The 56,765-nt window shown below is 66.0% G+C and carries 45 protein-coding genes, 4 tRNA genes and 3 pseudogenes (2 of these 52 running past the window's edge); 27 read left to right on the top strand and 25 right to left on the bottom strand.

The annotated features are described in order from the left end of the window. Together AC56LG_RS21325 and AC56LG_RS21330 are read left to right on the top strand one after the other, a co-directional pair. On the top strand, nt 1-1,109 hold the end of the coding sequence (locus AC56LG_RS21325; protein ID WP_497168041.1) for a PAS domain-containing hybrid sensor histidine kinase/response regulator. Its footprint begins 1,897 nt before the window's first position; only the last 1,109 of its 3,006 coding nucleotides appear in the window; its start codon lies beyond the left edge, outside the window; its stop codon occupies nt 1,107-1,109. A gap of 133 nt (nt 1,110-1,242) precedes the next feature. Then, nucleotides 1,243-2,235: a response regulator gene (locus tag AC56LG_RS21330; RefSeq protein WP_497168042.1), complete on the top strand. Its 993-nt coding sequence runs from the start codon at nt 1,243-1,245 to the stop codon at nt 2,233-2,235. 264 nt (nt 2,236-2,499) lie between these two features. Here the strand turns inward: AC56LG_RS21330 and AC56LG_RS21335 are convergent, their stop codons facing one another. Next, a complete protein-coding gene (locus AC56LG_RS21335) occupies nt 2,500-2,952 on the bottom strand; it encodes a hypothetical protein (protein WP_497168043.1) in 453 nt (150 codons plus the stop codon). A 260-nt stretch (nt 2,953-3,212) separates the two neighbouring features. On the opposite strand from AC56LG_RS21335, the gene AC56LG_RS21340 reads away from it, so the two are divergent. After that, the gene (locus tag AC56LG_RS21340; RefSeq protein WP_497168044.1) at nt 3,213-4,841 is read left to right on the top strand and encodes an ATP-binding response regulator; all 1,629 of its coding nucleotides are present in this window, start codon (nt 3,213-3,215) and stop codon (nt 4,839-4,841) included. Between the two features lie 68 nt (nt 4,842-4,909). On the opposite strand, the gene AC56LG_RS21345 is transcribed toward AC56LG_RS21340, so the two are convergent. Beyond that, nucleotides 4,910-5,377, bottom strand: a complete 468-nt coding sequence (locus tag AC56LG_RS21345) for a hemerythrin domain-containing protein (RefSeq protein ID WP_497168045.1) — start codon at nt 5,375-5,377, stop codon at nt 4,910-4,912. 184 nt (nt 5,378-5,561) lie between these two features. Here AC56LG_RS21345 and AC56LG_RS21350 point away from each other — a divergent pair, with 184 nt between their 5' ends. Next, nucleotides 5,562-6,278, top strand: coding sequence for a sensor histidine kinase (locus AC56LG_RS21350; RefSeq protein WP_497168046.1), 717 nt, complete (start codon nt 5,562-5,564; stop codon nt 6,276-6,278). Nucleotides 6,279-6,448: 170 nt separating this feature from the next. Here the strand turns inward: AC56LG_RS21350 and AC56LG_RS21355 are convergent, their stop codons facing one another. Both AC56LG_RS21355 and AC56LG_RS21360 read right to left on the bottom strand, forming a co-directional pair. Beyond that, nucleotides 6,449-7,753, bottom strand: a complete 1,305-nt coding sequence (locus AC56LG_RS21355; protein ID WP_497168047.1) for an NAD(P)/FAD-dependent oxidoreductase — start codon at nt 7,751-7,753, stop codon at nt 6,449-6,451. A gap of 103 nt (nt 7,754-7,856) precedes the next feature. Next, nucleotides 7,857-8,366, bottom strand: a complete 510-nt coding sequence (locus AC56LG_RS21360; RefSeq protein ID WP_497168048.1) for a hypothetical protein — start codon at nt 8,364-8,366, stop codon at nt 7,857-7,859. Between the two features lie 167 nt (nt 8,367-8,533). Here AC56LG_RS21360 and AC56LG_RS21365 point away from each other — a divergent pair, with 167 nt between their 5' ends. Both AC56LG_RS21365 and AC56LG_RS21370 read left to right on the top strand, forming a co-directional pair. Then, nucleotides 8,534-8,662, top strand: a complete 129-nt coding sequence (locus AC56LG_RS21365) for a hypothetical protein (protein WP_497168049.1) — start codon at nt 8,534-8,536, stop codon at nt 8,660-8,662. A gap of 88 nt (nt 8,663-8,750) precedes the next feature. Continuing rightward, on the top strand, nt 8,751-9,995 hold the full coding sequence (locus AC56LG_RS21370) for a DEAD/DEAH box helicase (RefSeq protein WP_497168050.1): 1,245 nt from the start codon (nt 8,751-8,753) through the stop codon (nt 9,993-9,995). 83 nt (nt 9,996-10,078) lie between these two features. Here AC56LG_RS21370 and AC56LG_RS21375 read toward each other — a convergent pair whose 3' ends face one another. Beyond that, on the bottom strand, nt 10,079-12,763 hold the full coding sequence (locus tag AC56LG_RS21375) for a bifunctional acetate--CoA ligase family protein/GNAT family N-acetyltransferase (RefSeq protein ID WP_497168051.1): 2,685 nt from the start codon (nt 12,761-12,763) through the stop codon (nt 10,079-10,081). 107 nt (nt 12,764-12,870) lie between these two features. Between AC56LG_RS21375 and AC56LG_RS21380 the strand changes: the two genes are divergently transcribed. The 5 genes from AC56LG_RS21380 (at nt 12,871) to AC56LG_RS21400 (ending at nt 17,588) form a co-directional block, all read left to right on the top strand. Beyond that, nucleotides 12,871-13,854 carry a cation diffusion facilitator family transporter gene (locus AC56LG_RS21380; RefSeq protein ID WP_497168052.1) on the top strand — a complete coding sequence of 328 codons (984 nt, stop codon included), beginning with the start codon at nt 12,871-12,873 and terminating at the stop codon, nt 13,852-13,854. Nucleotides 13,855-13,921: 67 nt separating this feature from the next. Next, entirely contained in the window at nt 13,922-14,320 is a 399-nt protein-coding gene (locus AC56LG_RS21385; protein WP_497168053.1) for a hypothetical protein, read from the top strand. Nucleotides 14,321-14,374: 54 nt separating this feature from the next. Beyond that, complete coding sequence (locus AC56LG_RS21390) at nt 14,375-14,824, top strand: hypothetical protein (protein ID WP_497168054.1); 450 nt, start codon at nt 14,375-14,377, stop codon at nt 14,822-14,824. Beyond that, nucleotides 14,821-16,221 carry a TolC family protein gene (locus tag AC56LG_RS21395; RefSeq protein ID WP_497168055.1) on the top strand — a complete coding sequence of 467 codons (1,401 nt, stop codon included), beginning with the start codon at nt 14,821-14,823 and terminating at the stop codon, nt 16,219-16,221. The genes AC56LG_RS21390 and AC56LG_RS21395 overlap by 4 nt, the downstream gene beginning before the upstream one ends. Next, nucleotides 16,218-17,588 carry a multicopper oxidase family protein gene (locus AC56LG_RS21400; RefSeq protein WP_497168056.1) on the top strand — a complete coding sequence of 457 codons (1,371 nt, stop codon included), beginning with the start codon at nt 16,218-16,220 and terminating at the stop codon, nt 17,586-17,588. The genes AC56LG_RS21395 and AC56LG_RS21400 overlap by 4 nt, the downstream gene beginning before the upstream one ends. Nucleotides 17,589-17,626: 38 nt before the next feature. On the opposite strand, the gene AC56LG_RS21405 is transcribed toward AC56LG_RS21400, so the two are convergent. From AC56LG_RS21405 to tssF, 3 genes are all read right to left on the bottom strand, one after another. Further along, nucleotides 17,627-20,080: a heavy metal translocating P-type ATPase gene (locus AC56LG_RS21405; RefSeq protein WP_497168057.1), complete on the bottom strand. Its 2,454-nt coding sequence runs from the start codon at nt 20,078-20,080 to the stop codon at nt 17,627-17,629. Between the two features lie 81 nt (nt 20,081-20,161). Continuing rightward, the gene (tssG, locus tag AC56LG_RS21410) at nt 20,162-21,250 is read right to left on the bottom strand and encodes a type VI secretion system baseplate subunit TssG (RefSeq protein WP_497168058.1); all 1,089 of its coding nucleotides are present in this window, start codon (nt 21,248-21,250) and stop codon (nt 20,162-20,164) included. Further along, nucleotides 21,199-23,061 (bottom strand): type VI secretion system baseplate subunit TssF, encoded by a 1,863-nt coding sequence (gene tssF, locus AC56LG_RS21415; RefSeq protein WP_497168059.1) that lies wholly within the window; start codon nt 23,059-23,061, stop codon nt 21,199-21,201. Before tssF ends, tssG begins: the two co-directional genes overlap by 52 nt. A 166-nt stretch (nt 23,062-23,227) precedes the next feature. On the opposite strand from tssF, the gene AC56LG_RS21420 reads away from it, so the two are divergent. The 3 genes and pseudogenes from AC56LG_RS21420 to AC56LG_RS21430 all read left to right on the top strand — a co-directional run bounded on the left by AC56LG_RS21420 (nt 23,228) and on the right by AC56LG_RS21430 (nt 24,445). Continuing rightward, entirely contained in the window at nt 23,228-23,713 is a 486-nt protein-coding gene (locus AC56LG_RS21420) for a hypothetical protein (protein ID WP_497168060.1), read from the top strand. Between the two features lie 147 nt (nt 23,714-23,860). Beyond that, nucleotides 23,861-24,061 carry a type II toxin-antitoxin system VapB family antitoxin gene (locus tag AC56LG_RS21425; protein ID WP_497168061.1) on the top strand — a complete coding sequence of 67 codons (201 nt, stop codon included), beginning with the start codon at nt 23,861-23,863 and terminating at the stop codon, nt 24,059-24,061. Then, a pseudogene (locus AC56LG_RS21430) lies at nt 24,058-24,445 on the top strand (VapC toxin family PIN domain ribonuclease). The gene AC56LG_RS21425 and the pseudogene AC56LG_RS21430 overlap by 4 nt, the downstream one beginning before the upstream one ends. A 251-nt stretch (nt 24,446-24,696) precedes the next feature. Here AC56LG_RS21430 and AC56LG_RS21435 read toward each other — a convergent pair. The 6 genes from AC56LG_RS21435 to cysS all read right to left on the bottom strand — a co-directional run bounded on the left by AC56LG_RS21435 (nt 24,697) and on the right by cysS (nt 30,954). After that, nucleotides 24,697-24,789 (bottom strand) — tRNA-Ser (locus AC56LG_RS21435). A gap of 96 nt (nt 24,790-24,885) precedes the next feature. Further along, the gene (locus AC56LG_RS21440) at nt 24,886-26,133 is read right to left on the bottom strand and encodes an aspartate kinase (protein WP_497168062.1); all 1,248 of its coding nucleotides are present in this window, start codon (nt 26,131-26,133) and stop codon (nt 24,886-24,888) included. A gap of 239 nt (nt 26,134-26,372) precedes the next feature. After that, a complete protein-coding gene (gene tilS / locus AC56LG_RS21445; protein ID WP_497168063.1) occupies nt 26,373-27,794 on the bottom strand; it encodes a tRNA lysidine(34) synthetase TilS in 1,422 nt (473 codons plus the stop codon). Between the two features lie 10 nt (nt 27,795-27,804). Continuing rightward, nucleotides 27,805-28,782, bottom strand: coding sequence for an acetyl-CoA carboxylase carboxyltransferase subunit alpha (locus AC56LG_RS21450; RefSeq protein WP_192053592.1), 978 nt, complete (start codon nt 28,780-28,782; stop codon nt 27,805-27,807). 70 nt (nt 28,783-28,852) lie between these two features. Then, nucleotides 28,853-29,560, bottom strand: coding sequence for a DNA-3-methyladenine glycosylase family protein (locus tag AC56LG_RS21455; protein ID WP_497168157.1), 708 nt, complete (start codon nt 29,558-29,560; stop codon nt 28,853-28,855). Beyond that, entirely contained in the window at nt 29,560-30,954 is a 1,395-nt protein-coding gene (gene cysS / locus AC56LG_RS21460) for a cysteine--tRNA ligase (RefSeq protein ID WP_497168064.1), read from the bottom strand. The genes AC56LG_RS21455 and cysS overlap by 1 nt, the downstream gene beginning before the upstream one ends. Before the next feature lie 258 nt (nt 30,955-31,212). Here cysS and AC56LG_RS21465 point away from each other — a divergent pair, with 258 nt between their 5' ends. From AC56LG_RS21465 to AC56LG_RS21475, 3 genes are read left to right on the top strand one after another with little or no spacing between them, the layout of a single operon-like run. After that, nucleotides 31,213-31,824, top strand: coding sequence for a peptidylprolyl isomerase (locus AC56LG_RS21465; RefSeq protein WP_497168065.1), 612 nt, complete (start codon nt 31,213-31,215; stop codon nt 31,822-31,824). Between the two features lie 54 nt (nt 31,825-31,878). Beyond that, nucleotides 31,879-32,373 (top strand): peptidylprolyl isomerase, encoded by a 495-nt coding sequence (locus AC56LG_RS21470; RefSeq protein ID WP_497168066.1) that lies wholly within the window; start codon nt 31,879-31,881, stop codon nt 32,371-32,373. Nucleotides 32,374-32,408: 35 nt separating this feature from the next. After that, on the top strand, nt 32,409-33,182 hold the full coding sequence (locus AC56LG_RS21475) for a UDP-2,3-diacylglucosamine diphosphatase (protein WP_497168158.1): 774 nt from the start codon (nt 32,409-32,411) through the stop codon (nt 33,180-33,182). Here the strand turns inward: AC56LG_RS21475 and AC56LG_RS21480 are convergent, their stop codons facing one another. Next, entirely contained in the window at nt 33,183-35,417 is a 2,235-nt protein-coding gene (locus AC56LG_RS21480; protein ID WP_497168067.1) for an NHL repeat-containing protein, read from the bottom strand. A 255-nt stretch (nt 35,418-35,672) separates the two neighbouring features. Beyond that, a complete protein-coding gene (locus tag AC56LG_RS21485; protein WP_497168068.1) occupies nt 35,673-37,865 on the bottom strand; it encodes an NHL repeat-containing protein in 2,193 nt (730 codons plus the stop codon). Nucleotides 37,866-38,292: 427 nt separating this feature from the next. Here AC56LG_RS21485 and AC56LG_RS21490 point away from each other — a divergent pair, with 427 nt between their 5' ends. Genes AC56LG_RS21490 through AC56LG_RS21500 form a run of 3 tightly spaced genes read left to right on the top strand, consistent with a single transcriptional unit; the run spans nt 38,293 to nt 40,519 of the window. Continuing rightward, complete coding sequence (locus AC56LG_RS21490) at nt 38,293-38,661, top strand: GntR family transcriptional regulator (protein ID WP_497168069.1); 369 nt, start codon at nt 38,293-38,295, stop codon at nt 38,659-38,661. After that, entirely contained in the window at nt 38,658-39,530 is an 873-nt protein-coding gene (locus tag AC56LG_RS21495; RefSeq protein ID WP_497168070.1) for an ABC transporter ATP-binding protein, read from the top strand. The genes AC56LG_RS21490 and AC56LG_RS21495 overlap by 4 nt, the downstream gene beginning before the upstream one ends. Next, nucleotides 39,527-40,519: a hypothetical protein gene (locus tag AC56LG_RS21500; protein WP_497168071.1), complete on the top strand. Its 993-nt coding sequence runs from the start codon at nt 39,527-39,529 to the stop codon at nt 40,517-40,519. Before AC56LG_RS21495 ends, AC56LG_RS21500 begins: the two co-directional genes overlap by 4 nt. An 86-nt stretch (nt 40,520-40,605) precedes the next feature. Here AC56LG_RS21500 and AC56LG_RS21505 read toward each other — a convergent pair whose 3' ends face one another. The 4 genes and pseudogenes from AC56LG_RS21505 to rnr form a co-directional block, all read right to left on the bottom strand. Beyond that, a complete protein-coding gene (locus AC56LG_RS21505; protein WP_497168072.1) occupies nt 40,606-41,286 on the bottom strand; it encodes a YceH family protein in 681 nt (226 codons plus the stop codon). A 15-nt stretch (nt 41,287-41,301) separates the two neighbouring features. Beyond that, nucleotides 41,302-42,039 (bottom strand): serine O-acetyltransferase, encoded by a 738-nt coding sequence (gene cysE / locus AC56LG_RS21510; RefSeq protein ID WP_497168073.1) that lies wholly within the window; start codon nt 42,037-42,039, stop codon nt 41,302-41,304. 175 nt (nt 42,040-42,214) lie between these two features. Continuing rightward, nucleotides 42,215-42,949 (bottom strand): 23S rRNA (guanosine(2251)-2'-O)-methyltransferase RlmB, encoded by a 735-nt coding sequence (gene rlmB / locus AC56LG_RS21515; RefSeq protein WP_497168074.1) that lies wholly within the window; start codon nt 42,947-42,949, stop codon nt 42,215-42,217. A 1,117-nt stretch (nt 42,950-44,066) separates the two neighbouring features. Continuing rightward, nucleotides 44,067-46,284, bottom strand: a pseudogene (gene rnr / locus AC56LG_RS21520) (ribonuclease R); the annotation flags it as partial. A 396-nt stretch (nt 46,285-46,680) separates the two neighbouring features. Between rnr and AC56LG_RS21525 the strand changes: the two are divergent. The 4 genes from AC56LG_RS21525 (at nt 46,681) to AC56LG_RS21540 (ending at nt 47,841) form a co-directional block, all read left to right on the top strand. Beyond that, nucleotides 46,681-46,765, top strand: a tRNA-Leu gene (locus tag AC56LG_RS21525). 61 nt (nt 46,766-46,826) lie between these two features. Continuing rightward, nucleotides 46,827-46,911: transfer RNA gene (locus tag AC56LG_RS21530), tRNA-Leu, on the top strand. Nucleotides 46,912-46,977: 66 nt separating this feature from the next. Next, nucleotides 46,978-47,062, top strand: a tRNA-Leu gene (locus tag AC56LG_RS21535). Between the two features lie 194 nt (nt 47,063-47,256). Beyond that, nucleotides 47,257-47,841: a phasin family protein gene (locus tag AC56LG_RS21540; RefSeq protein ID WP_497168075.1), complete on the top strand. Its 585-nt coding sequence runs from the start codon at nt 47,257-47,259 to the stop codon at nt 47,839-47,841. A 75-nt stretch (nt 47,842-47,916) separates the two neighbouring features. Here the strand turns inward: AC56LG_RS21540 and tssA are convergent, their stop codons facing one another. Together tssA and AC56LG_RS21550 are read right to left on the bottom strand one after the other, a co-directional pair. After that, nucleotides 47,917-48,924 carry a type VI secretion system protein TssA gene (gene tssA / locus AC56LG_RS21545; RefSeq protein WP_497168076.1) on the bottom strand — a complete coding sequence of 336 codons (1,008 nt, stop codon included), beginning with the start codon at nt 48,922-48,924 and terminating at the stop codon, nt 47,917-47,919. A 9-nt stretch (nt 48,925-48,933) separates the two neighbouring features. After that, nucleotides 48,934-49,479: pseudogene (locus AC56LG_RS21550) on the bottom strand (AAA family ATPase); the annotation flags it as partial. A 150-nt stretch (nt 49,480-49,629) separates the two neighbouring features. On the opposite strand from AC56LG_RS21550, the gene AC56LG_RS21555 reads away from it, so the two are divergent. The 3 genes from AC56LG_RS21555 to AC56LG_RS21565 all read left to right on the top strand — a co-directional run bounded on the left by AC56LG_RS21555 (nt 49,630) and on the right by AC56LG_RS21565 (nt 54,464). Beyond that, complete coding sequence (locus AC56LG_RS21555) at nt 49,630-50,433, top strand: hypothetical protein (protein ID WP_497168077.1); 804 nt, start codon at nt 49,630-49,632, stop codon at nt 50,431-50,433. 102 nt (nt 50,434-50,535) lie between these two features. Beyond that, nucleotides 50,536-52,185 carry a VRR-NUC domain-containing protein gene (locus tag AC56LG_RS21560; protein ID WP_497168078.1) on the top strand — a complete coding sequence of 550 codons (1,650 nt, stop codon included), beginning with the start codon at nt 50,536-50,538 and terminating at the stop codon, nt 52,183-52,185. Next, nucleotides 52,182-54,464, top strand: a complete 2,283-nt coding sequence (locus AC56LG_RS21565) for an ATP-dependent DNA helicase (protein ID WP_497168079.1) — start codon at nt 52,182-52,184, stop codon at nt 54,462-54,464. Before AC56LG_RS21560 ends, AC56LG_RS21565 begins: the two co-directional genes overlap by 4 nt. A gap of 12 nt (nt 54,465-54,476) precedes the next feature. On the opposite strand, the gene AC56LG_RS21570 is transcribed toward AC56LG_RS21565, so the two are convergent. The 3 genes in view from AC56LG_RS21570 to AC56LG_RS21580 are tightly spaced (at most 13 nt apart) and all read right to left on the bottom strand, a layout consistent with a single transcriptional unit that may run on beyond the window. Next, the gene (locus AC56LG_RS21570; protein WP_497168080.1) at nt 54,477-55,205 is read right to left on the bottom strand and encodes a LytR/AlgR family response regulator transcription factor; all 729 of its coding nucleotides are present in this window, start codon (nt 55,203-55,205) and stop codon (nt 54,477-54,479) included. Nucleotides 55,206-55,209: 4 nt separating this feature from the next. Then, nucleotides 55,210-56,301: a sensor histidine kinase gene (locus AC56LG_RS21575; RefSeq protein ID WP_497168081.1), complete on the bottom strand. Its 1,092-nt coding sequence runs from the start codon at nt 56,299-56,301 to the stop codon at nt 55,210-55,212. Nucleotides 56,302-56,314: 13 nt separating this feature from the next. Further along, nucleotides 56,315-56,765: the 3' portion of a LiaI-LiaF-like domain-containing protein gene (locus AC56LG_RS21580; protein ID WP_497168082.1), read on the bottom strand. It continues 341 nt past the right edge of the window; the window shows 451 of its 792 coding nt (coding positions 342-792); its start codon lies off the right edge, out of view — the gene reads right to left on this strand; it ends in the stop codon at nt 56,315-56,317.

A 56,765-nucleotide genomic window follows, 5' to 3' on the forward strand; every position in this document is an offset into this window, starting at 1 on the left:
CGCTCTCGGCCATCCTCGGCTGGGCGCAAGTGCTGCGCCGGGGCGGCAAGGACGAAGCCGACCTGCAGCGCGGCCTGCAAACGATCGAGCGCAATGCGCGCGCCCAGGCGCAGCTGATCGAAGACTTGCTCGACATGAGCCGCATCACCTCCGGCAAGGTGCTGCTCGACATGCAGACCCTGAAGCCCGAAGGTTTCCTCGACGCCGCCATCGAAACCGTGCGCCCGGCAGCCGACGCCAAGAACATCCGCATCGAGAAGCGCTACCAGCCCAACCCCGGCATGGTCGCGGGCGACGCGGCGCGCCTGCAGCAGGTGGTGTGGAACCTGCTGTCGAACGCGATCAAGTTCACCCCGCGCGACGGCCAGGTCACGGTCGAACTGGCAGGCGGCGACGGCTCGGTGGTGGTGACGGTGCACGACACCGGCAGCGGCATCCGCCGCGAATTCATCACCCACGTGTTCGAACGCTTCCGCCAGGCCGACGCCTCGATGACGCGCCGCCACGGCGGGCTCGGCCTGGGCCTGGCGATCGTCAAGCACCTGATCGAGCAACACGGCGGCACCGTGCGCGCGGAAAGTCCGGGCGAAGGGCAAGGATCGAGCTTCTCGTTCGAACTGCCGCTGGCCAAGGCCATGACCCGCGCCGAACGCCGCAGCGCCATGATCCTCGGCAGCCCGCCGCCGGCCGCGCCCGACCTGACCCTGCGCGACCTGTCCGGCGTGTCGGTGCTGGTGGTCGACGACGACCGCGATGCGCGCGAACTGATCTTGCGCATCCTGACCGATTGCCACGCGAAGGTGCGCATCGCCGCCAGCGCGCGTGACGCCTTCGAGGCTTTGCAGGCGGACATGCCCGACCTCCTGATCAGCGACCTCGGCATGCCCGAAGTCGACGGTTTCGAGCTGTTGTCCTGGGTGCGCGCCCTGCCGCGCGACCGCGGCGGCCTGTTGCCGGCGGTGGCGCTGACCGCGTTCGCCCGCTCCGAAGACCGCCTGCGCGCGCTGGAGGCAGGCTTCAGTTCGCATATCTCCAAGCCGGTCGAGCCGAACGAATTGATCGAGGCCGTGGGTTCCTTGGTACGTCGCCCAGTTGTAAGAAAACGTTAATGAAGTTCCTACCGTAGGACGCGGCGCTGTCCTACAAGAAATTCTTTTGGGTTTGTTAGACTACTTGGAGTGGGAAAGTTGGATTGACTTATCGAAATTATTTTCCTTCCAGTACCTTTCGAAGAGACAAAGCATGCCGAGCAGACAAGAAATTTTGAACGCCAAGATCCTGGTCGTAGACGATTCGCCCGACAATATCGAGTTGATGGAAGAGATATTGCGTGAAGAAGGCTACAGCAATGTCAGCTCGACCATGGAGCCGGAGCAGGTCTGCCCGCTGCACCGCGAGCACAATTACGATCTCATCCTGCTCGACCTGCAAATGCCGGGCCTGAACGGTTTCCAGGTCATGAAAAGCCTGAAGGAAATCGAAAAAGGCGGCTACCTGCCGGTGCTGGCCCTGACCGCACAGCCGAGTTTCAAGATTGCCGCTCTCGAGGCTGGCGCGCGCGACTTCATCAGCAAACCGTTCGACCTGCTGGAAGTGCACAAGCGCATCCACAACATGCTCGAAGTGCGCCTGCTCTATAAAGAGCTGGCCCAGTATTCGAAAGCCCAGCAAGAGCTGGCCCTGCACGACGCCCTCACCGGCTTGCCCAACCGGCGCCTGCTGGAAGACCGCATCGAAACCGCCCTGCAGCACGCCAACCGCAGCCATGCCAAGGCCGCGATCATGTACCTTGACCTGGACGGTTTCAAGGCGATCAACGACACGTATGGCCATGCCTACGGCGACGAGATCCTGAAGATGGTCTCGCAGCGCCTGCTGTCGAACTCGCGCAAGGAAGACACCGTCGCGCGCCTGGGCGGCGACGAATTCATGATCGTGCTGGGCGACATCCACAGCCTGGCCGACGCCCAGGGCCCGGCCGCCAAGCTGGTCGACGCCCTGGTCGAGCCCTTCTTCATCAACGACCTCACGTTGCGCTTGTCGACCTCGATCGGCATCAGCATCTATCCGGACGACGCCGAATCGGTGGACGCCCTGATCAGCATAGCCGACTACGCCCTGTACGAAGCCAAGCGTGCGGGCAAGAACCGTTATTGCTCGACCGGCAGCAAGCCGCAAGCGGCGGCGGTCAAGGCGCCGGCCAAGCAGATGCCGGAGCTGGCGCCGCACAGGTAGTTTGTTTATTTCCAGGAAAGCCCGGTTCCAGTTCGAACCGGGCTTTTTTACGTTCGGACTTGCGGAGGCGGTGCGGTGTGTCGTGGGAGGTACCGGTGGGCATGCCTTGCGCGGCCCGGCCCACCCTACGGTGCGCGGGTTTCGCAGGGTGGGCATGCCCACCGTTATGGCGGTTGTTTATCGGCCGCACAAACGGCAACGGCGCACATACCCGCATTGCCGCGGATACGTGCGCCGTCTGGGCAACACCGGCTAATGCTTACATCACGCGGTGCCGAGATCCTTCGACCCGGTCTGCGTGCTGCCGACATTGGTCTGCCCGCCCGCTTCTTCGTTGTGCGCGGCGATGCCCAGGGCATGCTGGTGGTCGCGCGCCGCTTCCACCTTTTCCGGGGCGACTTCGATGCGGGTGATGCCCGAATCGACCGAGATCGGGTCGCTGGCCGGGAAGGTCATCTCGACGGCTTCGTCGAGCAGGGTTTCCTTGGCCGATTCCGAGGCCGACAGCGAACCGGGGGCGGCAATCATCTCGATGGCGAAGGCATTCGCGATGACCTGGTGGCGCGCCAGCTGGCCGATGGTGGTCACGTTGAAGGCTTCCTGCAAGGCGCGGGCTTCTTTTTCGCCAATCCCATGCAGGGCGGTCAGGGGTGCATCGACCAGTTCCACCGGCGATTTGCCGCGGTACTGCTCGGTAACGATGGTATCGATATTCATTTTTTGTCCTCTCAAGTAAGCAGCCTGTTCAAGTTCGACATGGTTGAACCGGACACGGTTCCACTATCGCATCCGGCGCCGCTTTCGTATGTGCGCTGCCGAACATGCACCACCCTGCACGATTGCTGATAGTTACCAGAAATTGCCGTGCTATCATTTCAGCGCTTCAATTGTGTCTTTACTTTGGAAAACAAAGGCGGTCTGCTATTCTTTCATTCCGCGAAAATTTCGGCCTTTCCGACGAACGCAGCAGGAACGACGTGCCAACTACCGACAAACCAAAAATTCTGGTCGTGAACGACGATGCGGCAAGCCTGCTCGCCCTTTCCAGCCTGCTCGATCAATGGGCCGACGAGACCGGCTACACAGTCCTGTCCGCGCGCTCCGGCCAGGAAGCGCTGCGCCAGGTGCTGCTGCATGACTTCGCCGTGATCATCCTCGACGTCAACATGCCCGGCATGGACGGCTTCGAGACCGCCGAAGCGATCCACCAGCGCGCGCGCTCGGCCGACATCCCGATCATTTTCGTGACCGCCTTCCTGGCCGACGAGATCGACCGCCTGAAAGCCTACCAGCGCGGCGCCGCCGACTTCCTGTTCACGCCGGTGATCCCGCAGATCCTGCACGCCAAGGTGTCGGTGTTCGTCGCCCTGGCCAACAAGAACGAGCAGCTGCGGCGCCAGACCGAAAAGCTCTCGCAGCGCACCGAGGAACTGACCGGCACCAACGAGCGCCTGATGCGCGAGATCGAGGACCGCCAGGCGGCCGAGGCCAAGAGCCACGCCAAGGACGAATTCCTGGCCATGCTCGGCCACGAACTGCGCAATCCGCTGTCGGCCATTTCCAGCGCCGCCGCCCTGATCGACATGCCCGGCGCCCACGTGGAAATGGCAACCCGCGCGCGCCAGATCATCCAGCGCCAGACCCAGCACCTCTCGCGCATCGTCGACGACCTGCTCGACCTGTCGCGCGCCATGTCCGGCAAGATCCTGCTGGCCAGGAAGCCAGTGGACATGGCCAGCCTGGTCGGCGCCTGCCTCGACACTTTCCGCGCCACCGGCCGTACCGGCGGCTACCGCATCAACGTCGACCTGGCGCCGAACTGGGTCGACGGCGATCCGACCCGCCTCGAACAGATCGCCACCAACCTGATCGACAACGCCCTGAAATACACGCCGGCCGGCGGCACGATCGACATCACGATCGGCCAGGATGGCGACGAGGTTCTGCTCAGCGTGCGCGATACCGGCGTGGGCATCGCGCCCGACCTGTTGCCGCACGTGTTCGACGTCTTCGTGCAGGGTTCGATCAGCCTCGACCGCGCCCAGGGCGGCCTGGGCATCGGCCTGTCGCTGGTGCGGCGCCTGGTCGAACTGCACGGCGGCAGCGTCGGCGCGGCCAGCAGCGGCGCCGGCGAAGGCAGCGCGTTCACCATCCGCCTGCCGCGCGCCGACGCGGGGCAGGCCCAGGCCACGGCCCCTGCCGCGCAGCCTGCGGCCGCACCCGGCAAGCCGCCGGTGCTGCTGATCGAAGACAACGAGGATGGCCGCGAGATGATGGCAACCATGCTCGACGTGTATGGCTACCCGGTGCTGCAGTCCGGCGACGGCCTCGACGGCGTGGCGCTGGCGACGGCGCACCTGCCGCAGGTGGCCCTGGTCGACATCGGCCTGCCCGGCATCGACGGCTACGAGGTGGCGCGGCGCCTGCGCGCCAATCCGGCAACGAGCGCCATGCGCCTGATCGCCCTCACCGGCTACGGCCTGGCGGACGACCAGCGCCGCGTGCTGGAAGCGGGTTTCGACATGCACCTGGTGAAACCGGTCGACATCGCCCAACTGCTGGGTGCGCTGGGCGAGCCGGCGCCGCTGCGCACCTCGGCACAGTAAGCCAACAAAAAACGGCGCCGCGGCGCCGTTTTTCATCTGCGTGTCGAGCGCTTATTGCGTCGCTTCGCTCATTGAGTGGCTTCGATTTCCTGCTGGCGCGCCTTCATTTTCTCGCCCAGCGCCTTCAGGTCGAGCTTCAGCTGGCGGGTTTTCGGGAACATTTCCTTCTCTTCTTCCTCGACGTGGTGCTCGATCATTTCGCTCAGCACCTTCACCTTGGCATCGTACAGGTCGTCGCCCGGGTCCATTTCCATGATCTGGGCGATCAGGTCCTTCGCCGAGGCGTGCTCGACCACGGCTTCATCGACCATGTCTTCGGTGTCTTCGCTCGCTTCGCGGGTGGCCGGGTAGAAGATCTCTTCCTCGATCTGGGTGTGCATGATCAGTGCCTTGCAGATCTCGTCGGCCAGCTTCTTCTTGCTGACCTTGGCGCGGTCGGTCATGTTCTCGAAGCGCTCGAACATCTCTTCGACTTCGCGGTGCTGTTGGGTCAGCAGTTCGACGGCATCGACGCCTGCATTCGTATTGTTCGGCATGGGAACTCCCTGAAAAGTGTCCGGTTTAAAAGAATATAGTTTTATTAAGTGCAGGCCTCCAGCATCCTCCGAAACGGGGTGCTCTACCGTTCGGCAGCGCACGCAGGCGGCGCGGTAGCGCCGCCGTGCGCACTTCCCCTACGAAGCTGTTGTATGATTTGGGAAACATTCAACCGAGCCCACGATGACCGCACCGGACCCGCAACACCCCGACCCGGAACTGGAACGGCTGGTTGCCGAACGCACCGCCGCACTGACCGAGCTGGTCGCCCACCTGATGAACTGCTGGGACGACGAGCGCCGCCTGCTGGCGCGCAAGCTGCACGACAGCCTCGGTTCGTCGATGACGGCGCTCACCATGCACCTGGGCCTGCTCTCGAAAGGGTTGACCGACCCGAAAGCGATCGACCGTGCGCAGCAGATGAAAACGCTCTTGAACGGCATCATCGAGACCAACCGCACCGTGCAGCTGACGCTGTGGAACGACAAGCTCGAATTCCTGGGCATCAAGGCGGCGCTGGCCGAACTGGTGGCCGAGTTCGCCCAGCAGCACGGCGTCACGGCGCGCGCCAGCCTGCCCGACGACGACGACGGCTATCCGCGCGCCCAGGGCGTGGCGCTGCTGCGTTGCGCCGAGGAAGGCTTGCAGAATGCCTTGCAACACGGGCGCGCGGCCACGATCGACGTGATCCTCGACGACGACGGCGAACAATTGATGATGACCGTGCGCGACGATGGCGTCGGGCTGGCGCAGTCGGCGCCGGTGCAATCGCTGCGCTGCCACGGCTTGCGTTTGCTGCGCGAACGGGCGCGCGCGTTGGGGGGTGATGTAACCTTGGCCGGCGCCGATGGCGGTGGCGCCGCGTTGACCATGATTTTGCCGCGTAATCACGGCGGTTGAGGTTCGTGGCGGGCGGTGATCGTCGGGTGTTCGACGGCACGTAACGCGTGGACGGAGTCCACCCTACGGTGCGCAGCGGTTCGTCATTGATGCCGGAGGCGGTGGTGTAACGTAGGGTGGACTCCGTCCACGCGTTGACGTGCGTTCGCACACCGCAACGCCCTCCCTGATCAGTGCAACTTGACCAACGGCGTCGTCCTGCGAATCAGGAAGCGCGCCACCGCCAGCACCCCGGTACGCATCGCCCCCAGCACCGCCTGGTGGTGCATCAGGTGCAAGCTCGTGTACATCACGCGCCCGATCATGCCTTCGACGAACCAGCTGGCGCCGCTGAGCGATCCCATCAAACTGCCGACGCTGGTGGTCTTGCCGAGCGAGACCAGCGAGCCGTAGTCGCGGTAACGGTAGGGTTTCTCGTCGACCGGCTTGCCTTTGGCGCGGCGCAGGAATTGTTTCAGCAGGTAGTCGGCCTGCTGGTGCGCGGCCTGGGCGCGCGGCGGTACCGGCTTGCCGGAAGCGTCGATGCAGGCGGCGCAATCGCCCAGCGCATACACGCCGGGCACGCCGGGCACCCGCAGTTGCGGATCGACCTCGATCTGGCCGCCCTTGGTGACCGGCAGCCCGAGCGTGCCGAGGAATTCGGGCGCGCGGATGCCCGCCGCCCACACGCACAGGCTGGCCGGGTAGACGTTGCCGTCGCTGTCGAGCACCCGGTCCGCGTCGATCCTGGTGACGCGGCAATTGTTGACGACGCGGATGCCGCGCTCGTCGAGCAGCTTCAGGGCCGCGGCGGAGACCCGCTCGGGCAGCGGCGCCAGGATGCGCGGCGCGCCTTCGAGCAGCGTGATGCGCACGTCGCGCTTGACCTGCAGGCGCGAGAAACCGTAGGTGGCGTACACGCCGGAGGCTTCGCGCAGTTCGGCCGCCAGCTCGACGCCGGTGGCGCCGCCGCCGATGATGACGACGTCGAGCGCGGCGTTGGCGTCGTTGCGTTCCTCGCGCGCCTGCTCGGCCACCGCCATCAGGCGCAGCAGGCGCAGGCGGAAGCGTTCGGCGTCTTCGGTGGCGTTCAGCGAAATCGTGTTTTCGCGCGCGCCGGGCACGCCGAAGTAATTCGAGGTGCTGCCGACCGCGATCACCAACGAACCGTAATCGATGCGGCGTTCGTGCAGCACGTCTTCGCCGTCGGAGGCGCGCACCGCGCCGACCGTGATGCGCCGGGCCGCATGGTCGAGCGCCGTCATGGGGCCGTAGACGAAGGTGAAACCGTTATCGTGGGCCAGCATCTGGTAAGAGAGGCCCTCCTGGTGGATGTCGAGGGTGCCGGCCGCCACCTCGTGCAGCGACGGCTTCCAGATGTGGTACAGCCGTGTGTCGACCAGCATCACCTTCGAGGGACCGAGCTTGCGCCCGAGTTTGCAGGCCAGTTCCAGTCCGCCCGCCCCGCCACCAACGATCACGATTTCGCTCTGCAAAGCCACCCTCCATTCGAGATGCCGCCGGCTCAGGCCGGTTATTGGCTACCTGGAAAGTGTACACCCGCAGGGAAAAGCGCGTCGCCGCCCGCCGTGTGCCGCATCAGTGTCCGCGGCCGTGCCCGTGGCCATGACCGTGCTTGTCGTGGCGGTCGTGCCTGTCATGGCGGTCGCGCCTGTCGTGACGGTCATGGTGGCCGTGGCGGCCGCGCCGGTCATCGTGATGAACGACGTGGTGGACTTCGCGCACCTCGCGGTAACCGTGATGATGCGCGCGGTAATGCGGCGCATAGGTGTTGGTGTACCAGTCGTCGCGCACGAACATCACCGGACGCGCGCAGGCGTCGTAGCGGCCGCAATAACGCGACCAGTTCTTGCGGTGGCCGGGCGGCACGCGCAGGTAGACCGGTTGGGCGCGCACGTGGCGTACTTCGCGCACGATGATGGGGCGCTGGGTATAGACGACCGGCGCCGGGGCGAAGTCGCCCAGGTCCAGGCGGCCGTAGAAGCCGGGCTGGCCGACACGGATGCTGACGTTGGTTTGCGCCAGCGCCGGCAGGGCTGCAGCGGCGAGAGCGGCGCCAAGAAAGAGGGAACGGAGCAGAGATGTCATGGTGGTCCTCACGGTGCGATGTTGCGTGAACTGTATCAGTGTGAAGTCGAAACTTTGTTGGTTGCAACACACCGTTACACTTGTCGCAACGCCGTAACGGACCGTGAATTGCGACCGTATCCGGCGCCGCCAAATCCCGTTATCATGGGGGCAAAGGAGGATTCGCCATGACCATGCGTGCCCTGCGCTGCGGCGCCGTCGCCCTTGCCTGCCTGCTGGCCAGCGCCTGCAAGGACCGCCCCGAACCCGTCAAGCCGATCGCCGCGACGCCCCTGATTTGCTGCATCGATTACTAAGCACCTTGGTGTCGGGCGCGATAAATTCGTCACGCGCCGGGGCTGCGCAGAGTAAACTGTCGGCTCTTCATTTGCCCCAAGGTTTTGCATGTCGTTTTCCTCGCTCGGCCTGATCGACCAGATCACGCGCACCCTCGCCACCCTCGCCTACAACGAACCGACGCCGGTCCAGATGCAGGCGATTCCCGCCGTGCTGGCCGGACGCGACGTCATGGCCGCGGCCCAGACCGGCACCGGCAAGACCGCCGGCTTCGCCCTGCCGCTGCTGCAGCGCCTCGCCATGAAGGGCCAGGTGTCGTCCAACGCCGCGCGCGCCCTGGTGCTGGTGCCGACGCGCGAACTGGCCGAACAGGTGCACACGAGCTTCAAGACTTACAGCGCCGGCCTGCCGCTGCGCACCATGGTCGCCTACGGCGGCGTCAGCATCAATCCGCAGATGATGGCGCTGCGCAAAGGCGTGGACGTGCTGGTGGCCACGCCCGGGCGCCTGCTCGACCTGCAGCGCCAGAACGCCCTGAAACTCAACGAAGTGGCGATGCTGGTGCTGGACGAGGCCGACCGCATGCTCGACCTCGGCTTCTCGCGCGAACTCGACGGGATCCTGGCCGCCCTGCCGAAAAAGCGCCAGACCCTGCTGTTCTCGGCCACCTTCTCTGACCCGATCCGCGCGCTGGCGAACCGCCTGATGCGCGACCCGGTCAGGATCGAGACGGCGCCACGCAACACGACGGTGAAAGCGATCGAACAGTGGGTCGTCACGGTGGACAAGAAGCGCAAATCGGAACTGTTCCTGCACCTCCTGAAAAAACACGGCTGGGGCCAGGTGCTCGCCTTCGTCAAGACCCGGCGCGGGGTCGACGAGCTGGTCGAGCTGCTGGCCGCGAAACGCATCGACGCCGACTCGATCCACGGCGACAAGCCGCAGCCGGCGCGCCTGCGCGCACTCGAACGCTTCAAGGCTGGTGAAGTAAATATCCTGGTCGCCACCGACGTCGCCGCGCGCGGCCTCGACATCGACGACCTGCCGGTGGTGGTGAATTTTGATTTGCCGATCGTGGCCGAAGATTACGTCCACCGCACCGGCCGCACCGGCCGCGCCGGCGCTTCGGGCCAGGCGGTCTCGCTGGTCTGTGCCGACGAAGTGCAACAACTGGCGGCGATCGAACAGCTGACCGGGCAAACCCTCAAGCGCGTCGAAGAGCCCGGCTTCGCGCCGGATCACCGCGTGCCGGAAACCGATGCCAGCGGCCAGGTCGTCAAGAAACCGAAAAAGCCGAAGAAGCCGAAGGGGGACGCCAAGGTCGTGACCGAGGACGTGCGTTTCCGGCGTTGACGATCATCGTAGGGTGGGCGCCAAGGGTGAGATGCACGCGAAAGAAAATTTCACCCGCGCGAAATTTATGAAATATTCTTTCGTCACAGTACCAGCCGGAACTTGCGCACGCCCTCCTCGTCCGCCCGCATCACTTCGAAGCCCAGCTTCTTCACCAGCCCGATGATCCGGTTATTCTGCGGCAGCGCCTCGCCGACGATTTCGCGCGTGCCGCGCAGGCGGCAGTAGTCGATCAGTTTCTGCATCAGAATCCGCCCCAGCCCCATGCCCTTCAGGTCCGAGCGCACCGTCACCGCGAATTCGGCGCTGACGTTGTCGGGGTCGGCCACCACGCGCCCCACGCCCAGGGTCTCGGGCAGGCCGTCCGGTCCGGGGCGGGTGGCGATGAAGGCCATCTCGCGGTCGTAGTCGATCTGGGTGAAGCGCGCCAGCTGCGAGGGTTGCAGCTCGCGGATACGCACGAACATGCGGTAGCGCACGTCGTCGGGCGTGAGGGCGTCGAAGAAGCGCAGGTGCGCCGGGCCGTCCTCGGGACGCACGGGGCGCAGCAGCAGTGCGCTGCCGCCGAAGTCGATGGTTTGCTCCAGCTCGCGCGGATAGGGCCGGATCGCCAGCCGGTCGAGCGTGCTGGCGGACTGGTCGGCCAGCGCCAGGCGCATGCGCGCGTCGAGCACGATGGCGCCGTTGGCGTCGGCCAGCAGCGGGTTGATGTCGAGTTCGACGATTTCCGGGATGTCGGCCACCAGGCGCGAGACCTGCACCAGCGTGGCGACGATCGCATCCATGTCGGCGGCGGGACGGTTGCGGTAGCCGGCCAGCAGGCGCGCCACGCGCGTGCGTTCGATCATGTCGCGCGCCAGCACCGCGTTCAGCGGCGGCAGCGCCACCGCGTAGTCGTCCGCCACCTGCACCGCCATGCCGCCCTGGCCGAACAGGATCACCGGGCCGAACACCGGGTCGGTGGCCGCGCCCAGGATCAGTTCGTGCCCTTCCGGGCGGCGCGCCATCGCCTGCACCGAAAAGCCTTCGAAGCGGGCGTCGGGACGCAGTTCCTGCAGGCGCTTCCTCACACGCTGGGCGGCGGCGCGCACGGCTTGCTCGGAGTCGAGGTCGAGCACCACGCCGCCGACGTCGGACTTGTGCATCACGTCCGGCGACAGGATTTTCACGGCCACCGGGAAGCCGATCCCGCGGGCAGCCGCCACCGCTTCGTCGACCGTGGCGGCGGCGCGCGTGTCGACCAGCGCCATGCCGTAGGCGCGCAGGATGGCCTTGGTCTCGGGGTCGGTCAGCAGGTAGCGCCCGCCCGCCAGCGCTTCGCGCACCAGCGCGCGCGCCGCGCCGCGCTCGTTGGCGCCGATGCTGGAAACCGAGGGCGGCACCTGCATCAAGAGGGTCTGGTTCTGGCGGTAGTGGACGATCTGCAGGAAGCCGGCGACCGCGTCTTCGGGCGTGCCGAAGGTCGGCATGCCGGCCTGCGAGGCGATCGCGCGCGCCGCCGCGACCGAGTCGCCGCCCAGCCAGCAGGCCAGCACGTTGCGCGAGGCGCCCTTGGCCAGCGGCGCGATCGCGCGCGCGATGTCGGCACTGTCGACGGTGGCGGTGGGCGCATGCACGACCAGCACGGCGTCGGTGCCGTCATCCTTCAGCAGGATCTCCAGCACCTGGCGGTAGAGTTCCGGTTCGGCGCCGCCGTGCAGGTTGAGCGCGCCCGTGGCCGCGCCAAGCGTAGCGCGCGGCAGCACGGCAGCCAGGCGCTCGCGCGTCGCCGCCGACAACTCGGCCGCGCGCCCACCCGCGCCCACCAGCGCATCGAAGGCGAGCAGGCCGGGGCCGGCGCCGTTGGCGACGATCGCCAGGCGTTCGCCATGCAGCGGTTTGGCATGGGCCAGCGTTTCGACGGCGGCGAACAGCTGCTCGGTCGTGGCCACGCGCAGCATGCCGGCGCGCCGGATCGCCGCGTCGAAGACGTCGTCCATGCCCGCCAGTGCGCCGCTCTCGCTGGCGGCGGCGCGCACATCGTTCTGTACGCGCCCGGCTTTCAGCACCAGCGTCGGCTTGCTGCGCGCCGCCGCACGCGCCGCCGACATGAACTTGCGCGCATAGCGCAGGTGCTCGACGTACAGCAGGATCGAGCCGGTGGCGCCGTCGCTGGCCAGGTAGTCGAGCACGTCGCCCAGGTCGACGTCGCTCGAATCCCCGAGCGCGATGAAATGCGAAAAGCCGATGCCGCGCGAGCGCGCCCAGTCCAGCACCCCGGTCATCAGCGCGCCCGACTGCGAGACAAAGGCGATCCGCCCGGGGAGCGCGCCGCTGTGGGCGACGCTCGCGTTCAGGCCGAGGCCGGGCGCCAGGAGACCGGCGCTGTTGGAACCCAAAATGCGCAGCAAATACGGATGGGCGGCATCGAGCATGGCTTGCTTGAGCGAGCGGCCACGCTCGTCCCGGCCCTCGGCCAGGCCGGCGCTGAGCACCACCGCCGCGCGCGTGCCCTTCTCGCCGAGCTGGCGGATGATCGCCGGCACCGTGGCCGGCGGCGTGCAGATGACGGCCAGGTCGGGCGCGCTGGCCAGGTCGGCAACGGAGGCAACCGTCGGCAGGCCGGACAGCTCGCCGTACTTCGGGTTGACCGGGTAAATGGCGCCGCGAAAGCCGCCGGCAAGCAGGTTGCGCAGCAGCGTCGCGCCCAGGCTGCCGGGACGGCTGGAGGCGCCGATCAGCGCCACCGAGCGCGGCGCGAACAGCCTGTTCAGGTTGCGGACGCTCATGGCCGGCGCCCATTGAAACGGCGGTGCACGGCAGCGCGCGCAGCAGTGTGAGCCGCGGACGGCGAATTCGCTAGACTCGATGGCACCCCGACCTCCACCCTTCGAACATGACCAATAATAAAAACGCCGCCACATCCACTTCTGCAACTGCCCCCGCCCCCGACAGCCGCAAGGTGATCTACGCCGCCATCGTCGCCAACCTCGGCATCGCCATCGCCAAATTCATCGTCGCCGCCCTCACCGGCAGCGCCGCCATGCTGGCCGAAGGCATCCACTCGGCGGTCGACACCGGCAACGAACTGCTGCTGCTCGTCGGCGAAAAGATCAGCGCGCGCAAACCCGACGCGCGCCACCCGTTCGGCTACGGCAAGGCGGTGTATTTCTGGGCGCTGATCGTCGCGCTGTCGGTGTTTTCGCTCGGCGGCGGCCTCTCGATCTACCACGGCATCCACAGCCTGCAGGCGCCCGAACCGCTCACCGACCCGTTCTGGAACTATGTCGTGCTGGGCGTCGCCTTCCTGTTCGAAGGATACAGCTGGAACGTTTCGCGGCGCGCACTGAACAGCAACCGCCGCCCCGGCGCCACGCTCTGGCAGACGGTACGGGCCAGCAAGGATGCCTCGGTGTTCACCGTCTTCATCGAAGACAGCGCCGCCCTGCTCGGCCTGATCGTGGCCGGCGCCGGGATCTTCCTCGGACATCTGCTGGACAATCCGTACATCGATCCGGCGGCCTCGATCGTGATCGGCCTGCTGCTGGTGGGCGCGGCATTCACGCTGGCGCGCGAGACCGGCGCCCTGCTGGTCGGCGAAAGCGTGGGCATCGAGCAGACCGGCAAGCTGAAGGAGATCTTCCGCGCCGACCCGGCCATCGAGACCGTTGGCCAGCTGATGACCATGCAGCTGGGGCCGGACGACGTGCTGCTGACGGCGGCCGTGCGCTTCAAGCGCGGCATGCGCATCGACGAGGTGGACGTCGCGATCGCGCGCCTGGAGCGCGCCGTGCGCGACTTCGATCCTGAGGTCAAGCGGGTTTATTTCGAGGCGGCGGCGCTGCGTTCGGCAGTAGGGCAGCCATCGGGTCCCCCTTGACCGTTCGCAGGACAGTTTGCCGAGCAGGGATGGCGATATGGCCGGGCGAGCATGCTAGAATATTCTGGTGAATACTCTCCTGCGCTCGCTGATCGTCTGGCTGCTTCTGCTGGCAGTGCCCTTCCAGGGCATGGCGGCAGTGGCAACCGACGCGTGCCTGCCGGCGCACGTCATGCCGGCGCAGGTCATGCCGGTGGCGGAGCAGATGCACGGTGCGATGCCGCCCTGTCACGAAGCCGCCATGCCCGGCGCCGCGTCCGAGCAGGAACAGCCGGCGCCGCATCACCAGGCCGGCAAGTGCGGCACCTGCTCGGCCTGCGGCATCGGCAGCGCGGTGCTGCCGAGCTTCCTGCCGCAACTGGCGGCCCATGCGCCGGCCGCCGCGGCCAGCCCGGCAGCCATCAACTACCTGCCTTCGGTTCATCTCGCCCAGCCGGAACGACCTCCCCGCCCTCTCCTCGCCTGAACCCTAGCTGGCCGCCGGTGTGCGGCCTTGTCGAACGATTCTGTCGAGGATGTCATGACCTTCGCCACCACGCTTTTCCGCGTGGCCGCGCCGTGCCTGCTGGCCGGCGTCGCCCACGCGTCTCCTGCTCCTGTTGCTGTCGCTGTACCTGCCGCGGACGGCGCCGTACCGGTGCCGGCCGCCACCTATCAATCGGCCCTTCCCTACCGGCCCGCCGCCCCTGACGCCGTCCGCCCCGACCAGGCCTGGCGCGAGCAGAACCGCATCGTCGGCGCCTACGATTCGATGGCGCTGACCATGCGCTGGCATGCAGGGCATGCCGGTCACGGCGCGATGCACGGCGCGACGGCCAACGCGCCTGCCGATCCGCACGCCGGCCACCACATGCCGGCCACGCCTGCGGCGGCGGACAAAGCGACGCACCAGCATGCTGAGCGGCATTCGGACCATACTGGTACAGCTGCCCCTGCTCCCGCCGCGCACCAGCATGGAGGCCAGCCGTGAGCGGTCGCGGACGCCACTTGCGCGGCGGCGCCCTGGCGGCACTGGCCCTGCTGGCCGGCTGCGCCAACGTCACGCCCGGCGGCGGCTTCGACGCCGTTGTCACGCGTGCACAGGAACGCGGCGGCCTGGCGCCGCGCATCGTCATGAACGAGGCCGACGCGCGCGCCGTCGCCGACACCACGCGCGCGCTCCTGGCGCGCCCGCTCGACATGGATGGCGCGGTCCGGGTCGCACTGATCAACCACCCCGGCCTGCAGGCGAGCTACTGGAACGTCGGCATCGCCCAGGCCGACCTGGCCCAGGCCGCGCGCCTGCAGAATCCCGCCTTCGGCTTCAAGCGCATGGCCGGCGGCGGCGAAGTCGAGATCGATCGCTCGCTGGGGTTCAACCTGGTGCAGGCCCTGACCCTGCCGCTGGCGCGGCGCGTGGAAAGCGGCCGCTTCGAAGCGGTGAAGCTGGCCGTGGGCGCCGGCATCGAGCGCCACGCCGCCGAAACGCGGCGCGCCTGGATCGATGCGGTGGCGGCAGTCCAGGGCCTGGACTACGCGCGCCGCGTGCATGCGGCAGCCGAGGCCAGTGCCGAACTGCGCGCACGCATGGCGCGCTCCGGCAATGCCAGCCGTCTCGACCTGGCGCGCGAACAGGCCTTCCAGGCCGAGGCCGCGGCCGCCGTCGCCCGCGCCGCACAACACACCGTGGCCACGCGCGAACAGCTGATACGCCTGCTCGGCCTGTGGGGTGCGGATACAAGCTTCACCCTGCCCGAGCGCCTGCCCGACCTGCCGGCCGGCCCAGTGGAACTGCCCGACCTGGAACGGCGCGCGCTGGCGCAGCGCCTGGACGTGGCCGCCGCGCGCCAGGATGCCGCCGCCACCGCCGCCAGCCTGGGCCTCACGCGCACCACCCGCTTCGTCAACGTGCTGGAACTGGGCGCGGTGCGCAAGAGCGAGACCGGCATGCCGGCCGAACGCGGCTACGAAGTGTCGATCGAATTGCCGCTGTTCGACTGGGGAGGGGCACGCAGTGCACGCGCCGAAGCGCTCTACATGCAGTCGCTGCGCCAGGTCGCCGAGACCGCGGTCAATGCGCGCAGCCAGGCGCGCGAGCGCTACCTCGGCTACCGCGCCGCCTGGGACCTGGCGCGCCACTACCGCGACGAGGTCATCCCCTTGCGCAAGCGGATCTCGCAGGAGACCCTGCTGCGCTACAACGGCATGCTGGCCAGCAGCTTCGACCTGCTGACCGACGCCCGCGACCAGGCCGGCGCCGTGAATGCCACCATCGAGGCGCTGCAGGCATTCTGGCGCGCCCATGCCGATCTCGAAGAAGCCCTCGGCGGCCGGGTTGTCCATGCGGCCCATGCCGCCCCATCGCAGCACAAGGAACACGCAGAATGACTTCACGCCGATCTTTTTTGAGTAATGCCGGCGCCGCCATGGTCGGCGCCTCGCTGGTCAGCCGCGCCGGCGCCGCGACGTTGCCGGAAGCCCCGGTCCAGTCCTCCGGCGGCACCGCCGCGCCGCTCGCGCCGCCGAACGGCCGGCCCTACAACCCGGTCGTCACCCTGAACGGCTGGACCCTGCCCTGGCGCATGAAGGACGGCGTCAAGGAATTCCACCTGGTGGCCGAACCGGTGGTGCGCGAGCTCGCGCCCGGCATGCAGGCCAACCTGTGGGGCTACAACGGCCAGAGTCCGGGGCCGACGATCGAGGTGGTCGAAGGCGACCGCGTGCGCATTTTTGTGACCAACAAGCTGCCCGAGCACACCAGCATCCACTGGCACGGCCAGATCCTCCCGTGCGGGATGGATGGGGTGACGGGCCTGACCCAGCCCGGCATCCCGCCCGGCAAAACCTTCGTCTACGAGTTCGTGGCGCGCCACGCCGGCACTTTCATGTACCACCCGCACGCCGACGAGATGCAGCAGATGGCGATGGGGATGATGGGTTCCTGGGTCACGCATCCGAAAGACATCCGCCGGCACGCCGTGGACCGTGACTACGTGCTGCTGCTGGGCGCCTACGACATCGAGCCGGGCAGCTACACGCCGCGCACCAACACGATGCTCGACTTTAACCTGTGGACCTTCAACAGCCGCGTCTTCCCCGGTATCGACCCGATGGTGGCCGGCCTGAACGAGCGCGTGCGCATCCGCGTCGGCAATCTCACCATGACCAACCACCCGATCCACCTGCACGGGCACCGCTTCGAGGTGGCCGGCACCGACGGCGGCTGGGTGCGTCCCGAGGCGCGCTGGCCCGAGGTGAGCATCGACATCGCCGTGGGCCAGATGCGCGCGATCGAATTCGTGGCCGACAATCCGGGCGACTGGGCCTTCCACTGCCACAAGTCGCACCATACGATGAACGCGATGGGCCATGAGGTGCCGAACCTGATCGGCGTCGACCACCGCGGCGTGGCGCAAAAGATCAACGACCTGATCCCGGGCTATATGGTGATGGGCGACAAGGGCGGCGCGATGGGCGACATGAAGATGCCGCTGCCGGAAAACACGTTGCCGATGATGGATGGCCGCGGCCCCTTCGGCCACCTCGACATGGGCGGCATGTTCACGGTGCTGAAGGTCCGCGATGGCCTGAAGCGCGGCGACTACCGCGATCCGGGCTGGTACAGGCACCCGGCGGGGACGGTCGCGCGCGAGTGGACCGGCGAGGTGCCGACGGCGCCGCAGGCGCCGGGGAAGGCGGCGGCGTCAAGGGAGCCGGCGGTCACGGTGCGCAAGCCGGCTACGCACAAGCACTGAGAAGCACCGAGGCGGGATGGGCACGGCGTGCCCATCCTCTACGCGCGGGCGGTCACCGGATACCCTGCTTCATCGATCGCCGCGGCGATGCGCTCCACGTCGGCGCTGCTGTCGATGCGCACCTTCTTCGTCGCCAGGTCGATCTCCACCTTCGCATTCGCGTCCAGCTCCTGCACAGTCTTGGTCACGCGTCCCACGCAGTGGCCGCAGCTCATGCCTTCCACAGTCAATTCAAGCATCTTCTCTTCTCCAGTCGAATCAAGCGCCGGCGCGAGGCTGGCGTTAATGAAAGGGGCCGGCCGCCAGCGGCGCAGCAGCAGCGCGTTGGCGACCACGCTGACGGAACTGAGCGCCATCGCCGCCCCGGCCAGCATCGGATTCAACTGGCCAAAGGCCGCCAGTGGAATGCCGACCAGGTTGTAAATAAAAGCCCAGCCCAGGTTCTGGCGGATCTTGCGCCAGGTGCGGTGCGAGATGTCGATGGCGTCGGCCACCAGGCGCGGGTCGCCACGCATCAGCGTAATGCCGGCCGTGTGCATCGCCACGTCGGTGCCGCCCGCCATGGCGATGCCGACGTCGGCCGCGGCCAGCGCCGGCGCGTCGTTGATGCCGTCGCCGACCATCGCCACCGTCGCTCCCTGCGCCATGGCCGCGCGCACGGCGTCGGCCTTTTCCGCCGGCAGCGCCTGCGCGATGTAGCGTTCGATGCCGAGTTCGCTCGCCACCACGCGCGCCGCCCCCGGATTATCGCCGGTCAGCAGCATCGGCGTCACACCGATGGCCGTCAAGCGCGCGACCGCCTCCCTGGCGCCTTCCTTGAGCGCGTCGCCAAAGGCGAGCAGGCCGAGCACCTCGATAGCGCCGGGCGTGTCTCGTGCCAGCAGTGAGACGGTGCGGCCGTCACCTTCGTGCCGGCTGGCCGCCGCGCGCAGCGGGCCCGGGTTGCCGCCGAGTTCCTCGATCAGGCGCGCGTTGCCGAGATAGACGGTCACGCCCTCGACCTCGGCCTGCACGCCGCGTCCGGCCAGGGCGCGCGCGTTGGCAGCGGCAGGCAGGCGCAGGCCGCGCTGGTGCGCATGGGCCGTCACCGCGTGCGCCAGCGGGTGTTCGCTGTGCTGCTGCACGGCGCCGGCCAGCAGGGTAATCAAGGCCGCGTCGGCGCCTTCGACCGCCACTACCTGCGGGCGCCCGGCGGTCAGGGTGCCGGTCTTGTCGAAGACGACGGTGTCGATTGCATGCGCGCGTTCGAGCGCCGCGGCGTCGCGGATCAGGATGCCGTGGCGCGCGGCGGCGCCGGTGCCGACCATGATCGCGGTCGGCGTCGCCAGCCCGAGGGCGCAGGGGCAGGCGATCACCTGCACCGCAACCGCGTTCAGCAGGGCCGCCTCCCAGTCGCCCGTGGCCAGGCCCCAGGCCAGGAGAACGATCACCGACAGCAGCAGCACCGCCGGCACGAAGACGGCGCTGACGCGGTCGACCAGGCGCTGCACCGGTGCCTTGACCGCCTGCGCATGCTCGACCTGGCGGATGATCTGCGCCAGCATGGTCGCTGCCCCGACCGCGGTGACGTCGACCAGCAGCAGGCCTTCGCCATTCACGGCGCCGCCGGTCACGCGCGCGCCCGCCTCCTTGGCCTGCGGCAGGCTCTCGCCGGTCAGCAGCGACTCGTCCAGATGGCTGCGGCCCTCGACCACGCGGCCGTCGGCGGCGACGCGCGCACCGGGACGCACCACCAGCAGGTCGCCCACACGCAAGGCGTCTGGGGCGATGGCCGTGTCGACGCCGGCGCGGCGCACGATCGCCTCCGTCGGGCGCAAGCCTTCGAGGGCGCGGATGGCTTCCACCGTCTGCCCCTTGGCACGGGCCTCGAGCCACTTGCCGAGCAGGACCAGGGTGATGACGACGCCCGACGATTCGAAGTACAGGTGCGCCGCATGATGCGTGCCACCCCGCAGCAGCAGGTACACCGACAGCGCGTAGGCGGCGCTGGTGCCGATCGCCACCAGCAAATCCATGTTGCCGCTGCCGGCGCGCAGGGCCTTCCAGCCGGCCCGGTAGAAGCGCGCACCCAGCCAGAACTGCACCGGCGTGGCCAGCAGCAGTTGCAGCCAGCCAGGCAGCGACCAGTGGCCGCCAAGGAGCTGGACGAACATGGGTGCGGCCAGCGGCGCACTGAACAGGGCGGCCAGCGCCACCGGCCACCAGGCCGCGGGCGCCCTGGCGCTCGCGCTGGTACCCGCTGCGCCGGCGTCGTGATCAGCCTTGAAGACGGCCTGGTAGCCAGCCTTGTCGACAGCCGCGCGGACGGCTTCTGGCGTGGCTGTGCCACGCACGCTGGCCCGTTCGGTCGCCAGGTTGACGCTGACCTCCGCAACGCCGGGCACCGCGCGGATGGCTTTCTCAACACGCGCGACACAAGAGCCGCAGGTCATGCCGGAAATATCGAAGCTGGCGGCGTCGGACCCCGCAAGTTGGCCGATGTGCTGATCCATGGTCTGTTCTTTTCGATGGCGTTAGCGCCAATGCGGCAGCCAGCCGGCGCCGGCTGGAGTACGCATGGACATCTCAATCCGCTATTGTAGGGCCTTGCCCGCCTGCTTGCTGGCACGCGGCAAGGCGGGCAGCGGCGCCATCGGCATGACCAGGTAGCGCATGTCGGCGCGGTCGCCCTGCGCCGGGCCGCCTGCGAGAAAGCAGTCGCGGCCGAGCCGGGCGCCGTCGGCTGCAGCGGCCGCCAGCCGCAGCGGCCGCACGTCCTGCGCGCGCAAGACCAGTTGCACCTCGAAGCCGACAGTCGGTTCGGCGCAGCGGCCGAGAACGGCGCGCAGGGCCGCGCTGGCGTCGCCGCTGGGCAGGAAACGGGCGAAGGTCGCCGCGTCGAGCGGGCCGATGCGCAGGCGCGCGCGCAGGTCGGGGCGCCAGCTGCGCTCGCCCAGCAGCACGTTTTCGCCCAGCTCGGCATTGATGCCGAGTGCGGCCTGCTCGGCGCGCCCGAGGCGGTCCCAGTGCCCGACTGCTTCCTCCAGGCGCACCGCGACGCCGAAGAAATCGGACACGATGCGCTCGATCATGACAGCCGAACAAGGGCGCTGTGCGAGCATGCCGGCGAAATGCGCGATCAACTGTGGCGGTGGTGTCTGCGGCTGTGACTCCGGGACGCCGCCGGCCAGCGCCAGCAGCAGCGGCCGCAGGCGGTCCGCGCCGCCTCCCGGCATGTGCGCGATCCGGTTTTTCTGCCAGGCGCGCCAGAACAGCGCCAGCATGCGGTTGGAGACCAGGTCGAGGAAGGCGCGCGGCGCCGCGTCGTGGCCGGCGCTTTGCCAGGCGGCGATGCGTTCGGTAACGTGCGCCGGCAGCGCGCCGTGGGCACCGAGCAGTCCCATGAAGGCCGGCGTGATCGTGAAGCGATGGTTGGCATCCGCTTCCGCAAGATCGGTCCCCGCGCGCGTATGCGCGATCGCTTCGATCTCGGAGGCGGGAAAGCCCAGGCGCAGGCTGTTCTCGAAGCGCAGGCAGTCGCGCCAGGCCTGTTCCGGCGCCACTCCTTGCCGCGCCAGCCAGGCCAGCAGGAGCGAGACCGCCTGCACGAATTCGAAGGCGTGCGGTTCCGCTAGCAGCCGCTCGATGATGCTCGCAGTTGTTCGGCGGTGCGTGGGGCGCATGCGAGGATCTCCTCTCCGGTCTGGTGCGACACGATCTCGAGCCGCGTAAAGCAGTTGAGCTGGCTGTTGAGCGCAAAGTAACGGTCCATCACCTGCGCGAATAGGTACAGCGCACTGCCGGCAAAGGCTTCCTCGTCGACCGTCATGCGGATGGCGACGCCCGGCATCAATGCCGACACCGGGCGCGTCCGGAGCCAGGCGCGCGCACTGCCGTGTTCGAGCTTGACGATGCCGGCGATCTGGCGCCGCGCCGCCGGCGAGCGCGGCAGGTCGTACAGGGCGAGCATTTTCTGCAGGTCCGGCAGCCCGGCGCTGGTGAGACCGGCATAATTCAGGGCCAGGTGCGCGATCAGGCGCCAGTGGGCGCCGTCGCCATTCGCAAAGCGCCAGCTCGCGCTCGGTTTGCGCAGCAGGGCGAATGGCGCGGCGCCGCTCGCCGACTCGGCCATCAGGTCCCCTTCCGGCTGGCCGATGCGCAGCTGCGCCGGCAAGTCGCGGTTGGTGCAGGTCAGTTCCGTCGAAATCGTGGCGCTGGCCGCGTCGTCGGGGTTGAAATCGGGGTCGCTGAGCGACAGGCGCAGCGCGTGCCCGGGGCTGCCGGCGGCCAGCAACTCGTCGCGGCGCGCGCTCCAGAAACGCCCTCCTCCCCCCTGGTGCTCTCCCCGGTGGTCGTGCTGCACCGCGTAGAGGGGACTGAATTCGGTCACGCTGGCCGTGCCGCGCGCCTCGCGCACGACGCACACCCGGTCGATGCTGTGGATGTCAAAGGCGCCCGCGTGGGCGCCGTCGGCCGCCAGCGTGTATTCGGCGCGCGTATGGGTCAGCGCGATCGGATCGCCGGCCTTGCGGAACAGGTTGACCACCGGCGTGCAGCCGGGCAGCAGGTGGCGCGCGGCCAGGGGCGCGAGCATGCGCGCGCTGTCGCCGTCGGCGGCGATCCCCGCCAGCCCAAGGTGCAGCGTGCAGCGCGAGCAATCCGCGGGTAGCTGGCGCGCCAGCGCCCTCAGGTCGATATCGATGAAATGGAATTTGTCCGGATAGGCGAAGTACTCGGTGAGCAGCCGGAAGGCCGGATGCGAGCGCGTCGACGTCGGCAGCAGCGCTTCCTCGTCGCCGAAGCCGGCCAGGCGCAGCGGCACCGCCGCCAGCGGCCGCCAGCCCGGACTGCCGTCGGCCTGGACCCAGGCGCCGCGCGCGCGCATGAACAGCGCATCGATCAGGGCGGCGCGCAGTGCCGGCTCGCCGTCGACGAACAGGCGCATGCTGCCGACGCCGCGCGCGCACAGGGCGGCCAGCGAACCCTTTACTTCGAGACCGATCGACAGCCCCGCCGTCACGCCGCGCGCCAGCTGCGCCGTGCGTGGTGCCGCAATCGGGACGGAGAAGGCCGCGTCGACGATGCTTAGCGGCCCGGTCAGCACCGGATAGACGGTACGGAACTGGCACACCGTGCCACTCACCGGACTGCTGCGCAGCGGCGTGCCGCGCTCGATTTGGGCAAACTCGGCGCCATCGTGGCTTGATGCCACGACGCGGGCGATCGAATAAGACGGCAGCGGGCGCAGGTAATGTGGATACAGGCTCTCGAGCAGCGACTCGGTGAATTTCGGATAGTCGTCGTCGAGCCGCTTGTGAATGCGCGCGCTCAGCAGCGCCACCGACTGGATCAGCCGCGCCACGCTCGGGTCGTCGTAGCGCTCGCCGCTGATGTGCAGGTCGCTCGCTGGCTTGGGGTAGCGGCTGCGAAATTCGCGTGCATGGTGGCCGAACAGACCCAGCTCTTCCTCGAAATACCGTAGTAGCTCGTCCATACCCGCTCCGTGCTCGCTGGAAACAAACTATGCTCCCATCGCCCCGCCGCCCTGGCATTGACTGGGGATAAGAAGCGCTGCCGCTGCACACGTTCACCTGAGCCCGAACGACGTGAATTATTCGAAGTCCCGCTTTGATCTGGCGCAAAGACCTTACCGATAGCGCATGCAAACTGGCCGAATCACGCCGCCGACGCCCCTTCCGATGGCCCCGCTGCTCCCCTCCGCCAACCACACTGCCGCCGCCGCCCTGCGCCGTGCACGCAAGTTCCTGTTCGTCCGACTCCAGCGGCACGCAACCTTGCCCGACGCCGAATTCAGCGCCGCGTTCGAATCGGTGGTCGTCGCCATCGAAGCCGGCCTGGCGCATGAAGAAGCCGTCATGGAAACGCTCGGCTTCGACGGCCTGCACGAACGCCGCGCCGCCAACGCGCTGCTGCTCGCCTCGCTGCACCGCATCGTGACGCAGGTCGAAGCGGGCGACGCCGCGCTGGGCCGGGCGGCGCTGGCGGCTGCTTGCGACCTGCTGTCGATACACAGGCTGACGACCGACCTTGCGCTCGTCCGCGCGCGCCCGCTTGTTGCGGCGCCCGGTCACCTCCGGGCGGGTTGGGCAGCGGGAAGCCTTGCTGCGCGCAAGAGGAAGATCTGATGGATGCAGCGACTGGCATTTCCCCTACGTCTGGCGGAGACGGTGTCCGCCATCCGCGACCCAGGCCCCAGCCGATATGACACCTGGTCACTTGTAGGGATGCTCTATCTTATACAGAATAGGATCATCCTTGATGATGGAGATCCTATGAGAACGACTGTCACGATCGATGACGATCTGTACGCGAAAGCGTTAGACATGGCTGACCCGGACATGGATCGCGCGGATCTATTCCGGGAGGCAATCAAAACCTTCGTACGGGTGCAGGCGGCAAAACGTCTGGCCGCACTTGGCGGCGCATCCCCCGAGATGCCCGAAGTGCCGCGGCGAGGGACAGAATCGACATGACGAGCGGGGTGCTGATCGATACCTCGGTATGGGTAGACCATTTTCGGCGGCGCAACGACACGCTTGTGGACCTGCTCTCTCTGGATCTTGCGTTGACGCATCCAATGATCGTGACCGAACTGGCGTGTGGTACGCCGCCGGCGCCAAGGCTACGCACGCTGGCCGACATCGCAATGCTTCCCCACGCACGGCAAGCCAGTCTCGACGAAGTCAGAACGCTGATCAAGCGCGAAAACCTGTTTGGACTCGGGGTGTGGCCTGGTCGACCTGGCTCTGTTGGCGTCGGCCTTGCTGACGCCAGGCTCGCAGCTGTGGTCGCAGGATAAACGCCTCGCACAACTGGCAATTCGGTTCCGCATTGCTTATCAGGTAGCGCGCCACTAGCAAAAGTGATAAACACGTTGAGCGCGCGGCACTTGGCGCTCTACTCGTCCGCCCTGCCAACGAAAAAAGCCACCTTGCGGTGGCTTTTCTCTTGATTCTGGCGGAGACGGTGGGATTCGCCTACATGCTGCAGGCCGCGCCATCGCGAGTACGCGATGGCCTTCGAATCCCACCCGTTGAGCGCGCAGGCGCTCAACTCGTCTGCCCTGCCAACGAAAAAAGCCACCTTGCGGTGGCTTTTCTCTTGATTCTGGCGGAGACGGTGGGATTCGAACCCACGATACGGGTATAAGCCATATGCATCCTTAGCAGGGATGTGCCTTCGGCCACTCGGCCACGTCTCCAATCAACTCCAGCAAACTGCGCTAGCGCTGAGTGCAAGCATCTTAATGGCCGGTGCCGGATTGGTCAAGGCAGCGCGGCCAAAAATAAGGAAAAAGTTAAGCTTTCTCCAGGCCAAACGCTTTATGCAGGGCGCGCACGGCCAGTTCCATGTATTTCTCGTCGATCAGGACCGAAATCTTGATCTCGGAGGTCGAGATCATCATGATGTTGATGCCCTCTTCCGCCAGCGTGCGGAACATTTGCGAGGCAACGCCGACGTGGCTGCGCATGCCGACGCCGACGGCCGAGACCTTCGACACCTTGGCGTCGCCGACGATGCGCGCATAGCCGAGCTCGTCGCGCTGCGCTTCCAGCACGGCCAGGGCGCGCTGGTAGTCGCCGCGCGAGACGGTGAAGGTGAAATCGGTCTTGCCGTCGACCGACTGGTTCTGGATGATCATGTCCACTTCGATATTGGCATCCGATACCGGGCCCAGGATGTGGAAAGCGACGCCTGGCTTGTCCGGCACGCCCAGGACAGTGATCTTGGCTTCATCACGGGTGAATGCGATACCGGAGATGACGGCTTGTTCCATGTTGGTTTCTTCCTCAAACGAAATCAGGGTGCCGGACTTGGCTTCTTCTTCCAATGGCATCAGGGGGTTGGTCAGCGACGACAGCACGCGCGTCGGGACCTGGTAGTTACCGGCGAACTCGACCGAGCGGGTCTGCAGCACTTTCGAGCCGAGCGAGGCCAGTTCCAGCATTTCTTCGAACGTGATCTTTTCCAGGCGGCGCGCTTCGTCGACGACGCGCGGGTCGGTCGTGTAGACGCCGTCGACGTCGGTGTAGATCAGGCATTCGTCGGCCTTCAGCGCAGCAGCGATCGCCACCGCGGACGTGTCGGAACCGCCGCGGCCCAGCGTCGAGATGTTGCCCTCTTCGTCCATTCCCTGGAAACCGGTGATGATGACGATCTTGCCCGCGTCGAGATCGGCGCGCACACGCGTGTCGTCGATCGACTGGATGCGCGCCTTGGTGAAGGCGGAGTCGGTGCGGATGCCGGCTTGCCAGCCGGTGTAGGAGACGGCGTCCTTGCCGATGGCCAGCAGCGCCATCGCCAGCAGGCCGACCGACACCTGCTCGCCGGTCGAGGCGATCATGTCCAGTTCGCGCGGGTCCGGCTGATCCATGATTTCCTTGGCGAGACCGATCAGGCGATTCGTTTCGCCCGACATCGCCGAAGGCACCACGACGATTTGATGTCCGGCGTCGTGCCACTTGGCGACGCGCGCCGCGACATTCTTGATGCGGTCTGTCGAACCCATCGACGTACCACCATATTTGTGGACAATTAATGCCATAAAAGAGAGCTTCCCAGCGTGAAGAGGGTGAAAAGGGAACACTTACTCTAGCATGTTGCACTGCAAGATCACAAGAAGGGAAATCCGAAAAGCTATATGAAAAGAAAATAAAGTAATACGCTTTTCGCATAGAAATTATTCGGGTTTCGAGCGTCTGAGACAGCCTTCAGGGCAAGGCGCAGCGTCGAAGACAGTACACTTGTACGGCAAGACGATGCAACGCAGCCATGGAGGCTGTATCAGGCGCTCTTCGCCTCCCAACGCAAGCTGACGCACCCGGCCGCATCGGACGCAAAGTGGTGGCAATCCATGCCCAGTCCCGCCGCGAACAGCAGGTCGCGCCCGCTGCTGACGATCGGCAGCCTGGCTCGTTCCCAGGCCGGAATGTCGGCCGCCTGGTAGTGGGCCTTGAGGCCGCGCGTCGGACGGTTCGGCGCCAGCTTCAACCGCTCGCCGCCCTTGCGGAAATCGATGACCAGGTGCTGCGCGCGCAGCCAGGCCGGATTGAAGCCGACTTCCGCCGGCTCGACGTACAGCACGCCGCCATAGGCCGGGAACGCCAGTTGCGCCTCGCCCTGCCAGCGGAAGGATTCGCCGTGTTTTTCGATGATGCCTTCGTCGTCCGGATCGCGCATGCCGGCGAGGTCGGCCAGTTTTGGCGTGATGTACAGGCGGTCGCGGTGGCGGCGCAGGTGGCAGGCCGGGTGCGTTACCAGGAGTTGGGCGTCATGGCGCGCCTCGATCAGTTGCGCCACCAGCTCGACCAGCCAGGCGGTCGACGGCATCGCCAGGCCGCGGCTGGCAAACCAGTGGCGCAGCAGGTTGTAGACGCGATCGAGGCTCATCGTGCGCAGGCGCGCGACGTCGATGGCGCCGTCGACCAGCGCCAGCGCCAGGTCGCCCTCGGCCAGCTCGGTCAACAGGCGCTGCGCCGACTGCGCGTGCGCCGCGCTGCGTGCGAAGCGCTGCTGGAAGCCGGGAAAGGCCTCGGCCAGCGCCGGCATCACGCGGTGGCGCAAGGCATTCCTCGCATAGCGGGTGTCGCCGTTCGATTCGTCCTCGACCCAGCCGAGCCCGGCTTCCCGCGCATAGGCTTCGAGCTCGGCGCGCGCCAGCGGCAGCAGCGGGCGCGCCATCACCAGGTCCGGGTTGCCCAGCAGTTCGGGCGCGCTGTTGGCCGCATCCATGCCCGACAACCCGGCCGGGCCGGAGCCGCGCAGCAATTGCAGCAGCACGGTTTCGGCCTGATCGTCGAGGTGATGAGCAGTCAGCAGCAAGCTGGCGCCGTGCTCGCGGCACATGTCGCCGAGCGCGCGGTAGCGCAGCTTGCGCGCCGCGGCCTCGAGGCCGGCGCCGGTGCCGTCGACCGCGACGCGGCGGTGATCGGCACGTACACCGAGCGCGGCGGCGGCAGTCTCGACATGGCGCAGCCAGGCGTCGGCATTGCCGCTCAGGCCGTGATGGACGTGGAAAACGAAAAGGGTGTGCCCCTGCTCACGGCACCAGGAAGATGCCAGTTGCAGCAGGACCATCGAATCGAGGCCGCCGCTGCAGGCAATGGCGATCGTGGCGGGGGAAAACTGCGTGCGCAAGGTGTCGAGCGCACGCGTAAAAACGGCCGGGACGGACCCGGCCTTGGTACTGCTTGTTGTACTGCTCACTTGATACGACTCACTCTTCGGTCGGCAGGGTTTCCTTGAACTTGCCGTACGCCATCAGCTTCTGGTGACGGGCTTCGAGCAGGTCCTTGGTCTTCATGCCCTGGAACTGGCGCAGGGTGTCGGCCAGTGCGCGCTTGAGCATCTGCGCCATGCTGGCCGGATCGCGGTGGGCGCCGCCCAGCGGTTCGGTGACGATCTTGTCGATCACGCCCAGCGCCTTCAGGCGGTGCGCGGTCAGGCCGAGGGCCTCGGCGGCGTCGGATGCGCGCTCCGAGGTCTTCCACAGGATCGAGGCGCAGCCTTCCGGCGAGATGACCGAATAGGTGGCGTACTGCAGCATCAGCACGGCGTCGCCGACGGCGATCGCCAGCGCGCCGCCGGAACCGCCCTCGCCGATGATGGTGGCGATCAGCGGCACTTTCAGTTCGGCCATGACGTACAGGTTGTGGCCGATGGCTTCCGACTGCCCGCGCTCTTCGGCATCGATGCCGGGGAAGGCGCCCGGGGTGTCGACGAAGGTGAAGATCGGCAGGTTGAATTTCTCGGCAACCTTCATCAGGCGCATCGCCTTGCGATAGCCTTCCGGACGCGGCATGCCGAAGTTGCGCATCGCGCGCTCCTTGGTGTCGCGCCCCTTCTGGTGGCCGATGACCATGCAGGCCTGGCCATTGAAACGCGCCAGGCCGCCAACGATCGACTGGTCGTCGGCGAAGCTGCGGTCGCCGCGCAGTTCGTGGAAGTCGGTGAAGATCGCGTTCACGTAATCCATCGTGTACGGACGCTGCGGATGGCGCGCGATCTGCGAGACTTGCCAGGGCGTGAGCTTGGCGTAGATGTCCTTGGTGAGCTGCTGGCTCTTCTTGTCGAGGCGATCGATCTCTTCCGAAATGTCGACAGCGGAATCGTCCTGGACGAAGCGGAGCTCTTCGATTTTCGAGTCGAGCTCGGCAATAGGCTGCTCGAAACTGAGGAAAGTAGTTTTTGTCATTGGACCTCCGGAGGTTATTCTGTGGCCAGGGCGCACCGGCAAGGACACGGCGCGCAGTGGCGATGTGGCGTTATTCTACCGTACCGGACGCCGCTGCGGACGCCAAACCGGATGCCGCGCCCTGCACCGGCGCCGGATCGAGGCTGCGCCACAAGTACCAGGTGGCGACCGTGCGCCAGGGTTCCCAGTTGGCCGCGACTTCGCGCGCGTCGCTGCGCGAGACCGGCTCGCCCGAGAAGTAATTCTGGCTGATGCCCTGGATCAGGCCGGGGTCGTCGAGCGGCAGCACGTTCGGGCGCAGCAGGTTAAAGATCAAAAACATTTCCGCGGTCCAGCGGCTGATGCCGCGGATCTGCACGAGTTCGGCGATCACTGCCTCGTCGTCCATCTCGGACCACAGGTTGGCGTGCACGCGCTTGGCCTTGAAATGGTCGGCCAGGTCGAGGATGTATTCGGTCTTGCGTTTCGACAGCCCGCAGGCGGACAAGCCCTCGGCGCCGAGCTTGATGATCTGCGCGGGGGTGAGCTTCGGGCAGCAGGCGTTCAGCTTGGCCCAGGCGGCGTCGGCCGCTTTGGGCGTGACCTGCTGGCCGACGATCGAGCGCGCCAGCGTGGTGAACGGGTCCGGATGCCCCTTCAGGTGCATGTCGCCGAACTGCGGGATGAGGCGCTTCATGATGCGGTCGCGCCGCATCAGCTCTTCCTTGGCCTCGGCCCAGTACGCAGGCACCTCGAATTCCGGCGCGCCGCCGGCGCCGTTGTCCTTTTCCGCTGCCATCATGCGCGACGCCAGTTCGTCGTCCCGTCCGGCTTGTCTTCCAGGATGATTCCGGCCGCCACCAGCTCGGCGCGGATGCCGTCGGCCTCGGCGAAATTGCGCGCCCTCTTGGCGGCGGCGCGCGCTGCGATCAGGTCGGCGATCTCGGTTTCGCCGAGGCCGCCCTGCCCTGAGCCTGCGCGCAGGAATTCCTGCGGCGCGCGCTGCAGCAGGCCGATCACGCCGGCCAGGGCTTTCAGCTGTCGCGCGCTCTCGACCGACTTGGTGCGGTTGACTTCGCTGGCCAGGTCGAACAGCTCGGCCACGGCCAGCGGCGTATTGAAATCGTCGTCCATCGCATCGCGGAAACGTGCGGCGTTGGCCTGGTCCCAGTCGACCGCGGGCGGCGCGTCGCCGAGGTCGACGTCGGCCAGCGCCGTGTACAGGCGCGTCAGCGCGCCCTTGGCGTCGTCGATGTGGACGTCGGAATAGTTCAGCGGGCTGCGGTAGTGGGCACGCGCGATGAAGAAGCGGATCACTTCGGCATCGTACTTCTTGAGCACGTCGCGGATGGTGAAGAAGTTGCCCAGGGACTTGGACATCTTTTCGTTATCGACGCGCACGAAACCGTTGTGGATCCAGTAGTTGACCATCGGCGCGCCGAACGCGCCTTCGCTCTGGGCGATCTCGTTTTCGTGGTGCGGGAACTGTAAATCCTGGCCGCCGCCGTGGATGTCGAAGTGTTCGCCCAGCAGCGCGCACGACATGGCCGAGCATTCGATGTGCCAGCCCGGGCGGCCGCGGCCCCATTTCGAATCCCATTTGGCTTCGGCCGGTTCCGATTCCTTAGCCGCTTTCCACAGGACAAAGTCGAGCGGATCGCGCTTGCCGGTGTTGACGTCGACGCGCTCGCCGGCGCGCAGGTCGTCGAGCGACTTGCCGGAGAGTTTGCCGTAGCCGTCGAAACTGCGCACCGCGAAGTTGACGTCGCCGTCATCGCTTTTATAGGCCAGGCCTTTGCTTTCCAGCTGCTCGATGATCGACAGCATGCCGGACACGTGTTCGGTCGCGCGCGGCACGAACGTGGCCGGCAGGATGCCCAGCGCGGCCGTGTCTTCGTCCATGTATTTGGTGAAGCGCGTGACCAGCGAGGACAGCGTTTCGCCATTCTCGACCGCACGCTTGATGATCTTGTCGTCGATGTCCGTGATGTTGCGCACGTACTTGACGTCGTAACCCGATTCCATGAGCCAGCGATAGATGACGTCGAAGGCCATCATCATGCGCGCGTGGCCGATGTGGCAGTAGTCGTAGACGGTCATGCCGCAGACATACATGCCGACCTTGCCGGCTTCCATCGGGACAAATACCTGTTTTTCGCGCGCCAGCGTGTTGTAAATCTTTAATTGGCTCATTGGTGTGATGAATCGAGAGGGGATCGGATACCCGGAGCGGAACGACACCGGGCACGTACGCCATAGAGCGCGTGCCAGAAGTCAATCTTTGCGTCGGGACCGTCTACCGCTCTGTGCTGTTCTTATTTGATAGAATGGGGACGTTCTGCGCAAAGTATAGCATTGATAAAAACCCGGCTGGCCGCATATGGCTCAGGTTTATTTTTCTGTAAAAGCCTTGACAGGGCTTTGCGCCACGTCCACCGAGGAGACCGCTTCATGCACGCACAAAAACAATCCCGCCGCACACTCTTCACGCGCCTGGCCGGCGCCGCACTGGCCCTGAGCTTTGCCGGCAGTGCCTTTGCCGCCGACAATCCGCAAGTGGCGATCAAGACGACCATGGGCGAGATCGTGGTCGAACTCGACGCCGAGAATGCGCCAAAAAGCACGGCAAATTTCCTGCAATACGTGAAATCCGGGTTTTACAAGGGCACGGTATTTCACCGCGTAATCGACGGTTTCATGATCCAGGGCGGCGGTTATACCGAAAAACTGATCGACAAGCCTGGCGTCCGCAAGCCGATCCCGAGCGAATCGAAAAACGGCCTCTCGAACAAGCCGTATACACTGGCGATGGCGCGCACCGGCGATCCTCATTCGGCCACTTCGCAATTCTTTATCAACGTCAACGATAATACCGGCCTCGATTATCCGGGCCAGGACGGCCACGGCTATACGGTATTCGGACGCGTGGTGCAGGGCCAGGAAACGGTCGACAAGATCAAGGGCGTGATGGTCGACGACATGCGCGGCATGCAGAATGTGCCGGTAACGCCGATCTTCATCAGCGCCACTACCGTGCTCTCGGGCGAAAAGCGGGTGAAATAAGTTGTAAAATACGCGACTTGCACGTTTGATCAACAAATAGAACAGGATTTCCCAATGACCTCCGTACTGCTGACCACCAACAAGGGCAACATCACCATCGAACTCGACGCCGAAAAAGCGCCGAAGACCGTTGCCAACTTCCTGGACTACGTGAACAAGGGTCACTTCACCAACACGATTTTCCACCGTGTGATCAAGGACTTCATGATCCAGGGCGGCGGCTTCGAGCCAGGCATGAAGCAAAAGGCGACCGACGCGACCGTCGAGAACGAAGGCAAGAACGGCCTGAAGAACGACAAGTACACGATCGCCATGGCCCGTACCTCGGCGCCGCACTCGGCATCGGCCCAGTTCTTCATCAACACCAAGAACAACGACTTCCTCAACTACCCGGGCCAGGATGGCTGGGGCTATGCCGTGTTCGGTAAAGTCACCGCCGGCACCGACGTCGTCGACGAGCTGAACAACGTGAAAACCTCGCGTTCGGGCATGCACGCCGACGTGCCGGTCGAGCCGATCATCATCGAAAAAGCCGAAGTCGTTCAGTAATCCGGTAAAGTAGTATCCAGGCGCGGGAGCACAGCATTTCCACCACTACTCCCGCGCGCACCGTCGCGCTCTTCATCTCCGACCTGCACCTGCAGGAATCCCATCCGCGCACCGCGGACGCCTTTTTCCACTTCCTGTCCGTGCATGCGGCGCATGCCGATCAGCTCTATCTCCTCGGCGACATCTTCGAATACTGGGCGGGCGACGACGACCTCGATCCGCCGCTGAACCGGCGCGTCGTCACGGAGTTGCGCGCCCTGGCCGACGGCGGCCTGCGGATTTTCTGGATGGCGGGAAACCGCGACTTCCTGGTCGGCGCGGGCTTCGCCGCGGCGGCCGGCTTGACGCTGCTGGACGAACCGCACGTGCTTACCGTCGGCGGACAGCGCATCGCCCTCGTGCACGGCGACGCCGAATGCACGCTCGATACAAAATATATGGAATTTCGCAGGATGGTACGCGATACCGCGTGGCAAAACCAATTCCTGGCCATGCCGCTGGCCCAGCGCAAGGCGATCATCGCCGGCCTGCGCGAAGGCAGCCGTGAAGCGCACACGACCAAGTCGTACGCCATCATGGACGTGACGCCAGGCGCGATCGAGGCCTTGTTCGACGCCACCGGCGCCGACGTCCTGATCCATGGGCATACCCACCGCCCTGCCCTGCATATACACGGCCGCCGCCGCCGCTACGTCCTGCCCGACTGGGAACTCGACAGCGAATCCAGCGAGCCGCCGCGCGGCGGCTGGATCGCCGTCGACGAGGGTGGCGCCGTCACGCGCCATGCCCTCGACGGCAGCCTCCTCTGATTACAGGTACTGCTGCAGCACCGCGTAGCGGGTCATGCCGATCAGCTTGCCCCGGTTGTAGGTGATCGCACCGATCGATGCGTTACCCCAGACGAAGCTCGGCGTCGACACCACGCCGGTCGGGCTGATCTTGCGCACATTGCCCGAGCCGGTCAGGTACAGGTTGCCCGCGTCGTCGATCGTCATGTGATCGACTTCATAGAATCCCAGCGTGGCGGTCCCGACCGGGCCATCGATGTTGCCCGTCTCTTTCAGCTGCGTACCGGCGAACACGCTCAGTTCGTTCGCCTTGGTCAGCTTGTAGACGGCGACGGTGCCGGTGTCGGCGAAATAGATGTTGCCGGCGGCATCGACCGCGACCGATTGCGGCCGCGGATTGGCGCCCGCGCCAGCCAGCGCCGTGATCTGCGGTCTGGTCACCAGCACGGTCTTGGCGCCGGTCGGCGTGATGCGCAACACTTCGCCCGTCACGGCACCCGTGGTTACGATGGCGTTGCCGTCGGGGTCGACCGCCAGGCCAATCGGGCGCACCGCCATATCGACCGTCGTCACCACACCGTCCTTGATCCGGCGCAGGCCCAGGCTCTGTGCGATCCAGATGCTGCCGTCGCGGCCGACCGCAACCCGCGTCGGCGCGGCAAAGCGGGCCGTGGCCAGCGGGCCATCGCCCTGGTTAGGCGGGGCCGCGCTGTTGACGACGCCGGCGAGCGTCGTCACGGTGCCGTCCGGCGTTGCCTTGCGCACGACGTGGGTCACCGGATCGACGAAGTACATGTTGCCGTCGGCATCCGCTGCGAGCGAGCTGAACGAGCCGAAGCGCGCGGTGGCGGCGTCGCCGTTGACCGTCTTGCGCACTGCCGGGGTGGCGGCGACGGTGGTCACGACACCGTCGAGCGTGACCTTGCGCAGCACTTCCTGGCCGCTGTCGACCACGAACAGGCTGGTGCCGTCGAAGCCGATCGACAGCAGGTTGCCGAAGCGCGCCGCGGTGCCGGTGGCATCGATGTCGCCGCGTTCCTGGCTGCCCGCCAGGGTGCTGACGACGCCGCCCGGCGTCACCTTGCGCACCGACGCGAAGTCGGTCACGTACAGGTCGCCGTTTGGCGTGGCAACCATGCCGGTGATCGCGCCGAAGCGCGCAGCGGCGCCGACGCCATCCTTGGTCGTACCGAGCACACCGCCTGCGTGCAGGACGAGCGCACCGTTGACGACTTTCCAGATACGGTCGGTATCGTCCGACACGTACAGGGTACCGTCGGCGCCGCGCGCGATGGTCTGCAACAGCGTGACCGGGGCCACCGCATCCGGGTTGGAATAGGTCACCGTGGTGACGACGCCGGCCGCGGTGGCCTGGCGGATCGTCAGGCCGGCGGAGCGGTCGATCACGTACACGCCGCCCGCGCCATCGGAGGCGATCGATTGCGGACCTTCGAAGAGCGCAGCGGCGCCGACACCGTCGGCCTTGGTCGGCGTGGTTTTGGCGGACTCGACGTTGTAGCAGGCGGTCGAGCCGCTGCCGGCCAGCGTCGATACTTCGCCGGCGGCGGTCATCTTGCGGATGGCGCCGTTGCAGGTATCGGCGACGAACAGGTTGCCCTGGCTGTCGACGGCGGCGCCGCTGGCGTTGAGCCAGAAGCGCGCCGCGCTGCCGGCGCCGTTGGCCAGGCCCGGCTGGCCGGTGCCGCCGGCGACCATGCCGAGCTGGCCGTTCGACGACAGCTTCAGCACGCCATGCAGGCTGCCGTCGGTGACGTAGAGGTTGCCGCCGCCGTCGCCGGCGACGGCCAGCGGCGCCTGCAGCGCGCCGCGCACGCCTGCCAGCACTTGCGGTGCGCAGTCGATCGCTGCCTTGGCGGCGTTCGTATTGTCGATCGAACCGGTCGTATCGGTCGCCTTGCAGGTGTAGCCGGACGGCGCCGTGACCTGGATATTGAACGCCGTCCCGGCCGCAAGCCGGGTCGGGAAGCTGAATGCACCATTCGCTGCGACCGGCAGCGTCTGGCCGCCGTTCACCAGGGTCAAGGTTGCGCCGCTGCGCAGGCCGGAGACAGTGCCGCCGAGCGCGTAATCGGCTGCCGGCGCGACCGGCGGCGTCACCGGCGGCGTGCCGCCCGTCGGCGGTGGCGTCGACGGGGCCGGGCTCGAATCACCGCCGCCTCCACCGCCGCCACCGCAACCCGCCAGCAACAACACCAGTGCCGTGGCAACGGCATATTCAAATCGCTTGAGTTTCAATTTTTTCTCCTTGAGCACTTGCTGGCGAACTGCACCATGCACGTCGCGATACAACGTTGACAGTAAAAACATACATGAAAATATATTAATTGATTTTCACACATTTTTTTGGGAACTGTCGCTCAATAGAAATTTCCTCGTGGCGATTAAGGAGGAGGAAGGGATGGGTATGCAACATGGCTGAAAGCGCGTTCCAGTGCCGCCAGGCAGCGCGACACTGGCTATGCCACGCTGCCTGCAGGCACTTCGGTCGATTCAAGGCAACCAGGTTTGCAGCAACGCGAAACGCGTCATGCCGTACAGTTTGCCTTTAGAAAAGGCAATCGGGCCCACGACTGCGTTGCCCCAGCCAAACGAGGGTGAGGAGACGACGCCGGCCGGGCTGATCATGCGCACATTGCCCTGTCCACTCAGGTAGAGATTGCCCTTGTCGTCGATCGTCATGTAATCGAGCGCGTAGAAGCCGAGCGTGGCCGTGCCGACCGGCCCGTCGATATCGCCTGTCTCCTTGCCGACCGTACCTGCGAACACGCTGAGTTGCCCGGCTTTCGTATACTTCCAGACGACCACATTGCCGGTATCGGCAACATAGATGTTTCCGCTGCCGTCGACAGCCACCGACTGGGGAATGAAATTACCCTCTCCGATCAGCGGCCCGGTGTGGAATTCGCCGAACAATTCCGTCTTGACCCCGGCCGGCGTGATGCGCGTCACCATTTGGTTACCTGTCACGATCGCATTTCCTTCCTCGTCGACCGTTATGTTGGCGATTCTGCTGGTGCGATCGATCGTGGTAACGACGCCGTTGGCGATGCGCCGCAGTCCGACGCCGTCGGCCAGCCAGATGGCGCCGTCGCGGCTGGCCGCCACCGCTTTCGGGGTACTCATGAGCGCCGATGCGAGCGGCCCATCGGTCATCCCGAGGACACCGCGTTGCCCTGCGATCGTGGTCACCTCGCCGCCTGGTGTCGCCTTGCGCAACTGGTATGTCACGGGATCGCCGAACAACAGGTTGCCGTCGGCATCGGCTGCCAGTGCGGTCGTGATGTTCAGGCGCGCCGCGCCGCCGGAGCCGTCGACGGTGCCGCGCGAAGGCGGTGTCGCCGCCAGGGTCGTAACGACGCCGTCGAGGGTAACTTTGCGCAAGGTTTTGCGGTCGACGTCGAGCACGATCAGGTCGGGGCCGGCGAACGAAATGGATGCCAGCCGGGTGAATTGCGCAGCACTCCCCTGCCCGTCCGCAACGCCGCGCTGCTCGGAATTACCGGCGATCGTGGTCACCTGCCCCTGGGGGCTTACTTTGCGCACCGTTGCATTGTCGGCGATGTACAAGTCGCCGCTGGGTCCCGCGACCATACCGAAGATGCCGTTGAATTGTGCTGCCTCGCCCTGGCCATCGATTGCCGGACCGTTACTGCGGCCGCCTGCCACACGGACGAGCTGACCACCCACGGCTTTCCAGATACGGTTGGTGTTTGCTACATAAAAAGTCCCGTCGGGGCTGCGCGCGACCGAGTAGAGGATCTGATTGGACTCGTCGTCCGCACCAGCCCACGATTCGCTTGTCGTGACCACACCGGCGGCGCTGACGTGGCGTAAGCCCCGCTGGTTCAGCTGGCTCAGTACGAAGACCCCACCCGCGCCGTCGGGCACGAGTTGGCTCAGCGCTTTGAATCGCGCCGCAGCCCCGGTACCGTCGACATTCTGCGACAAGTCATCGTCACTCTGGACATTATTGCAGGTTGCCGGCTCGTTTCCTGCCAGGGTCGTCACTACGCCGTTGGCGATCTTGCGTACCGCGCCATTACACCAATCGGCCAGGAACAGATTACCCTGGGCGTCAAGCGCCAGCCCACTTTCGCTGAGCCCATGGAAACGCGCCGCGCTACCGCTGCCGTCGGCAAACCCGACTTTGCCCATGCCGCCGGCGACGAGCGAAACAGCGCCCGACGGTGCGACTTTCATGATGGATTGGAGGCTATTGTCGAAAACGTACACGGAACCCGTGTTGTCGGCGGCAATCGATGCCGGCGTCTGAAGAGCAGTATGTACACCCGCCAGCACGGTCGGTGCGCATTCGATTGCGGTCGCGCTGCTGTTCGCACCGGCCACCGTGCCTGAAGCGCCCGCCGCTTTACATTGATAACCATCCGGCGCCGTCACCTTGATATCGTAGGATGCGCCAGTGCTGAACCAGGTTGCCAGCTTAAACGCGCCGTTTGCCGCGACAACCAGCTTTTCGCTGCCGTTGACGAGGGTAAGGGCCGCGCCTTCGCGCAGCCCGGCGACCGTGCCGCCCACCGTAAATTGCACGGCAGGTCCCGGAGCCGGTGCAACCGGCGTTGCCGGAGCTGGCGTCGCGTCGCCCCCGCCGCCGCACCCGGCCAGCAGCGCGAGCAGGACAGCCGCCGCGGCCCCGTTATGCCGGAATGGTTTCAGTTGTTTCACTATCGTCTCTCCAAGTGTAGCGCGTCCTGCGCTGTTCATTTCGACAACATTTTATGGTGAACCATTCACTAAGGAAAGGCTTTTTGGTGCCTGAAGGACATATTGCAAATTTCTACAAACCATGCGAAACAGTTTCGTTGGTCAATCTCACAGTGCTGAAACAGTTGGTGATTTTTGCAGGGAAAATTTCATTTATGATGCCTAAATGAAACGGTTTTATTGAAGGCGCTGCGCTTCCTAATCGATCTACGAGGATCGGCCCGGTACCGCTTCCCTGCCGCTCACCTCCGCATTCGTGCAGTTCGTCGCATTTCTGCTGCCTCAAAAAATGTCACTGTTATAGTTCACTACAACACCAAGACATTCATCTACAGGAGGCAGACATGCTGGAACATGCCGCAGCACCCGCGCGACAGGGAGGCCATTCATGAACATCGGCTGGAACGACAACGCACCGATTTACCGCCAGCTCAAGGACCGGGTGATCGAGATGATGCTCGACGGCGTCCTCAAGGCCGGCGACGCCCTGCCCTCGGTCCGCCAGATCGCGGCCGAATACCAACTGAACCCGATCACCGTTTCCAAGGCGTACCAGGAACTGGTGGACGAAAACCTAGTAGAAAAACGAAGGGGGATTGGCATGTACGTTACCGAAGGGGCAAGCGAGAAACTGCTTGCAAGCGAACGCGAGCGCTTCCTGCGCGAAGAGTGGCCGGCGATGGTGGAACGCATCCGCCTGCTGGGCCTGGACGTCGAACAGTTGCTGCACACCTCGCAGCCGGGAGGCACAGCATGAGCGCCGTGATCTCCGCGCGCGGCCTGACCAAGCGCTACGGCAAGCAGACCGCCATCGACGGCATCGACTTCGACATCCCGGCCGGGCGCATCGTCGGGCTGATCGGCCCCAACGGTTCCGGCAAGACCACTACCCTGAAGGCTGCGCTGGGCCTGATCCCGTTCGACGGCGAACTGACCGTGATGGGGCGCGACCCGCGCACCGAGCGCGACGCCCTGATGCAGGACGTGTGCTTCATCGCCGACGTGGCAATTTTGCCGCGCTGGCTGCGCGTGATGGACGCCATCGATTTCGTGGCCGGCGTGCATCCGCGCTTCGACCGTGCCCGCGCAGAAAAATACATCGCCAACACCCGCCTGCGCCCGACCATGAAGGTCAAGGAAATGTCGAAGGGAATGATCGTCCAGCTGCACCTGGCGCTGGTGATGGCGATCGACGCCAAGCTGCTGGTGCTGGACGAACCGACGCTCGGCCTGGACATCATCTACCGCAAGCAGTTCTACCAGAACCTGCTGGAAGACTACTTTGACGAGAACAAGACGATCATCATCACCACCCACCAGGTCGAAGAGGTGGAGCACATCCTGACCGACCTGCTGTTCATCCGCGACGGCAAGATCGTGCTGGCCGCCTCGATGGACGAAGTCGGCGAGCGCTACGTCGAAGTGATGGTCGCGGCCGACAAGGTCAATGCCGCCAACGCGCTGCAGCCGCTTGACCAGCGCACCGTGTTCGGCAAGTCGGTGATGCTGTTCGATTCGGCGCGCGCCGGTGGCGTCTCGCGCGCCCAACTGTCCGCCCTTGGGGAGACGCGCAATCCGAGCGTCGCCGACCTGTTCGTGGCAACGATGAAAGGAACCTACGCATGAATACGATGAAATGGCTGCTGCGCCGCGAGTTCTGGGAAAACAAGGGCGGTTTCGTCTGGGCGCCGCTGATCGCCGCCCTGATCATGGTCCTGCTGGTCGGCGGCGTGGTCGGCTATGGCCTCGCCAGCGGCAAGATGGGCACCGAGAACGTCACCATCCGGGTCGAGGGCGAGGAAGTCCACACGACCTCGATCTCGATGGCCAAGAGCGTCACGCCGGAAATCCGCGAGCGCATGGCGAGCGTCGCCGCGAACAACTACATCGCCGTCGGCGCGCCGATCTTCTTCGTGCTGCCGATCGTCGCCTTCTTCTATTGCCTGGCCGCGCTCTACGACGACCGGCGCGACCGCAGCATCCTGTTCTGGAAGTCGCTGCCGATTTCGGATACCGATACCGTGCTTTCCAAACTGGTCACGGTGCTGGTGGTGGCGCCACTGATCACGATCGGCGTGGCCACGGCGGCGGCGCTGGCGATCCTGCTCTTCGCCGGGATTGCGACCAGCTTCCACGGCGTCAACCTGTTCGGCGCGGTGCTGACCAACGTCAACTTCTACCTGGCGCCTTTCTACCTGGTCGGCATGCTGCCAATCTACATCCTGTGGGCGCTGCCGAGCGCCGGCTGGCTGCTGCTGGTATCGAGCTGGGCCAAGTCGAAGGTCTTCCTGTGGGCGGTGGGCGTGCCCCTGATGGCCGCCGTGCTGCTGAAATGGCTGGACTTCCTGCTGGGCATGACCGGCGGCCTCACGATCAATGCCGACTGGCTCATCAACAATGTGCTCGAGACGATCCTGCTCGGGCTGGTCCCCGGCACCTGGTTCATGGGCGCCAGCGACCTGCCGCAGCCGACTTCGAGCGGCGTTCCGCTGCTGCCGATGCTGAGCTACTCGTGGTCGACCCTGGCCAAGCCGGCACTCTGGGGCGGCGTGGTGGCGGGCGTGGCGATGATCCTCGGGGCGATCCGCCTGCGCCGCTGGCGCGACGAAGGTTGACCGAGGCTGATCGCGCCTGATGTCGAAGCGTCGGTAAATAGCGCTTTGCCGAACCCGCCGCAGCGACGAGCACGGCGGGTTCGGCATTACTGGAACTGCTGGCGAAACGCCTCGAACTGCGCCTTGAGGTCGTTCAGTTCGGCGCGCACCGCGGCGACCTCTTCTTCCAGCTGGCCGATGCGGCTCGATGGTGCCGGCGCGGCGGCGGCGCCAAAGGCGGAATCGTCGCGCGCGGTGGAGATTTCGCCGCCAAGCAGCTGGCCGTAGCGCGGCTCCTTGGTGCCGGGCGCCCGTTCCAGGCGCGCCACCAGCGGCGGGTATTTATCGACCAGGAATTGCAGCGTCGCCTCGACGTCGGCCACGGTCTTGAATTCGTGCAGGCGCCCGGTGCGGGTGCGGATCTCGCCGGCGGTCTGCAGGCCGCGCAGCATCAGCACGGTCAGCACCGCCACCTTGTCCTGCTCGAGCGTCCACTTGATGCGCATGCGGTGCTCGTATTTCGTCACGCGCGCGCCGGCGGCGCTGATGCCGCTCACCAGCCGACGCTCGATCAGGCGCTGCAGCGTGTCCTGCACGGTTTCGTCCGACAGCTGCATCACCGGATCGCGGCTCGACAGCTGGTTGCAGCCGTTGACGATGGCGTTCAGGGACATCGGGTAATTGTCGGGCGTGAGCGCTTCTTTTTCGGCGAGCACGGCGAGCACGCGGATCTCGAACGGATCGAGCACCGGCGCGCTGCCGACGCCGGCGATGATTTCTTCAGTCATGGGTTCCTTAAGCTGTCAGTCAACCAGCCGGTTCAATGTGGCCGAATCGAGTTTATCACCCTCGAGCACGTTCGGACAGGCGATGCCGGCCGCCTTGATGGTGACGGTCAGCCGTTCCAGCTGCTCGTCCTGGCGCGCCACGTGGTCGATCAGGCCGCGCAAGGCCTTCGACAGCGGATCGTCGCCGTTCGGCGTGACGCCATAGGCCGCGAACATGCGCGCGCTCCTCGACTGCTCTTCCTTGCGGATGATGTGGGCCGGATTGCCGACCGCTGTGGCGCCGGCCGGAACCGGCTTGACGACGACGGCGTTGGAGCCGACCTTGGCGAATTCGCCGACCGTGAACGCGCCCAGCACCTGGGCGCCGGCGCCGACGATCACGCCGCGCTCGAGCGTCGGGTGGCGCTTGGTGCCGGCCACCAGCGTGGTGCCGCCCAGGGTGACGCCCTGGTAGATGGTGCAGTCGTCGCCAACCACTGCGGTCTCGCCGATCACCACGCCGAAGCCGTGGTCGATGAAGACGCGCCGGCCGATGCTGGCGCCGGGATGGATTTCGATGCCGGTGATGACGCGTGCGAGATACGAGATGAAGCGGCCGAGCCACTTCAGGTTGCGCGTCCAGCAGGCGTGCGCCCACTTGTGCATGACGATGGCGTGCAGGCCGGGGTAGCAGGTGAGCACTTCCCAGCCGTTACGGGCGGCCGGGTCGCGTTCGATGATGCTGTTGATATCTTCGCGCAACGAGGAAAACATAATAGGTACAGAAGGAAAACAAGGGCAGATGGTAGCTTATACGGCTACTTGCTGCTTGGGAGGGGGCGATTCTGAAGTTTGCCGCAGGCAGGGCTGCGGAAGTACGGCGGGCATGCCCGCCGGTTCACATAGTGCGTGAAGCCAGGCCAAGGATGGTGCACTGGCTCCCGAAGGATCACACCCCGCGCTGGCGGCGGGCTTCGTACAGGCAGACGCCGGAGGCGACCGAGACGTTCAGGCTCTCGACCGAGCCGAACATCGGGATGTTGACCAGCAGATCGCAGGTCTCGCGCGTCAGGCGGCGCATGCCCTCGCCTTCGGACCCCATCACCAGCGCGACCGGGCCTTTGAAATCGGCTTCGTACAGGCCCTTGTCGGCGTCGTCCGAGGTGCCGATCAGCCAGATGCCGCGGTCTTTCAGCTCGCGCATGGTGCGCGCCAGGTTGGTCACCGTGATGTAGGGGACGGTCTCGGCGGCGCCGCTCGCCACCTTGGCGGCGGTGGCGTTCAAGCCGACCGCGCGGTCCTTCGGCACGATGACCGCGTGCGCGCCGACGCCGTCGGCCACGCGCAGGCAGGCGCCCAGGTTGTGCGGGTCGGTGATGCCGTCGAGGATCAGCAGCAGCGGCGGACCTTCGATGGCGTCGAGCAGTTCGTCGAGGTTGCGCGCCAGCGCCAGCTGGCTGGCAAAGGCGATCACGCCCTGGTGGCGGCGCGTGCCGACGATCTTGTCGAGGCGGCTCGCTTCCACCGGCATGACGCGCACGCCGGCCGCCTTGGCGTTGGCGATCAGGTCCTTCATGCGGCCGTCGTTGCGTTCGGCGTCGACGAAAATTTCTTCGACCGACTGGGCTTCGTGGCGCAACCGCGAGGTCACGGCGTGGAAGCCGAAAATCATTTTATTTTTCATGCCTTGCTTTTCTCGCTACTTTTCTTCTTGCTGCTGGTTTTGGACGTGCTGCTCGCCTCTTTGGCTGCAGGCTTCTTGGCGGCGCTCTTTTTGGCGACGCTCTTTTTTGCTGCTGGCGCTGGTGCTGATACCGGTGCTGGCTCGGCGGCGGCTTCGACCACCACCGGTGCTGCCTCGGCCTTGGCGGCGCGGGTGCGGCGTGGCTTGGCCGGCGCTTCAACGACGACTTCGGCGACTTCCTCTACTGCCGGCGCCGGCGCTGCAATCGATGCTGCAACGTCGGGATCGAGTGCCTTGGCACGGCGTGCGCGCTTCGGCTTGGCTTCCGTGGCGGCTTCGGCTACTGGTACCGCTGCGGGTGCCGCCTCGGCCGGCGCCTTGATGGCGGCGCGTACAGGTGCCTTGGCCTTGCGGGCAGGCTTGGCGGCAACCGGCTCAACGGTTTCGGCGGCGACTGCTGCCGGCTCCGGCGCTGCTGGTGCAGCCGCTTCCGGCACCGCTGCCGCCTTGCGCGAACGGCGCGCGGGCCTGGCTTCACCGTTCTCTGGCGCGGGTTGCACGATGGCTGCGACCGGCTCGGCGCTGGCCTGGGCTGGCGCCTCCCCTTTGCGCGCACGGCGTGCACGCTTCGAGGCGCCTGTTTCCTGGCCGATGTCTTCCAGCAGCGTCGGCGTTGCGGCTGCCTCCTCGGCTGCAGCGGACTGCGTGTCGGTCAGGCCGTTGCCGGTCTCGTAGCCGCTCGGGTTTGCTGCCTCGAGTGCTGCCTCATTGGCTGCCTCACGCGCCGCCGCACGCTTGCGCGCACGGCGCGATGGTTTCGCGTCGGCCTTGCCCGCCGTGTCGACCGCATCATCGTCAGCGACGAATTGCGGTTGTTCCAGCAGTTCTTCCTGCCCTGCATCCGGCAGTTGCGCCGCCAGTTCACGCGCGGCTGCACGTTCCTTGCGTCCGCGGCGCGAACGCTTCGAACGGCTACCTTTAGCCTCTTCCTGGGCGGCGATGCGCGGTGCCTGTGGTGCCGGCTGCGCGTTCGAACGGTTACGCTCGACCTTGTTGTCGTCGCGCCGACCGTTGCTTCCTTCCTGCACGGCCGGTGCCGCTGCCACGCTGCCTTCCTGCGCCAGTACCAGATCGATCTTGCGTGCTTCGAGGTCGACCTTGGCCACCTGCACGGTCACGCGGTCGGTCAGGCCGAAGGTCTTGCCGGTACGTTCGCCGCGCAGCACGTGGCGCGCTTCGTCGTACTGGAAGTAGTCTTCGCCGAGACCGGTCACGTGGACCAGGCCTTCGACATACAGTTCATCGAGCTGGACAAAGATGCCGAAGGTGGTCACGCCGGCGACGATGCCGGTGAACGACTCGCCCAGCTTGTCCTGCATGAAATAGCACTTGAGCCAATTCTCGACGTCGCGCGAGGCTTCGTCGGCGCGGCGCTCGTTGGCCGAGCAGTGCACGCCGAGGGCGTCCCAGATGGTCAGGTCTTTCGGATCCTTGGCGGTGCCTTCGGCCTTGTCTTTCGCCGCCTGCTTGCGTCCGGCGTTCGACATGGTCGTGTTCAGCTTGGCCAGGTCGATGCCCTTCGGTTCGTACTTGCGGCCGGCCAGCACTGCCTTGATGGCGCGGTGCGTGAGCAGGTCGGGATAGCGGCGAATCGGGCTGGTGAAGTGGGCATAGGCCTCGTAGGCCAAGCCGAAGTGGCCGACGTTGTCCGGGCTGTAGACCGCTTGCTGCATCGAGCGCAGCAGCATGGTCTGCAGCAGGGACGCGTCCGGACGCTCCTTGATCTCGCGCATCAGGGCGGCATAGTCGCTCGCGGAGGGCTTGAGGCCGCCGCCCAGGTTCAGGCCGGTCATCTTGAGGAAGGTACGCAGCTGGTTCAGCTTTTCCTCGGTCGGCGTGGCGTGGATGCGGAAGGTGCCCGGATGCTTGTGGCGGATCAGCAGGTCGGCGGCGCAGACGTTCGCGGCCAGCATGCATTCCTCGATCAGGCGGTGGGCGTCGTTGCGGGTGCGCGGGATGATCTTTTCGATCTTGCCCATCGCATTGCAGACGATATAGGTTTCGGTGGTCTCGAAGTCGATCGCACCACGCTGCTGGCGCGCGGCCAGCAGCGCCTGGAACACGCCGTTCAGGTTTTGCAGGTGCGGCACGATGGCCGGACGGCGGCCGGCTTCTTCGCCTTGCGGATCGGCGAGGATGTCGGCGACCTGGTTATAGGTCAGGCGCGCGGCCGAGTGGATCACGGCCGGGTAGAACTGGTAAGCCTGCACAACACCATCACTGCTGACGACCATGTCGCAGACCAGGCTCAGGCGGTCGACCGCCGGGTTCAGCGAGCACAGGCCGTTCGACAGTTTTTCCGGCAGCATCGGAATCACGCGGCGCGGGAAATACACCGAGGTGCTGCGTTCGATGGCGTCGGCGTCGAGGCCGTCGTTCGGCTTGACGTAGTGGCTGACGTCGGCGATCGCGACCAGCAGGCGGAAACCGTCTTCACGTCCCAGCTTGATCGGCTCGCAATACACGGCGTCGTCGAAGTCGCGCGCGTCTTCGCCGTCGATCGTCACCAGCGGCACATCGCGCAGGTCGACGCGGTCCGCGAGGTCGCTGTCGACGACTTCGTTCGGCAGGCGGTTGGCCTGCTTCAGCGCGTTGGGCGAAAACACGTGCGGCACGCCGAACTTGCGCACGGCGATTTCAATTTCCATGCCGGGGTCGTCGAGTTCGCCGAGGACTTCGACGATGCGGCCGGTCGGCTTCTGGAAGCGCGCCGGCTGCTCGATCAGTTCGACGCTGACCACCTGGCCGGCCTTGGCCTTGCCGGGCGAACCGGCAACGAGCACGTCCTGGTTCATGCGCTGGTCTTCCGGCGACACGATCCAGACGCCACCTTCATTCAGGAGGCGTCCGATGATGTGGGTGTTGGCGCGCGCGACGACTTCGACGATCGTGCCTTCCAGGCGGCCGCGGCGGTCGGTGCCGCTGACTTTGGCCAGCACGCGGTCGCCATGCAGTACTTTCTGCATTTCCTTATCGTTCAGGAACAGGTCGTTGCCCGGTTCGTCCGGAATGACGAAGCCGAAGCCATCGCGGTGCGCGCTGACCTTGCCGGCGATGAAGCCGCTCCCGTCCGCCAGCGCATAGCTGCCGTTGACTTCGCTACGGATCTGGCCGTCGCGTTCCATTGCATTCAGGCGGCGCCCGAGAACTTCGGCGGCGGCGGGCTTGACGCCCAGGGTACGTGCGAGCGTGGCCGCATCGAGCGACGTACCGGCATCGCGGAACACACCGAGAATTTCCTCTCGGCTAGGAATGGTATGAGTAGGTTGCTTCAAATCGTTTTCTTGAATTCTTTTTGATGAACGCCGGAGCACCCGGCACGATGGTTGGATTGACACCTTGTCAGGCGTAGTGTAACGGAGGACCCTGGGATTCGCCTAACGAAGCGTGCTGCGGTGCGCCCCGTGGGGTGAGCTATTAAACGAGGCAAGCGGGTCTTTGACTTTTGCAAACCTTCCGCTATAATCTCGGCTCTTTCGCAACGACAGCAATGTTCGAGGGGAAGAAAAGCAGGAGCGGTAGCAGGAAGTTCTGTGCCAGAGCAGCGAAAGTTGATCTAGCGAAAAACAGGAAAGCCTGATATTGTATCAGCTTCGGTGAACGAAGACGTAGCCTGTGCTCTTGAGCGCAGGACTCATCGCCGAAATGATGTTGGCTGTAGCAGTAACAATGCCCACGTGGCGGAATTGGTAGACGCGCATGGTTCAGGTCCATGTGCCGCGAGGTGTGGGGGTTCGAGTCCCTCCGTGGGCACCAACTACTGGATGTACTCCGCAGTATCTTGTCGTACCGTTGTCGATGTAATGCTGTATTAAATGCCCACGTGGCGGAATTGGTAGACGCGCATGGTTCAGGTCCATGTGCCGCGAGGTGTGGGGGTTCGAGTCCCTCCGTGGGCACCATCTACTGGCAGTAAATCCGCAATATCTTGTTGTACCGTTGTTTGTTATACCTGGTTGTAAATGCAGGCCCACGTGGCGGAATTGGTAGACGCGCATGGTTCAGGTCCATGTGCCGCGAGGTGTGGGGGTTCGAGTCCCTCCGTGGGCACCAAAGCTTTTCTGGTCGATATGACCGGCGCAAAACGCCGCAATCCTTGCACAAGGTTTGCGGCGTTTTGCGTTGTTGCGTCCGCCCTCTCACTCCTCAACCGGACAGCCGTTGCGAAAAGCGCATCCTTGTTAAATAATGGGGTGGTTACATGGCACGTCGTCCATCGCAGTATTCATAACACCGAGGAGACATTGATGTTCACAAGTCCGGAACAATTCGCATCCGCCACCAAAACCCTGTTCGACCTGCAGATGCAGACTTTCGACATGCTGGCCAATAAAACGGTCAAGGGTCTGGAACAGGTAATGGCCCTGAACATGGCGACCGCCCGCAGCACCATGGACAAGACGCTCGCAGCCAGCCGCGACCTCTCGCAGGCACGCGACGCGCGCGCCGCCTTCGATGCCCTCTCCGCCCGCATGACGCCGGACATGGCCGGCAACGTCGAATACCGCGACCAGATGAAGGTCATCATCGAGGAAATGCAAAGCGAATTCCGCCGCGCCGCCGACGTCCACGTGGCCGAAGCGAAAAGCACGCTGTCGGCGCTGATCTACGACGTCACGCAAAACGTCAAGCCCGGTTCGGAAAACGCGGTCGAGATCATCAAGGCGGCGATCGACAATGCCTTCAAGGGCTACGAGCAGGTGACGCAAGCCACGCGCGAGGCGGTCAAGAACGTCGAGGAGCAGATCGCCAAGGCGTCGTCGCAGTTCAATCCGGGCGCGGCGCCGGCTGCACAGGCCAGTGCACAGCCGAACGACAAGCCGGCTCAGTAAGCGTCAACACGCGCAGGGCGGCAACCGCCGCCCTGCAATATTCTTTCATCCAGCCCAGCCGGATGAAAGAATATTTCAACCCTCTTCCTTCTCGATCCCCAGCAATTCCTCGACATGGGCCAGCGCGCCCGCATCTTTCACGACCGTTTTCAGCCACAGGTGCAGCGGCTGTTCGCCCCAGCTGGCCGCCTTGTCGGCCAGGTAGGCGACCGGGCTATGCGGTTCCGTCTGGCGGAAGAAATCGGCCACGGCCCGCAGCTGGCCCAGCGCCTGCGCGCGGCTGGCGATGGTGCCGGCGAATACCGGCAGGCCCGCCGCGACCGGCATCAGGGCGCCGTCCGCATGCGCGACCGGCAGCGCCATCGGTGACGCGGCCGACAGCGAAGTGGCGGCGCCCGCAGCAGGCGCGACGAAGTGCGCCAGGTTCTGCAGCGCCGTGCGCGCTGCGGTAAAACCGGGACCATCGGCGCCCAGGCGCGCATCGACCGCCTGTTCCAGCGCACCGAGGGCGGCCAGGCAGTGGTTGGCATCCTCCAGCAGCGCCGCCTGGAAGACCTTCGAGGTACGGCTGCGCGCCGCTTCGACGTTGGCAATCGCTTCGGCACCGTGGACGCGCGCCGCCTCGATGTCGCGCATCGAAAACGCCGTGCCTTCGGTCAGCGGGCATTCCGCCACCAGTTGCGGCACGCGCGCCGCGATCCAGCCGAGGTTGCCGATGCGGCGCTCGAAGCCGTCTTCGTCGGCCAGCGGATAGACGTCGTCCCAGTAGCGCTCGCACAGCCCGGCCAGCACCAGCAGCGCGTCGCCCAGGCTGCGCAGGCCGCCCGTCTTGACGCTCGCTTCGGTCAGCCAGACCGCCAGCTGCATGTCCTTGCTGCGCGTTTCCAACAGTTGCGCGCAGCGTTTGGTGACGAACTTCCAGTCCGCTTCCTTGAGTGTGGTGACCCAGGCGCCCTGCTCGATCGACGGATCGTCGGCCTTGCGCGCCTGGGCGATGGCGTCCAGTTCGGGCGAGAACGCCAGGTCCTCGCCGCACGGGGCGGCGGCGGAGACGGGAGTGAGACACTGTTCGACCTTGAACATGGGACCTCCTCAAGCGGGGTCGATCGCGTACTTGAACTTGCCGGCCCTGGTGGCGCCGACCTTGATGCGCGCGATCGATCCGCCCGCGGCCATGCTGGCCAGCACGCTGTCGGCGATCTCGGGCAGCAGGGTGCCGTTCAGGATCGTGTCGACGTTGCGCGCGCCGGAATCGACTTCGGTGCAGCGCGCCAGCACCGCATTCACCAGCGCCTCGTCGTACTCGAAGGTGGCGCCGTGATTGTCGCGCACGCGCTGGCCGATGCGGTTCAGTTTCAGGCGGATGATATTGGCCAGCACCTCGTCGGCGATCGGATAGAACGGGATGGTCACCATGCGCCCGAGGAAGGCCGGCTTGAACTGCTTCATCAGCTGCGGGCGGATGGCGTCGAGCAGCGCATCGGGCCTGGGCATCTCGGCGGGCGACTTGTTCAGGCAAGCCTGCATCATGGTCGACGATGCCGTGTTCGAAGTAAGGATGATGATCGTGTTGCGAAAGTCGATCTGGCGCCCCTCGGCATCGTCCAGCACGCCCTTGTCGAAGACCTGGAAGATCAGCATGGATTCTCCCAGATTGTTTCTAATCAGAGCAGAAACGACCATCTTAGGAGGTACGCAGTGCGCCCTACAGACGAAAATCAAGCAGCCTCGACAAGACCAAACCTGATGTCGTCGCGGCGCACCGCCGGCGAGGAAAATATTCTTGCAATGCTCGAGCGCGACTCCGCCCGCCGTCCGGGCACGCGCATGTCGGGAGTCCGCCTGGCTTCCTACGGCGCGGCGGCGGCGCTGGTCGGCATCCTTGCCGGCGGCATCGCGTGGCTCGCTTACGACAGTCACCAGACCGGGCAGGAATTGATGGCGCAACATGAGCTGGCCAATCCCGTATCGCCGGTGCTGGCCGAGGCTCCTCCGCCGCAGCTGACCTCGCCCGCGCCCGCATCACTGCCCGCGGCGGCGCCTGCCGCCGATGCGCCGCGCACGGCCGTCATCGTCGACGAGTCCGCACCGGCGCGCGACACGGCGGAGGCCAGCGCCCCGCCGCCGCTGGTCATGTTGCCGCCGCACGAACTCGAGGGCGCAAAGCCGGCGCCAACGCCCCGCGCCATGCCGGAAAGCGCACAGCCGAAAGCCGCCAAGGCCGAGGCGCCGCCCGCCACCGCTGAAAAGAAGGTGGTCAAGGCCGAAGCGCCTCAGCCCGCCGCGCGTCCAGCCGCAGAGAAAAAAGTGGCCAAAGCCGCGGCGCCGGCGGCCGCGAAAAAGGCGGACAAGGCAGCGAAGAGCGCAAGCCGCGCCGCCAGACCGACCAAGGCGCGCGCCGTCGCCACGGCAAGAGCCAAGCCCGACGCCACCCGCCAGCGCAAGGCCGCCACCAGCGGCGACACAGCGGTCGACAGCGACGTCGCCCTGATCTCGGCCATCATCCAGCACTCGGAACGGCACCGCGGCGAGCGCGACGCGGCCACCGCCTGCAAAGGTCCGCAGTGCGCGCGCAAGCCGGGCAATCCCTGATGTGGCAAAAAACCACGGCCGCGCAGTCCGGCGGCCGAAAGGTCTGGGCCTGGCCAATGCCTGCGGCTATACTGTACATAAGCACAGTTGTCGCCGCATATCATGAACAGGGTTCTGGAAAACGAGTTTTATTATCTGGATAATTTCCAGAAGGTCCTCGATTGGATCGGCGGGCGCTATGCCGACTTGCTCACCGACGAAGAGCGAACATTCATCGCCGCCTTCCCGGCGCTGTCCCAGCCGGCGCGTGCCCTGTTCGTGCGCATGGTCATGCGGAAAGGGAACCTGTTCCGCGCCAGCAAAATGAATTATGCGGAGATTGGCTGCCCGGTCGCAGCGGCGCAGCAATTGCTGCCGTCCGGCTGGATCGAGATCGATCCCGTGCTCTCGCTCGACGAACTCTTCGACCTGCTGGCCAAGCCCGAGATCGCCGAGGCTTTCCACTCCCATTTGCACCAAAAGAGTGCACGCAAGGCCGATCAGCTCGAAGCGCTGCGCGCCTCCTTTGGCGACAGCCGCGCCTTTTCGAACTGGTATGCCGGCTGCACCGACGTCGCCCTGCGCATCCTCGTAAAACCGCTGTGCGACCGCCTGCGCCTCATTTTCTTCGGCAACCTGCGCCAGGACTGGACCGAATTCGTGCTGGCCGACCTGGGCTTGTTCCGTTACGAACAGGTCGAGTTCTCCGAAGCTTCGCGCGGCTTCCGCCACCGTCGCGACATCGACCATTACCTGCACCTGCATGGCTGCAAGGATCGCTTTGCGGAAGGCCTCGAACCGATCGAGGACGTCATGGAAGAGCTGCCGATCCATGCCTTCGACAACGACTGGCTGGAGGGCAGGCGCGAGAAATTCCTGTTCCAGGTCGGCCAGCATTTCGAAAAGCAGCAGGACTGGCAGCGCGCCATCGATGTCTACACGCGCTGCGGCTATCCGGGTTCGCGCGGGCGCGCGATCCGGGTGCTGGAGAAGGCCGAACGTTATCCCGATGCCTGGCAGCTGCTGCAGGAAGCCGAGCGCGCGCCCGAGAACGACGCCGAACGCCAGCACCTGGCGCGCCTCAAGCCGCGCCTGGCGCGCAAGCTCGGCCACCCGAAGGCGATCGTGCCTCGCCCCGCCGCGCCCGTGCGCCTGGATCTCTGCCTGCCGGTTCCCTGTGACGGTCCCTGGGTCGAAGGCGCGGTGCGCGACCACCTGGGCTGCGCGGAAGCGCCGGTGTTCTATGTCGAGAACATGCTGGCGAATGCCTTGTTCGGATTGCTGTGCTGGCGCGCCATCTTCGCCGCCATTCCCGGCGCCTTTTTCCACCCGTTCCACCGCGCCCCGACCGATCTGCACAGCCTCGACTTCCATCAGCGCCGCGCCACCGAATTCGCCGATTGCCTGGCCCAGTGCGAGGACGGCCGCTACCGCGCCACCATCCTCGCGCACTTCGAGGAAAAGGCCGGCATCTCGGCGCCCTTCGTGTCCTGGGAATACCTCGATCGTCCATTGCTCGAACTGGCGCTCGACTGCATCCCGGCCGCGCACGTCAAGCGCTGGTGCGAGCGCATCCTGGCCGACGTCAAGGCCAACCGCACCGGCTTCCCCGACCTGATCCAGTTCTGGCCGCTGGAGAAGCGCTACCGCATGATCGAAGTCAAGGGGCCGGGCGACCGCCTGCAGGACAACCAGCTGCGCTGGATCGATTACTGCGCCACGCACGACATGCCGGTGGCGGTGTGCTACCTGCAGTGGGAGCAGGCTGCTTGAGCGAGAAAAGCAAGCCCACATATGTCGTGGCAGTGCGCGCGCTGTGCGAATTCACCGCCAAGCGCGGCGACCTCGACCTGCGCTTTACCCCCTCGCCCACCGCCCAGGAAGGGATCGCCGGCCACCAGGTCGTGACCGCACGCCGCGGCGACGGCTACCAGGCCGAAGTGAGCCTGGCGGGCGACTTCGGCCCGCTGCACGTGCGCGGCCGCGCCGACGGCTATGACCCGGCGCAGAACCTGCTCGATGAAATCAAGACCTACCGCGGCCAGTTGTCGACGATGCCGGACAACCACCGCCACCTGCACTGGGCCCAGCTGCGTGTCTACGGCCACCTGCTGTGCGCCGCGCGTGGCCTCGACAGCGTCAACCTGGCGCTGGTCTACTACGAGATCGGCAGCGGCCTGGAAACCGCGCTGCGCGAAATGCGCACTGCCGCCGAATTGAAAGCGATGTTCGAAGACGCCTGCGGCCGCTTCGTCGCCTGGGCCGAACAGGAACTGCGCCACCGCGAGGCGCGCGACGCGGCCTTGGCCAACCTGCGCTTCCCGCACGCGGATTTCCGCCCCGGCCAGCGCCAGCTCGCCGAAACCGTGTTCAAGGCGAACAGCACGCAGCGTTGCCTGCTGGCCCAGGCCCCGACCGGCATCGGCAAGACGATCGGCAGCCTGTTCCCGGTACTGAAAGCGGCGCCCGCCCAGCGCATCGACAAGATCTTCTTCCTGGCCGCGAAGACGCCGGGCCGCCAGCTGGCGCTGGACGCGGCGCAAGCGATCCGCAGCGCGGCGCCCCAGTTACCGCTGCGCGTGCTGGAACTGGCCGCACGCGACAAGGCCTGCGAGCATCCTGACAAAGCCTGCCATGGCGATTCCTGCCCGCTGGCCCACGGCTTCTACGACCGCCTGCCCGCCGCGCGCCAGGCCGCGCTCGGCGTGCCAGTCCTCGACCGCGCCGCGCTGCGCGAGATCGGCTTGGCGCACGATGTCTGTCCCTACTACCTGGGCAGCGAAATGGCGCGCTGGACAGACGTGGCGATCGGCGACTACAACTATTATTTCGACGGCAGCGCGATGCTGTACGCGCTGGCCCAGGCCAACGGCTGGCGCGCCAGCGTGCTGGTCGACGAAGCGCACAACATGGTGTCGCGCGCGCGTTCGATGTATTCGTGCGAACTCGATCGCACCGCCCTGCGCGCGGCCCGCACCGCCGCGCCGCCCCTGGTAAAGAAAGCGCTGTCGAAGATCGCACGCGCCTGGAGCGAGATCGACGCCACCGCGCCGCTGCCCTACCAGGTGCTGGGCGCCCCCGACGAGAAGCTGCTGACCGCGCTCACCAACGCCACCAGCACCATCAACGACTTCGTTGCCGAGCATCCCGGTCCGCTCGACGCGGCCCTGCAGCGCTTTCATTTCGATGCCATGGCCTTCGCGCGCCTGGCCGAGTCCTTCGGTGAGCATTCGCTGTGCGACCTCACCCGTGAAAGCAAAACCAAGGGCAAGGACAGCCTGCTGTGCATCCGCAACGTGGTGCCGGCGCCCTTCCTGAAGCCGCGCTTCGAGGGCGCGCATTCGGTCACGCTGTTCTCGGCCACGCTCAGCCCCTGGCATTATTTCGCCGACCTGCTCGGCATGCCCGCCACTACCGGCTGGGTCGACGTCGAGTCGCCCTTCACGGCAGGCCAGCTGGCCGTGCATGTGGCGAATCGCATCTCGACCCGCTACCAGCACCGCAGCGCCTCGCTGGCGCCGATCGCGCGCCTGATGGGCGAGCAATACGCGCGGGCGCCCGGCAACTACCTGGCCTTTTTCAGCAGCTTCGATTACCTGGAACAGGCCGCCAGCCTGTTCGCGCAGCAGTATCCCGACGTGCCGATCTGGCGCCAGGAACGCCGCATGAGCGAAGGCGAACGCGCCGCCTTTCTGGAGCGTTTCCAGCCCGATGGCCGCGGCATCGGTTTTGCGGTACTGGGCGGCTCCTTTGGCGAAGGCATCGACCTGCCCGGCGCACGTCTGATCGGCGCCTTCGTCGCCACCCTCGGCCTGCCGCAACTGAACCCGGTCAACGAACAGCTGCGCACGCGCATGCAGGCGATGTTCGGCGCCGGTTACGACTACACGTATCTGTATCCCGGCCTGCAAAAGGTGGTGCAGGCGGCCGGGCGCGTGATCCGCACCGAGCAGGACCTGGGCGTGGTCTACCTGATCGACGACCGCTTCGACCAGCCTGCGGTGCGCGAGCTGCTGCCGCGCTGGTGGCAGGTCGAACGCCTGCAAGCATGAACCCGTGCATAATCAGCGCATGAGGTCTTTCAGCTTCTGGTAGCCGCTGCGGCTGACCGGCACGCGCCGGCCGTCGCGCAGCACCGCGCACCAGCTGTCCTTGGTCGGCGCCTCGATGCGCGCGATGGCGCCGACATTGACGATGTAGGAGCGGTGCACGCGCACGAACAGCGCCGGATCGAGTCCCTGTTCGAGTTCGGCCATGCGCCCGTTCTTCAGGTAGGGGCGCCCGCCGGCGCTGATCTGCACGTAGTCGTCCTGGGCTTCGATCCAGTCGATCTGCGCGGTCGGCACCACGTGCACGCGCGCGCCGTCGCGAATCAGGATGCGCTCGAGCGGGCCGTTGCGGCGCGCCGCTTCCAGCGCCACCGCTTCGACCTGCTCCGGCGCCATGGCGCGCACCGCGACGCTGTCGAGCGCCTGCGCCAGCCGTTCGCGGCTGAAGGGTTTGAGCAGGTAGTCGATCGCGCGCACTTCGAAGGCCTTTAATGCGAACTGGTCGTAGGCGGTCACGAACACGTAGCGGGTACGGGCGCCGGCCAGTTCGACCACTTCGAGGCCATCGAGTTTCGGCATCTGGATGTCGAGGAAGACCAGGTCCGGCTGCAGTTCGCCGATCGCCTTGACCGCCTCGAAGCCGTTCGCGCATTCGGCCACGATCTCGATGCCGGGGAAGCTCGCCAGGTATTCGCGCAGCACTGCGCGCGCCAGGAATTCGTCGTCGACGATGATGACACGCATGGAGTCAAGCCTCCTTCAGGGACGGGGTTTCGACCGGCAGCGCGATGTCGACCCGGAAGCGCGCATCCAGGCGCGTCCAGTGCACGCTCGCCTCGTGGGCATAGGTCGCCAGCAGGCGCTGGCGCACGTTGGCGAGGCCGATGCCGCAGCCGGCGGCCGCCGACGAGACAGGCTGCAATGCGTCGTCCTCGTCGGCGTCGTTCTCGACGCGGATGCGCAACAGCGACCCGGCGCATTCGGCATCGATCCGTACCAGCCCGCCATCGAGGCGGTTGCCGATGCCGTGCTTGACGGCGTTTTCGACCAGCGGCTGCAGCAGCATCGGCGGCAGCAGGCACTGCCCCGCCCCGGCGCCGATCGCGTGTTCGAAGCGCAGGCGCGCGCCGAAGCGGACCTGTTCGATCGCCAGGAAGTCGCGCACCAATGCGATCTCTTCGTCGAGCGGCACCTTGCGCTGGGCATCCATGCCGAGGCTGCGGCGCAGGAAGCTCGATAGCTGCAAGGTCATGCCGCGCGCGCCTTGCGGGTCGATCGAGGTCAGCGCGCTGATCGAGTTCAGGCTGTTGAACAGGAAGTGCGGATCGATCTGGGTGCGCAGCATGCGCAGCTCGGCTTCCTGCGCCGCCAGCTTCATCTCCAGTTCGCGCCGTTCCAGGCTGCGCGCACGTTCGAATTCCAGCGCCAGGTAATGCGCTACCGCGCTCAAGCCGTACAGGATCACGCCCAGCCCGAACATCAGGGCGGCGAAGGCCCGCGTCATCCGCGGCAGGCCGGGCACCAGTGGGCGCAGGGCTTCGGCGAAGCCGCTGCCGGCAGCAGTCCAGAGCGCCCCGGCGCATATCGCGGTGCAGGTGAACACGCCCAGCACCGAGAGCAGCGGCCGGCTGGCGAGCGGATAGGCGCGGCACAGGTAGTAGGCAGAAAACCCGCTGGCGCAGCCGTAGACCAGCGACAGCGGGACCGCGAACAGCAGGCTTGCGCTCCAGGGCGCATCGCCGGCGGCGATCATCAGGCCGGCGAGCAGCACTCCGAGCAGGGCCCAGGCAGCGAGATAGAGCGCGGTGCCGCGGCGGGAGCCGAACGCGCCATGCATCATCGCTTGTGCACCATCAGTTACGCACCTCGACGCCGCCCATGATCGCGTAGCCGCGCACCACCAGGCGCTTGCTGTTGTCGGGCGGCGCCACCGTCTTCTCGTCGAAGCCGCCCATGATCGGCGTGCCTTGCAGGACGACGGTCCAGTCGGGCGGCACCTTCAGGGTCACGCCACCCCAGAACGCGAACACGTGCAGCACCGCTTCGCCCGTCATCGACGCACCGCGCATGTCGAGCGCGCAGCCACCCATCACAGCCGTCACTTCGCCGCCGCGGAAGTCCTGGGTATGCACGCGGCGCTCGAAGCCGCCCAGTACCGCCGTTACATCGACGGTGTGCATTTCGGCGTCGGGCGCGTCCTGCATCTTGTCCTTATCTCCCACGACGACCATGCCGAAGCGCGCCGTGCGCTGGCCGGTCATGGCGCGGTAGACCACCAGCGCGCCCACCGCGATCAGCACCAGC

Source organism: Telluria sp. ZB2R32 (assembly GCF_059685715.1).

Excerpts from the sequence above, each read along its gene's own strand:
- AC56LG_RS21330 (WP_497168042.1), top strand. The coding sequence starts at position 1,243 with ATGCCGAGCAGACAAGAAATTTTGAACGCCAAGATCCTGGTCGTAGAC.
- AC56LG_RS21335 (WP_497168043.1), bottom strand. The coding sequence starts at position 2,952 with ATGAATATCGATACCATCGTTACCGAGCAGTACCGCGGCAAATCGCCG.
- AC56LG_RS21345 (WP_497168045.1), bottom strand. The coding sequence starts at position 5,377 with ATGCCGAACAATACGAATGCAGGCGTCGATGCCGTCGAACTGCTGACC.
- AC56LG_RS21350 (WP_497168046.1), top strand. The coding sequence starts at position 5,562 with ATGACCGCACCGGACCCGCAACACCCCGACCCGGAACTGGAACGGCTG.
- AC56LG_RS21360 (WP_497168048.1), bottom strand. The coding sequence starts at position 8,366 with ATGACATCTCTGCTCCGTTCCCTCTTTCTTGGCGCCGCTCTCGCCGCT.
- AC56LG_RS21365 (WP_497168049.1), top strand. The coding sequence starts at position 8,534 with ATGACCATGCGTGCCCTGCGCTGCGGCGCCGTCGCCCTTGCCTGCCTG.
- AC56LG_RS21370 (WP_497168050.1), top strand. The coding sequence starts at position 8,751 with ATGTCGTTTTCCTCGCTCGGCCTGATCGACCAGATCACGCGCACCCTC.
- AC56LG_RS21375 (WP_497168051.1), bottom strand. The coding sequence starts at position 12,763 with ATGAGCGTCCGCAACCTGAACAGGCTGTTCGCGCCGCGCTCGGTGGCG.
- AC56LG_RS21380 (WP_497168052.1), top strand. The coding sequence starts at position 12,871 with ATGACCAATAATAAAAACGCCGCCACATCCACTTCTGCAACTGCCCCC.
- AC56LG_RS21390 (WP_497168054.1), top strand. The coding sequence starts at position 14,375 with ATGACCTTCGCCACCACGCTTTTCCGCGTGGCCGCGCCGTGCCTGCTG.
- AC56LG_RS21400 (WP_497168056.1), top strand. The coding sequence starts at position 16,218 with ATGACTTCACGCCGATCTTTTTTGAGTAATGCCGGCGCCGCCATGGTC.
- AC56LG_RS21405 (WP_497168057.1), bottom strand. The coding sequence starts at position 20,080 with ATGGATCAGCACATCGGCCAACTTGCGGGGTCCGACGCCGCCAGCTTC.
- tssG (WP_497168058.1), bottom strand. The coding sequence starts at position 21,250 with ATGCGCCCCACGCACCGCCGAACAACTGCGAGCATCATCGAGCGGCTG.
- tssF (WP_497168059.1), bottom strand. The coding sequence starts at position 23,061 with ATGGACGAGCTACTACGGTATTTCGAGGAAGAGCTGGGTCTGTTCGGC.
- AC56LG_RS21420 (WP_497168060.1), top strand. The coding sequence starts at position 23,228 with ATGCAAACTGGCCGAATCACGCCGCCGACGCCCCTTCCGATGGCCCCG.
- AC56LG_RS21425 (WP_497168061.1), top strand. The coding sequence starts at position 23,861 with ATGAGAACGACTGTCACGATCGATGACGATCTGTACGCGAAAGCGTTA.
- AC56LG_RS21440 (WP_497168062.1), bottom strand. The coding sequence starts at position 26,133 with ATGGCATTAATTGTCCACAAATATGGTGGTACGTCGATGGGTTCGACA.
- AC56LG_RS21450 (WP_192053592.1), bottom strand. The coding sequence starts at position 28,782 with ATGACAAAAACTACTTTCCTCAGTTTCGAGCAGCCTATTGCCGAGCTC.
- AC56LG_RS21455 (WP_497168157.1), bottom strand. The coding sequence starts at position 29,560 with ATGGCAGCGGAAAAGGACAACGGCGCCGGCGGCGCGCCGGAATTCGAG.
- cysS (WP_497168064.1), bottom strand. The coding sequence starts at position 30,954 with ATGAGCCAATTAAAGATTTACAACACGCTGGCGCGCGAAAAACAGGTA.
- AC56LG_RS21465 (WP_497168065.1), top strand. The coding sequence starts at position 31,213 with ATGCACGCACAAAAACAATCCCGCCGCACACTCTTCACGCGCCTGGCC.
- AC56LG_RS21470 (WP_497168066.1), top strand. The coding sequence starts at position 31,879 with ATGACCTCCGTACTGCTGACCACCAACAAGGGCAACATCACCATCGAA.
- AC56LG_RS21490 (WP_497168069.1), top strand. The coding sequence starts at position 38,293 with ATGAACATCGGCTGGAACGACAACGCACCGATTTACCGCCAGCTCAAG.
- AC56LG_RS21495 (WP_497168070.1), top strand. The coding sequence starts at position 38,658 with ATGAGCGCCGTGATCTCCGCGCGCGGCCTGACCAAGCGCTACGGCAAG.
- AC56LG_RS21500 (WP_497168071.1), top strand. The coding sequence starts at position 39,527 with ATGAATACGATGAAATGGCTGCTGCGCCGCGAGTTCTGGGAAAACAAG.
- AC56LG_RS21505 (WP_497168072.1), bottom strand. The coding sequence starts at position 41,286 with ATGACTGAAGAAATCATCGCCGGCGTCGGCAGCGCGCCGGTGCTCGAT.
- cysE (WP_497168073.1), bottom strand. The coding sequence starts at position 42,039 with ATGTTTTCCTCGTTGCGCGAAGATATCAACAGCATCATCGAACGCGAC.
- rlmB (WP_497168074.1), bottom strand. The coding sequence starts at position 42,949 with ATGAAAAATAAAATGATTTTCGGCTTCCACGCCGTGACCTCGCGGTTG.
- AC56LG_RS21540 (WP_497168075.1), top strand. The coding sequence starts at position 47,257 with ATGTTCACAAGTCCGGAACAATTCGCATCCGCCACCAAAACCCTGTTC.
- tssA (WP_497168076.1), bottom strand. The coding sequence starts at position 48,924 with ATGTTCAAGGTCGAACAGTGTCTCACTCCCGTCTCCGCCGCCGCCCCG.
- AC56LG_RS21555 (WP_497168077.1), top strand. The coding sequence starts at position 49,630 with ATGCTCGAGCGCGACTCCGCCCGCCGTCCGGGCACGCGCATGTCGGGA.
- AC56LG_RS21560 (WP_497168078.1), top strand. The coding sequence starts at position 50,536 with ATGAACAGGGTTCTGGAAAACGAGTTTTATTATCTGGATAATTTCCAG.
- AC56LG_RS21570 (WP_497168080.1), bottom strand. The coding sequence starts at position 55,205 with ATGCGTGTCATCATCGTCGACGACGAATTCCTGGCGCGCGCAGTGCTG.
- AC56LG_RS21575 (WP_497168081.1), bottom strand. The coding sequence starts at position 56,301 with ATGATGCATGGCGCGTTCGGCTCCCGCCGCGGCACCGCGCTCTATCTC.